Source organism: Ensifer soli, from assembly GCF_041928815.1.
GTDB lineage: Bacteria > Pseudomonadota > Alphaproteobacteria > Rhizobiales > Rhizobiaceae > JBHFEI01.
Genome location: NZ_JBHFEI010000005.1, coordinates 113,954 through 170,587, shown reverse-complemented (window position 1 = coordinate 170,587; position 56,634 = coordinate 113,954). Strand labels below are relative to the sequence as shown.

The window sequence follows — 56,634 nt, the reverse complement described above, 5'->3', positions numbered from 1 at the left end:
TCGGTGTAGCGGTCGACATCCTCGTTGAAGATCCGCGTCGTCGAGCCGGCGTCCACCACCCGTCCGTCCTTCAGCACGATGACGCGATCGGCGATCTCGGCCACGGTGGCGAGGTCGTGAGAGATGAAGACGAAGGCCGTGCCGAGCTGGTCGCGCAGGCGTTCCATCAGTTCCGTGATCCTGGCGGCGACCACGGTGTCGAGCGCGGACAGGAACTCGTCGCACAGGATGATGTCGGGCCTTGCCGCGAGTGCCCTGGCGATCGCGACACGCTGCCTCTGCCCGCCCGAGAGTTCGCGCGGCGATTTTTCCTCCACCCGCGCCGGCAGGCCGACCATGTCCAGCAGTTCGCGAACCCGCAGCATCTTCTCCCGCCCGCCCATGCGGAAGTAGAATGCCAGCGGGCGACCTACCGCCTGCCCGACCGACAGGCGCGGATTGAGCGCCTGTTCGGGCGACTGGAACACGATCTGGATCCGGCGCAGCATGTCGAGGCTGCGGCCGGAGACGCGGGCCGGCAAGGTCTCGCCCGCATAGGCGACGGAGCCCTTCGTCGGCGCATGAAGCCCCGCGATGATGCGGGCGAGCGTGCTCTTCCCGCTGCCGGATTCCCCGACGATCGCCAGGATCTCGCTGCGCCGGATCTCGATGTCGACGCCGTGGAGCACGTTCGTGAGCGCCCGGCGCTTCGCCAGGAAGCCGGTCTTCTGATAGGTCGCCTCGATGCCGCGCACCGAGACGAGCGCGGGCTCGGCAGCCTCCGGGACGCAAGGCCCCGGGACGGACGTTTCGCCGATGGGCGCCTCCGGCACGGTCCTGACGGCATCGAGAAGGAGACGGGTATAGTCCTCGGCCGGCCTGTGGAGCACGTCGAATGTCGGTCCCTGCTCGACGATGGCGCCGTTTCGCAGCACCACGATCCGGGTGGCGACCTGCGAGACCACCGCCAGGTCGTGGCTGACATAGAGCGCGCTGGCATCGGCCGTGCGGATCGTGTCCTTGATCGATTTCAGCACCTGGACCTGCGTCGTCACATCGAGCGCCGTGGTCGGTTCGTCGAACACGATCAGGGCCGGGTCGCACGCCATCGCCATGGCCGTCATGACGCGCTGCTGCTGGCCGCCGCTCAACTCGTGCGGATAGCGGTTCACGAGGTTTTCCGGGTCGGGGAGATTGAGGCGGCGCAGAAGATCGACGGCCCGTCGCCCGGCCTCCGCCCTGGAGGAGACCCTGTGCTGGCGCAATCCCTCCTCGATCTGCCGGCCGACCTTCAGCGCCGGGTTCAGGGCGGCGGCGGCGCTCTGGGCGACATAGGCGACCTTGCCGCCGCGAAACTGCTGGAGCTGATCGGTCGAATAGCGCAGGATGTCGTCGCCCTCAAAGAGCACCTCCCCGGACGCGATCCGCATGCCGGGCCGCGCATAGCCCAATGCGCAAAGCCCGATCGTCGTCTTGCCGCCGCCGGATTCGCCGATCAGCGCCACCACCTCGCCGCGCCCGACCGAGAGGTTGAAACCGGTGATCACCGGGCGCCAGCCCTCCTCGGGAAAGAAGGCCTCCACGGTCAGGTTGCGTATCTTAAGCAGCGGCACGGTCACCTATCCGATCCTTGTCGACGAGCGGCTGTCGATCCAGTCGATCAGCACGTTGAGCGAGACCGCGAAGGCGCCGATCGCCATCGCCGGCGCGAGCACGGGCATCCATGCTCCGATCTGCATCGCCGACATGTTCTCGCGCACCAGGCCGCCCCAGTCGGCGTCCGGGGGCTGGACGCCGAGGCCCAGGAAGCTCAGGCCGCTGATGAAGAGGGTCGAATAGGTCAGGCGCAGTCCGAATTCGGCCGCGAGCGGCCGGAGGCAGTTCGGCAGCACCTCCCGCAAGAGAATGTAGGGAAGACGCTCGCCGCGTGCGCGCGCCACCTCCACGAATTGCAGGCCGATGACGTTCTGCGCCACCGCTCTTGCCACGCGCACGACGCGCGGCACCTGGATGGCGGCAATCGCGCCGATCAGCATCGGCAGGCTGTTCGAAAGCGCGGAGACGAGCAGCAGGCCCAGCATCAGGGGCGGAAAGGAGAGGAGGATGTTCACGAGCCACTCGGTCGCCTCGTTGAACCAGCCGTCGAGCTCGGCCGCCACAAAAGCCCAGAGGGTGCCGACGGCAAAGCCGATCACGGTCGCGCTGACCGCGATCAGCAGCGTCAGGCGGGCGCCGTGGACGATGCGGCTGAACAGGTCCCGCCCGAGCACGTCGGTTCCCAGCAGCGTTCCCCCCGGCGCGGCGAAGGCGTCGCCGATCATCGCCTGCGGCGGGTTCGTCGCGATCCACGGCGCGAGGAGCGCCGCCGCGACGATCAGGGCGATCGTCAGGACGGCGAGGAGAGCGGAAAGGGGCATGATCCGGTGGCGGGACATGGATCCTTGCGAGGTCATGGCGTCCGCTCCCGTCGCGGGCTGAGCAGCACGGCGGCGATGTCGGCCAGGAGATTGAAGAAGATGAACAGGAGACAGAAGATCATCGCCGTCGCCTGGATCAGCGGCAGGTCGCGATAGGCGATGGAATCGATCATCAGCCGCCCGAGCCCCGGATAGGCGAACACCACCTCGACCAGCGCGACGCCGCTGATCAGGTAGCCGAGGTTCAGCGCGATGACGCTGGCAATCGGCGCGATGGCGTTCGGCAGGGCGTGCTTAAGGATGACCTTGCGGCGCGGCAGGCCCTTGAGCAGGGCCATTTCGACATAGGGCATGGACAGCGCATCCAGAAGCGCCGCCCGCGTCATCCGCACCGTATGGGCAAGGATCGAGCAGAGCAGCGTCAGCATGGGAAGGAACAGCTGCCACAGCAGCATCGAGGGCGATCCCCAGCTGGGCCGCACCACGATCGACGGGAACCATTTGACGGTGATCGCGAACAGGAGGACGAGCACGAGACCGACGACGAATTCCGGAATTGAAACGAGAAAGATGCTGATGGCGGAAAAGCTCCGGTCGAGCATGCCGTTCGGGTGGGCGGCGCAGAGAATGCCGAGCAGGATGGCGAGGGGAATGGTGACGATCGCCGAATAGCCGGCAAGGACGACCGTGTTCCAGAAGCGTGGAGAGATCGTCTGCAGCACGTCCGCGCGCGTCGCCAGCGAGCGGCCGAGGTCGCCCGTGACGAGATTGCCGAGCCAGGCGAGATACCGTTCCGTCGCCGGCGCGTTCAGACCCAGCTGTTCGCGCAGGATCTCGACGCGCTCGGCCGTGGCGCCCTGGCCGAGGATGATCTCGGCGACATCGCCGGGCAGGACTTCCGTCACCGAGAACACGATCAGCGACGTTGCGAGCACGGCCAGCAACGCAAAGAGGATGCGCCGCGCCACCATTGACAGCATGACAGTCTCCATGAAATCGGCCCGGCGGCACGCCGCCGCAGCCAAGGCCCCCGAGCGGCCCGAACGGGAACATGTCTCCCGTCGGAACGGACATGCTCCGCCCCCGTTGACGGCCCCGCCTGACGTTTGGAGCATTGCCCCGCGCCGGGACGCTCTCGCGTCGGGCGGGGCATGCGCTCAGGCGTTCAGCCAGACCTCCGCCCACTGTCCGGCGCCGGTGAACAGCAGCGGATGCGCCTTGAGGTTCTGGACGCGCGTCGAGACACCGTCGATCCATGGCACGAAGATCGGGATGATGGAAGGACCTTCGTTGGCGATGATCTCCTGGGCGCCTGCCAGCAGCGCCTTGCGCTTGGCGTCGTCGAGTTCCTGCCGCGCGAGACGGACATTCTGGTCGACGCGGGGATCGGACCAGAAGCCCTCGTTATAGGCGGCGCCCGAGATCCAGCCGGACTCGATGCGCGTGATCGCGGTCGGCCGGACCGTCCAGGACGAGGCCGAGAAGGGCACCTTCATGTAGACGGCGGTCCAGTAGCCGTCGGCCGGATGGCGCGTCACCTTGACCTTGGCGCCGCCTGCATTCATCAGCTCGCCGAGCACGATCGCCGCGTTGGAGCCGCCGTAATTGGCATCCGACGTGTGGATTTCGAAGACCATGTCGCTGGCGCCGGCCTTGGCGAGCAGCGACTTGACCAGATCCGGGTCCGCCGCCGGCACGGGAAAGCTTTCGTCGTACATCGGGTCGCCCGGAGGCACCGGATGGTCGCTTCCGATCATGCCGACGCCGTCGAAGGCGAGGTCGAGAAACTTCTGGCGATCGAAGGAATGCTTGAGCGCCTTGCGGATATCGACATTCGTGTAGGGCGCGGTGTCCGCCCGCATCGAGAAGGTCGCCATTGCCCCGCCCTTGGAGATGAGCGCCTCGGCGACGCCACTCTGGTTGAGGCGGGCGACCGCCTTGGCATTCACGCCCTGGATCACGTCCGCCTCGCCGGACAGGAGGGCATTGAGGCGCGCCGCCTCGTCGCCGATGCCGAAGCTCTCGATCTCGTCGATATAGGGCAGGCCCGGGCGCCAGTAGGTTTCGTTCCGGATGAAATTCGCGACGATGCCGGGCTGGAATTCGCCGAGCTTCCAGGGACCTGTGCCGATCGCGTCCTTGGGGAAATCGGCGGCGCCGTCGAAGGTGATCGCGAGGTAGCGCATCGCCACGCGCGTGGGGAACTCCGAGTTCGCGCCCGAAAGCTCGATGACGAGCCGGTGGTCGCCCTCGTTCTTCATCGCGACGATGTCGGTGATGTAGTCCCGCCCGGTCGATGCCGTCGCCGGATCGAGGATGCGCTTGTAGGTGTAGATGACGTCGGCGGCGGTGAACGGCCTGCCGTCGTGGAACGTCACGCCCTTGCGCAGTTCGAACGTCCAGACATCGCCGGCGGCACTCGACGACCAGTTGGTCGCAAGCTGAGGCACGATGGCGCCGGTGTGATCGATCTCGGTCAGCTTCTCATAGACGAAGTAGGAACGAAGGCCATCGGTGAAGGTGTCCTGGCGGGCCGGATCCATCATGTCGGCCGGGGAGGCGTCGTTGGTCGCCACCCGGATGCGTCCGCCCCGCTGGGGTTCCTGCGCCCGCGCGACGCCGGCGGGAAGGATCAGCGAGCCGGCAAAGGGCAGCAGCAGGCCGGCCGCCGTCGTTGCCCGCAGCATGTCGCGCCTGTTCAGGCCGGCGGTTGCAGGCAGACCCGTTCCATCGATAGGCTTCATCTGAGTTCCCCCTTTGTTGTGGCGCCTTCCAGAGAAAGGCGCCGGCTCCGTTTCCTTTCGGAGCGTTGGTATCCCGGATCATGTCGTCGGAAGCACTGCAGCCTTTGCGGCCTGTCGGTCTTCGTCCTTCGCCATGGCCTCGGGTTTCAAGCGAGGCTAGCGCCGTGCGCGGCGTGCGTCCTATACTGTTACAGAAACGCCGGAGCCGGCGGAGGTTATAGCCCTCAGGCCTTCGTCTTCTCGGCGAACCCCATGATGCCCTGCCGGTAGTCCCCGGACTGGCTGACGGCGAGGTCGGCGAAATAGGCAAGCGCGTTGCCGGCGCTCGCGCTCGCTTCGACCCCGCCGAGAATGGCGCCCTTGACGAGGGCGATCGTCAGCGGAGCGACCTGCGCGGCGAGTGCCTCAGCCAGTTCCATGGCGCGCGCATGGGCCGTGCCGGGCGCGACGATCTCGCTCACCAGGTTGCGCTGCAGGGCGGTCTCCGCGTCGATCCTGCCGCCGAAGAGGAGCATCTCTCGGGCGCGGGTGAGGCCCATGGCGCGCACCGCCCGGAACGTCCCGCCGCCGGACGGGACGGCGTTCAGCCGGATTTCCGGAAATCCGAAGGTCGAGGCCGCGCTCGACACGCGGTAGTCGCAGGTCAGCGCCAGTTCGAGGCCGCCGCCAAGGCAGAACCCCTCGATCGCGGCGATGGTCGCGACGTTGAGCGCGTCCAGCGCCTGGGTGCATTTCTGGAACAGATAGGTGTGGTGCGCCACCTCCGCCGGCGGATAGGTGGCGAGCGCCTTCAGATCGGACCCGGCTGAGAAGGCCCGGTCGCCGGCACCGGAGACGACCGCGGCCACCACCCCGCTCCGGCGCAGGGTCTCCGTCGCATCGATCAGCGCCTCAAGGGCGGCGTTGTCGAGCGCGTTGCGCCGCTCCTGCCGATCGATGAGGATCGTCGCCACGCGCCCGTCTATGGTCAGTTTCACCGCCATTTCCGTCCCCTCAGATCATCGTCAGGCCGCCGCTGACACTGAGCGTCTGGCCGGTGACATAGGACGCATCCTTCGACAGGAGGAAGCTGACGGCGGAGGCCTGGTCGGCGGGCTGAGCGGGGCGGCGGAACGGAATGGCCTTCAGCATCCGTGCGATGATCTCGGGATTTTCCTTTTCCTCCGCCACGTAGAGCGGCGTTTCCGTCGGCCCCGGCGCCACGCAGTTGATGTTGATGGTGTGGCGCGCATTCTCGCGGGCGATGCTCTTGGCAAAGGCGATGACGGCCCCCTTCGCGCCCGCATAGACCGCCTCGGTCGCCGTGCCCACCTTCCCGGCATCTGACGCGATGAACACCATCGCGCCGCGCTTGCGGCTGATCATGCGCTTCAGCACCGGCTGGACCGTGTATAGAAGCGCCATGTAGTTGATCGCGACAACCTTGGACCAGTAGGCGCTGTCTTCCGTCTCGAAGCGCGTTGCATGGGTCCAGCCCGTGACGTTGACGAAGGCCTCGATGGGGCCGAGTTCGGCCTCGATCTTGCCGACGAGCGCCACCATGGCGGCCTCGTCGGTCTGGTCGGCGGGGTAGACGACGGCGCCGTCGCCCAGATCCGCCTTCAGGGCCTCAAGTCCCGCCTGATCGAGATCGGTCGCGGCCACTCGGTAGCCGTCGGCGACGAGGCGCCTGCAGATGGCGGTGCCGATTCCGCCGGCGGCACCCGTCACCAGTGCGATTTTCCTGTCCATTGTCCTCTCCTGCATGTCTCTCGATCCCCTGCGCCCGGCGTCCTACCGGAACGGATCGAAATTGGCCTTGCGCTTCTCCAGAAAGGCGGCCGTGCCTTCCTTCTGTTCGCCGGTGTCGAAATAATCGGGCGCCACCTGCCGAATGATGTCGTGCATCTCGGATTTCATGATGTGATCCATGTGGTTGCGCATGGATGCCTTGACGATCTTCAGGCAGGTCGGCGAGATGGTGAGCAGCTCGTCGGCCCATTTGCGCACCTCCGCGTCCAGCTGCTCCTTCGGCACGACAGCGTTTACCAGGCCCCAGTCCAGCATCTGCCGGGCGCTGTAGCGGCGGCACAGCAGCCACATTTCCCGCGCCCGCTTGTGGCCGAGGATATTGGCGGCGTGCGAGACCATGTAGCCGCCCGCCGGCGAGCCGATCCGGGGTCCATTCTGGCCGAAGATCGCGTGTTCGGCAGCAATCGTGATGTCGCAGAAATAGGCGAGATGGTTGCCGCCGCCGATGGCGTAGCCGTTGACGCGGGCGATGATCGGCTTGGAGCAGTCGACCACCATCCGGTTCAGGTCGTAGTGCTCCTTCTCGGAACCTTCCTCGTGTTCCCAGTTCACGTCGCCGCCTGAGCTGAATGCCCGGTCTCCGACGCCGGTCAGCACGATGACGCCGACGTCCCGGTCGCGTTCGGCCGTAAAGAGCGCGTGTTCGAGCTCGTAGATCGTGTGTTGGTTGATCGAATTCAGCGTTTTCGGACGATTGATGGCGATCGTCGCGATGCGGTCGGCGACCGTGTAGAGGATATCCCGATAGGGAAGCGTCAGGTCGTAGGGTGGCTCTTTGCGCTCGATCATCGCCTTCTCTTTCGATAGCCGCGCCGGTGGCCGGCGTCCTTCACGCTGATGGTAGGGGCGTTGTCGAAGGCGGCCCAATACCGTTTGCGGCCCCGATGCTTCGTCTTTGGTTATCGCTGCGTTCCGGCATGCTGCTCGCGCGAAAGCGTTTCGGCGATCCGGGCGCGCAGCGCGGCGCGGTCCAGCTTGCCGACCCCGGTCACCGGCTGCTGGTCGATCACCTCGATGCGTTCGGGGCGCTTGAACGTCGCCAGCCCGTGCGACAGCAGGAACGCGCCGAGTTCGGCGATGTCGGGCGCCCGCGCGCCCGGCTTGAGCACGAGGAAGGCGCAGGCCCGCTCGCCCATGATCGGGTCCGGCATCGCGACGACGCGCCCGTCCGCGACGCTGGGGTGAAGCCCGATCAGCACCTCGATATCCTCGACGCCGAACTTTTCCCCGCCCCGGTCGATATTGTCCTTGTCGCGGCCCTGGAACACCAGCCAGCGCTCGCCGTCCCTGACGGACAGGCGGAAGAGATCGCCGGTGCGCACATAACCGTCGGCGGTCAGCGCCCTGGCGGTGGCGGCCGGATCGCCGACATAGCCGGTGAGCGACGAGGGGCCGCGAAAGCAGAGCTCGCCGACAGCGCCTTCGGCGACCGCCTGCTCGGTTCCGGGGACAACGAGGCGCAGGTCGTTCTGCGGCGTGGCCGGTGTGCCGTTCGTCTGGTGGCGACGCTCCGCCGGAGCCTGGGGCGGTGCGATCGACACCAGCCCTTCCGTCAGGCCATAGACATTGGCGCAGGGAATGCCGAGGGCCGCCTCGAGCGCCGCCGCGCGGTTCATCGTCCCGAAGATCCGCAACGAGCCGAGCCGCGCCCGGGGGATGTTCCGATGCGCGAGGATCTTCGGCGCGATCGGGCCGATGCTCATGCCGTGGGTGACGCGATGGGCGGCGATGGCGTCGAAGATCTCGTCGATGCCGGTGCCCGACAGGACGAGCATACATCCGATGAGCACCGTCGGGAACAGCGCCCAGACCTGCCCGCCATTGTGCACCATCGGCAGCGACCACAGGCAGACGGACGTCTCGTCCTTGCCGAACTGGAGCGCCCAGTCGCGGGCGTGGCCGAGATACTCCGCGTGGAAGCGCGGGATCACCTTGGGAAGCCCGGTCGACCCGCCGGACAGTTGGAATTTCATCACGTCGCGGCTGCTGATCCGAAGCCGGGCAAGGAGGCTGCGCGCCCGCGCCAGCGGCATGTCCTCGATGAGCGCCTCATAACCGTGAGCGCGACCGCCCGGATCGCCCCGCGCGACGATGGTCTTCGACAGGCTCGCGACCTCGCCCCTGAGGTCTTGCGCGGATGCCACCAGATCGGTCGATCCGCCGGCATCCGCCTGCACCAGATGTGCCCGGGCACCGGTCAGGCGCGCCAGGGCCGCCATTTCCGCCCGGCCGTAGTGCGGCACCGAGCAGACGGGCACGATCCCCGCCTTGTAGCAGGCAAACAGCGCCACCGCCGTCTCGATCTCGTTGCCCATCTGGAACATCGCCCGGTCGCCCGGCGACAGGCCGAGCTCGAGCAGGGCTGCCGCCAGGCGCTCGGAGCGTTCGTCGAACTGCCGGAAGGTCACCGCCGTGCCGCGGGCGACGATCGCCTGCCGGTCTCCCCAGGTGGCCGCCGCTACCCTCAGCGCATCGCCTGCCGTCCGGTCGATCCAGCATCCACGCGAGAACCAGTCCGCCGCTTCCGCATCCGTGCGGTAGGGCACTCCGTCGATCGGATAGACGGGAGCAGTCGCCATGGGTCGTGTCCTTTCTCCACCGTAGTCGGTTGTCGTGTCAGGACAGGCGCGACCGGATCCGCACCTTGTCGATCGTCAGCCGCGGCGGTGCCAGCAGGTCGCTGCGCCGCTTGAGTTCGGAAAGCACGGGCATGTCCGCCTCAGGAAAGGGCACGACCCGCGCCGATCCTTCGCCCTGGCGGACATGAAGCGTCAGGCTTTCGTAAGCCGCGGCGATCCTTCCGTCCGGGCCGTCCATTTCGCCATACATCTGGATGCTGTTGCGGCTGAAGGCGAGCACGCGGAAGGTGACCGACAGCCGCGCGCCGAGCTTCACTTCGCTGCGAAACGTCACGTGGTGTTCGGCCGTGTAGGCCGTATGGCCGGTCCGCGCCAGATAGGCCGACCCGATGTCCATCTCCTCCATGAATGCCGTGACCGCCTCGGCAAAGACGTAGTTGTAGCTGTATTCGGTCATGTGACCGTTGTAGTCGATCCATGCGGGGACGACCTCGGCCCGGTAGACGGTCGGAAGATCAAACAGGCGCATCGTCGTCACTCCGGTTGGGGCGGGGCGGGGCTGCGTCGCCGGCGAGCGGCGGGAGGGCAAGCGGGGCGGTGTCCCGGGCGGACATCAGGCCGGCCGCGACCACGGCGAGGATGATGACGAAACCTCCGGCGACGGTCGAGAGGCCGGGCACCTCGCCAAGGACCAGAAAGCCCCACACCGGGGCAAAGACCGTTTCCGCCTGCGCCGTGACGATCAGGGTGAAGGGGGCGACCCGGCGGGCGGCACGATTGTAGAGCAGCAGGCCGAAGGCGATGATCCCGCCGCCATGGACGATCGGAAGGACGATCTCCGGCGACAGGGGGACGGTACCCCGGCCGATCGTGGCGATGGCGACGGCGCAGAGCGCCAGGCAGATCCAGCCATGGGTCCAGACGGCCGGAAACCAGTCTCCGCCCCGGTTCCTGTTGACGAGGACCGAATAGCTGGCGAAACCCAGTGCGCTCAGCGCGGCCGCGATGTTGCCGGCGAGCTGGCCGCCCGAAAAATCGCCGCGCACCATGATAGCGATGCCGGCGAGGCCCAGCACGACGCAGCCGATCGCCCCCGCCGAGATCCTCTCCCTGTAGACGGTCGCCATGATGATGACCGCGAGAAGCGGCGCGATGGAGGCGAGGAACGTGGCGAAGGCCACGGTCGTGTGCTTGAGGGCAAACGAGATGGCGAGCGAGGACAGGGCCAGCGAGAAGGCCGCCCCCCATCCCATCGGCCCCTGCCGCCGCACGGCCCGCAGCAGTGCCCTCGGCCCGGCCGGATAGGCGAGCCCCATGCAGACGATCAGCCCGGCCGAGCGCCAGCCGAGATAGTCCCAGGCGTCGAGGCCTTGCGTGCCACGCACCAGCACGCCGCCCATGCTCCAGATGAGACCCGCGAGCACGACAAGAACCATGCCGCCGTAACCCGCGCCGGCTCGCGTCTGTCGGGTGTGTGTGAGCGCTGGATCCATGGACATCCCTCAGCCCGGCAACGGGACGGCCGGCCGCGCGGCCGCCGCTCGCGCCTTAGATCATCGTCAGGCCGCCGCTGACGCTCAGCACCTGGCCGGTGATGTAGCTCGCATCGTCGGACAGAAGATAGCTGACGACGGAAGCCTGCTCCGACGGCTCGGCCGCCCGGCGAAACGGAATGGCCTTGAGCATGCGTGCCACCATCTCCGGGTGATCGCGCATCTCCTCGGTGAAGAGCGTCGTCGCGGTCGGCCCGGGGGCGACGCAGTTGACGTTGATCAGGTGGCGCGCATTCTCCCGCGCCAGGCTCTTGGCGAAGGCGATGACCGCGCCCTTGCAAGCCGCATAGACCGCCTCGTGCCCCGTGCCGACGCGCCCGGCATCGGACGCGATGAAGACCATCCGGCCGGACTTACGCGCGATCATCGATTTCAGCACCGGCTGGCTGGCAAACAGCAGCGAGGTAAAATTCAGCGCGATGACCTTCTCCCAATAGGCCTGCGTTTCCGTCTCGAACCGTGTCGCGTTGGTCCAGCCGGTCACGTTGACGAAGGCATCGACCGGGCCGAGATCGCGCTCGATCTCGTCCACGAGGAGGGCCATGGCATCCGCATGGGTCTGGTCGCGCGCATAGCCTGTGAAGGACGCGCCGAGCGCCTCGCCGAGCGCGGCGAGGCCGGCGGCATTGATGTCGGTCCCGGCGACGCGGTACCCATCCTCCAGCAGCCGCTGGCAGATGCTCGACCCTATACCCCCGGCCGCGCCGGTGACGAGTGCAGTCCTCAGTGTCATGATCTGTCGCTTTCGGTTCTGTCGTGTGTCTTGATACGCGGTGCGCCTTCGCCGATCCTGGCCGCCTTGACCACGATCCCCTCGGCCTCCCGATCCCAGGTCTCGGCGGTCACGCCCTCGTCGCGCAGCACGTTCTTGCGGATCTTGATCGTCTCGGTCATCTGCATCTCGCGCACGATCCGGATGAAGCGCGGCAGCATGTAGTGGGGCAGCCTTGGCACGAGGAAATCGAAGCAGGCACGCGGATCCACCGACCGCCCCTGTTTCGGCTGGAGGACCAGCAGAACCTCGTCCTCGCTGTGCTCGCTCGGCACGGCCACGGCGGCGGCGAGCTCGATGTCGTCGTGGGCGAGCGCCTCGGCTTCCACCTCGCTGGAGGAGATGTTCTCGCCGCGCCGGCGGATCGCGTCCTTGATCCGGTCTATGTAGAAATAGCTGCCTTCCGCGTTCCTGCGAAAGATGTCGCCCGTGTGGAACCAGCCGTTGCGCCAGACCTTGGCGGTCGCCTCCGGCATCTGCCAGTAGCCCGGCGACAGCACCCAGGGCTGGTCGCAGCGCACGACGAGTTCGCCCAGCTCCCCGTCCGGCACCTCGAAATCGTCCGCGTCGACCAGGCGGATCTCGCAGGCGGGCGAAAACACCGCCGCCTCGCCGCAATAGCCCTTCTGCAGGTTCGATGTCCGCGAGACCGGACCCGACAGGATGACCGGCAGGACCTCGGTCATGTCCCACTGGGTGAAGATGGTCACGTCGAAGCGCGCGGAAAATTCGGCGGAATCGTGGGACAGCGGCTGCTGCACGACGAAGCGCAAGGGATTGTCGGCATCGCGCGGCGTCGGCGGCTGCTTCATCAGGAATGTCCGGATGGAATCGAGGATGTAGCAGGCCGTCGATCCCGTGCGCCGCACGTCGTCCCAGAACGTCGGTGTCCGGAAGCGCGTCAGCATCGCCATGGACGCGCCGCGCTCGATTACCGCGAACGGCACTAGCGCGCCGCCGAGGTGGAAATAGGGCATGTTGATCAGGAACCGGTCGTCGGGTCCGAGGAAGCGCAGGGCGACCCTTGCCATGACGGAGGTGTGCAGCGACGGGCAGATGACGCCTTTGGATGGGCCGGTCGTGCCCGACGTGTAGAAGATCCCCTGAATATCGGAGGGCTTCGCCTCGGCATCGACGAGGTCGGCGGCAAGGCCCGTCAGCACCGTCTCCGGCAATTGTGCGAGGCCCAGGCGGTCATCGCCCTCTCCTCCGACGTGAACGACGGTCGTCAGCGCCCCGAGCGCGATCGTCGTCAGCCGTTCGAGAAGATCCTGGTGGCAGACGATCAGCTTTGCCGCCGAATTGGTGACGATGTGCTGCAGCACGCCGCCGCGAAGGGCGAGGTTGATCGGCACGAAAATGGCGCCAAGATAGCCGAGCGCGAGATGCAGCTTGAAGATCAGCGGGCCGTTCGGCAGCCAGACCAGCACCGTATCGCCCTTGGAGACGCCAAGGCCGGCCAGCCCTGCCGCCGTGGCGCGCGCTTCGGCCTGCGTGCGGGCATAGGTCCAGCTCTCGCCATCGTCGAAGACCATCAGCGTCTTGTCGCCGATCGCGGTGGCCTGCCTGTCGAGCATGGCGCAGAGGACGGAATGGGCGCGGGAGGGCGCCACGAGGGTCTGCGGGAACGAAAAGTCGGAACGGTTCATCGCGTGCCACCGGTAGTCAGGTCTGGAAGGAGACGATCGCCCGTCGGCCGAACGTCGGATCAGCCGATGAGCTCGCGCCGGATCCGGAAGCCGGCCGCCTCGCGATCCCACACGTTCGGCGCCTCGATGCCCTCCGCCCGGAGGGTCGACTTCTGCACCTTGTGGGTCTCCGTGTAGGGCATCTTCTCGACCACGCGGATGTAGCGCGGCACCATGTAGTGCGGCATGCGCGGGATGAGGTAGGCGAGGAGGTCCGCCGGCGCGATCGCGCGCCCGGCCCTCGGCTCCACGATCACGAGGACCTCGTCCTCCCCCAGGTCGCTGCGGGTGGCGACCGCCGCCGCGTCGGCGATGTCGGGGTGGCTCAGGAGGTCGTTCTCGACCTCCGCCGACGAGATGTTCTCGCCCCGGCGGCGGATGGAGTCCTTCGTCCGGTCGACGAAGTAGTAGTTGCCGTCCTCGTCCTTGCGCAGCGCGTCGCCCGTGTGAAACCAGCCGTTGCGCCAGGCCTTCGCCGTCGCCTCGGGCATCGCCCAGTAGCCGGGCGAGATGACATGCGGCGTATCGCAGCGGACGACAAGTTCGCCGACCTTGCCGGTGGGCACTTCCATGTCGTTCTCGTCGACGAGGCGCGCCTCGAACGTGCCCCAGATGTTTTCCAGGCGGCCGCAATATCCGTTCGGCATCTGACGGTCGGTGATCAGCGGCGACATGATGTAGGGGCCGACCTCCGTCATGTCGAGCTGGGTGTAGAGCGCCACGCCGAAGCGCTTCGAAAATTCGATCGAATAGCTCGGAAGCGGCTGCTGGATGACGGTGCGCAGCGGATTGTCGGCGTCGTCCGGCCGTTCCGGCTGCTTCATCAGGAAGGTCGAGACGGCGCCGAGCAGGAAGCAGCAGGTCGATCCCGTCCGCCGCACGTCGTCCCAGAAGGTCTGTGTCCGGAAGTCCTTGATGAGCGCCATGGACGCGCCGAAGACGAGCACCGCATGCGGCACGAGCGCGCCGCCGAGGTGGTAGTAGGGCAGGTTGATCAGGAAGCGGTCGTCCTCCTCGAAGAAGCGCAGCGCGCAACGGCCCATCACCGAGGTGTGCACATGCGGGGTGATGACGCCCTTCGACGGCCCCGTGGTTCCCGAAGTGTAGAAGATGCCGTGCGGTTCCCAGGGCGCGATCGGCGGCACCGGCGCAGAGAAGCGCTCCTCGTCGGCGATCAGCGTGCCGCTGTCGACATAGGTCAGGTCCAGCCGTTCCTCGACCGTGCCGCCGACGACGATGATCCGCTCCAGCGCGCCGAGTTTCACCTGTTCGAGGCGCTCCACGAGTTGCGCATGGCAGATGATCGTCTTCGCCTGCGAATTGACGATGATGTGCTCCAGCATGTTGCCCTTGAGGGCGAGGTTGATCGGCACGAAAATGCCGCCCATGTAGCAAAGGCCGAAATGGATGCGGACGATGTCGCTGGTGCTCGGAAGCCAGACGAGCACCGGTTCCCCGCGCGCGATCCCCAGTTGCTGCAATCCTGCGGCCGTGCGCCGCGCCAGCGTCCTGGCCTCGCCATAGGTCCAGCTTTCGTCGCCCTCGAACAGGATGAGGGGTTTTGAGCCCATCTCGCCTGCGCGGGCATCCAGCATGGCCGGAAGCGTCAGGGTTTCGGGGGCTGGCATGACAGCGGGCGCTGAGGGCATGAATGTGTTCCCATACGGCTTTTTGCTCTGGTTGCCGCAACGCTATCCGAACTGCGGCGAGGTGGGCCAATAAAGATTTCCGCGAGCGCCGAACGCTAAAAGTTATGCCCCGCATGCCGGGCTCCGCCGGTCTTCCCGGCTTCATCCTATAACGCGTATCGCTGGTTGCCTGGCGAAATGGCGATGGGCGAACCGGGAATGGCGGCCCTATTGTTCCGCCACCCCTTCGCCGAGGCGAGGGTGCGCGAAAGGGAGCGGTACGGACGATGGCGATGCTTTTCATGGCGGATGGCTGGGACGCGGATCCCTGGAGGGCGGCCTTCGCGGCCGAGGCGCCGCATGTCGACCTGAGGATCTGGCCGGACCAGGGCAATGCCGAGGATGTCGACTACGCGCTGGTGTGGAGCCCGCCACAGGGCGCGCTCGCGCGCTTCGGATCGCTGAAGGCCATCGTCTCGCTCGCCGCCGGGGTCGACCATCTTCTGGCCGATCCGACCTTGCCGGACGTCCCGATCCTCCGGCTGGTGGATCCGCAGATCAGCATGCGCATGAGCGAATATGTCGTGCACAACGTGCTGCTGCATCACCGGCAGTTCCTGGCGCTCGCGCAGGCCCAGCGCGAGAAGCGATGGGAGGTCCTGCGCCAGCCTGCGGCGTCCGAGGTTCGCGTGGGCGTGATGGGGCTCGGCGCGCTGGGCATGGATGCGGCGCGCAAGCTCACCCTGCTCGGCTTCGCGGTCGCCGGATGGAGCCGGTCCGCCAAGGCCATCGAGGGGCTTGAGACCTATGCCGGGCGCGAGGCCCTCGACCCGTTCCTGCGCCGGACCGACATCCTCGTCTGCCTGCTGCCGCTGACGCCCGACACCGCCGGCATTCTCAACGCAGACACGTTCGCCCGCCTAGCGCGACGGCCCGGGCTTGCGGGCCCGGTGCTCATCAATGCCGGGCGGGGCGGACTTCACGTCGAGCGCGATATCCTCGCCGCGCTGGACGACGGTACGCTCCACGGCGCCAGCCTCGACGTGTTCGAGACCGAGCCCCTTCCTGGCGACAGCCGGCTGTGGACGCATCCGCGGGTGGTGATCTCGCCGCACATGGCGAGCGATCCCGGGCAGCGCGACCTGGTGCGCAATATCCTGGCGCAGATCCGCCGGATCGAGGAGGGTCTGCCGCTGTCCTGCCTCGTCGACCGGTCCGTTGGCTACTAGGCCCGGCGGAAGCCCGTTTGCTTTCGGAGGCGGCCCATGCCCCCGCATCTCCCGCACTCACCGGCCTGTCGCCGCCGAACGATAACCCCCGGGCCGGAAAATGTCGGGAAACCGCGCCCGGGCCGCCGAGGCGGACGGGTGATATCCATCTGTACTTCGGGATATGAAAGATTTTTCAATCTCTTGTGAGGCTTTCTGCGCCCGGCGCCGGTGCCGGTCACGGTATAACCACGAGGGGATGCGCGTCCGCTCAAAAGCTATTTGCCGGACCCTGGGGCAGCCCCCACTATCTCCGGCATCCGAAACCCGACGTCGAACGCCGGAGCATCTGCCGCCGATGGCCGACGACATTTTCACGAGAGGCCTGCATGATGGATTTTCGAAAAGCCATGTCGACCTGCGCGACCCTGTCGCTGCTGTGGGCGGCGCCGGCGCTGGCTGAGGACGGTGCATGCCTGCGTGTCGTCACGTTCGAATGGAAGGCAACCCACACGATCGACCCGGCACAGCTCGTCGAGAACTCGGATTTCGTCCATATCCTGTCGGCCTACGAATTCCTGACCACCTATGACAACGACTTCGTCGTCAAGCCTCAGCTGGCGCAATCCTGGGAGAGCAGTGAAGACGGCAAGTCCTGGGTGTTCACGCTGCGCGAAGGCGTGACGTTCCACAGCGGCAAGGAGCTGACGGCGGACGACGTCGTCTATACTGTCCGCCGCGTCCTCGACCCGGCGACGGCTTCCATGGCGGCATCCGAGCTCTCCGGCCTGAAGCCGGAAAACGTCACGGCCAAGAGCAAGTACGAAGTGTCGATCGTGTTCGACAAGCCCGTGGTGGAACTGCCGCTCATCATGGGCAACCGTGCCATGGGCATCATCGAAAGCGGCGCCACCCACGACCAGCTGATGAAGGCGTCCTACGGAACGGGACCCTTCCTCATCAAGGATTTCGACAGCACCGGCGCGCGCTCGATCCTGCAGGCCAATCCCGATTACTGGCAGGCCGGGAAACCGAAAATGCCCTGCATCGAGCTTTCCGGCAGCACGGATCCGCTGGCGCGCGCGGCAACGATCCAGACCAATGCGGCCGATATCGTCACCTCCGCCGATCCCGTCACCATCCCGACGCTGGAGGCGGACGAGAACGTCACCCTCTATCCGGCGCAGAACGCGATCCTGATGATGTTCGCGATGCAGACGGACAAGCCGCCCTTCGACGACAACCGCGTGCGCACGGCGATGAAGCTGGTGGTCGACCGCGTGGCGATGGCGAACCTCGTCACCGTCGGCGTCGGCACGCCCGGCAACGACAACGCCTCCCCGCTGACGAGCCCCTTCTCCTTCCAGACGACGCCGATCCCGCAGGACATCGAAAAGGCGAAGGCGCTTCTGGCCGAAGCCGGTCATTCCGACCTGACCGTCGACCTCTACACCGGCGCGCAGGACCTCGTTCCCGGCTCCGTGGTCATGGCCCAGGCCTACAAGGAGATGGCGGCGCCCGCTGGCATCACCGTCAACATCCTGACGGCGCCCAATGCCAGCTACTGGGACGACACCTACATGAAGCATCCGTTCTTCTTCGCCTACTGGTATGCCCGCCACCCGTCGACCTCCTACAATTTCGGCTATCGCACCGGCGGCCGGTTCAACGAGACGAACTGGAACAACAAGACCTTCGACGACCTGCTCGACGCCGCCGCAGGCGAGGTGGACCCCGGAAAGCGGACGGTGGCCTACCAGGAGGCCGGCAAGATGCTGACCGAAGAGGGCGGAGCGATCATCCCCGTCTTCGCGCCCCTCGTGGCCGCCGTGCGCAAGACCTGCACCGGCTTCGTCCCCCATGTCGAGACCCGCATCGCCTTTGCCGACATCGACTGCAAATAGGGGTTTCCGGGAGTTCGCGCCGGTCGCGCGGGCTCCCGCCCTGCGGAGACATTCTCCGTCCGATCACCGTGGACCGGCCGTCCGGTCCCGGTTCGAATGCAAACCCGTCTGATCGGTTCTCGATATGCCTCTCGTCATGTTCGTCTCGCGGAGAATCCTGATTAGCATCGTCACGATGCTGATCGTCGCCACGGTCGTCTATTTTATCACGGCCGTGCTGCCCGGCGATGTGGCCACGCGCATCCTCGGCCGCTCTCCGGATCCGGAGCAGTTGGCGTTGCTGCGCGAGCGGCTCGGCCTCAACGAACCGCTGGCGAGCCGCTTTTTCGGCTGGCTGTCGGGCCTTCTTCAGGGAGACCTCGGCAACAGCCTCGTCACCGGCCAGCCGGTCGCGGCCGTTGTCGGCAAGGCGCTTTGGAATTCGACGCTGATGGCGCTGTTCGTGCTCGTGCTCTACGTGCCGATCACCGTCATCCCTGCAACGATCCAGGCCCTCAACGTCGACAGCAAGGTGGACAACGCCTATTCCAGCTTTTCTCTCGCGATCCAGTCGGTCCCGGATTTTCTCCTCGGCACCATCCTTCTCCTGGTCTTCGCGCGCTGGCTTCCCATCCTGCCGCCACGATCCACCATCGACAGTGCCAATAGCGGCCTCGAAATCCTCAGGGCCCTCATTCTCCCCGGCATTACCATTGCCCTCGTCATGGCCACCTATGCCACCCGTTTCCTGCGCGACAGCCTGATCGACGTGCTCAATTCCGACTATGTGAAGATGGCGCGTCTCAACGGCATCAGCGAACGCACCATCCTATGGCGGCATGCCTTTCCCAACGCACTCGTGCCGGCCCTGACGGTGACCAGCCTCAGCCTCACCTATCTGTTCGGCGGCGTGGTGGTGGTGGAACAGGTCTTCTCCTTTCCCGGCGTCGGCCAGTTGCTCGTCGGCGCCCTCATGCAGCTCGACGTCCCGGTGATCCAGGCCACCGTCCTCATTGCCGCGGGCGTCTATATCGCCGGCAATCTCATCGTGGATGTGCTCACGCTCTATTTCAATCCGAGGCTGAGGCAGCTGTGACCGACACCGTGGAACCGATCAGACTGAAGGACGGCGCAATGAGCAAGGTCTCCCTCCTGTGGGAAACGAGTCCCACGAGCCTGAGGGTCGGCGCGCTGATCGTCTTCGGCCACCTCCTGTTGTCGGTCCTCGGCCCCTGGCTTGCGCCCTATGCGCCCGCGCAGATGGGCGCCGGCATCCCCCTGTCGGGCGCCAGCGTCCCGCACCCCTTCGGCCTCGACCAGCTCGGCCGCGACGTCTTCAGCCGGACATTGCATGGCGCATGGCTGGTGCTCACCCTCTCGCTGTCCGGAACCGTGCTCGGCTTTCTCGTCGGCGGTTTCCTCGGCCTCGTCAGCGGCTATGTCGGCGGCGTGTTCGACGTCGTCGTCAACCGGCTGATGGAAGCGCTGATCAGCATTCCCGTGCTCTTCACCGCGCTTCTGATCGTGGCCCTGTCGAGCGCGGAGGCGGCGGGCAGCATCCCCGTCATCATCGCCGTCATCGGCTTCGTCTTCGCGCCCCGGGTCGGCAGGATCGCGCGCGCCGCCGCGATCGAGATTTCCTCGCGCGACTATGTCGTTGCCTGCAGGCTTCGCGGCGAGCCGGCCTGGCGCGTGGCCCTGCGCGAAATCCTGCCCAATGCCAGCGGCACGCTTCTCGTCGAGTTCGCCCTTCGCGCGGCCTACGCCCCCGTCCTGGTCGCGTCGCTCGGCTTTCTCGGCTTCGGCATCCGCCCGCCGACGCCCGAATGGGGGCTGATCATCTCCGAGAACCGGACGCTGCTGTTCCTGAGCCCCGCCACGGTGATCGGGCCGGGACTGCTGCTCGCCTCGCTGGTCGTCGGGTTCAATCTGCTGACCGAAGGTCTGGCCCGCATCGTCGGTCTCCAGGTCGCCGTGAAGGGCTAGGACATGCAACCACTCCTTTCCATCCGCAATCTCTCCATCGCGTTCGGAAGCCGCAGCGCCCGGCACCGTGTCGTGTCCGATGTGAGCCTCGATCTTTTTGCCGGCCAGGTCATGGGCCTGGTGGGGGAATCGGGATCGGGGAAGACGACGGTCGCCCTGCATGCGCTCGGCTACCGTCCGAAGGCGGCGGTTCTTGAGGGCGGATCGATCGACTTCGGCGGCAGGGATATCCTGCGGCTCGATCCGGTCGAACTGTCCGGTTTGCGCGGCAACGGCATCGCCTATGTACCCCAGAATCCCGGCGCCGCCCTCAACCCGACGCGCAGGGTCGGCAGCCTGATGACGGAAATGATCCGGCATCATCTCGGCTCGGTGACGCGGACCGACGCCCGCGACAGGGCGCTGGCGTTGCTCGGACAGGTGGGCCTGCCGAACCCTGCCCGCATCTTCGACCGCTACCCCCACGAGCTCTCCGGCGGGCAGCAGCAGCGCGTGGTGATCGCCATGGCGATCGCCTGCGAACCGTCCGTCATCGTGCTGGACGAGCCGACGACGGGCCTCGACACGTCGACCCAGAAGGGCATTCTCTCCCTCCTACGCTCCATCCGCGACCGGAACCGCGTGGCCATGCTCTACGTCACCCACGACCTGCCCCTGCTGCGTGAAATCGCGACCCATGTCGCGGTGATGAAGAGGGGCGTCGTGGTGGAGACGGGACCCCTCGAAACGGTCTTTTCCGCGCCGCGCCACGACTATACGCGCCATCTTCTGTCCTGCGTCCCCAGCGTCGAGGGGCGCTCCCCGGACGCGGACGCGGATCCGGACGCGTCCACGGCTCCGACGGCGCTGCGCTTTGACAGGCTGGTCGTCGACTACAGCACCACCAGCCAGATCGGCCTTTCGACCGGCGCGCCGCACCGGGCACTCAATGAAATCAGCCTGTCGATCGGCGAGGGGGAGATCTGTGCTCTTGTCGGCGAATCCGGCAGCGGGAAGTCGACGCTTGCGCGCGCGCTCGCCGGACTGGTGAGCCCCTCCGACGGACGCATGGAACTGGCCGGCGTCCCGCTGCCCGGCGCGTTGCGCCGGCGCGGCAAGGATGTGCTGCGCCAAATCGGCTTCGTCTTCCAGAATCCGGACCTGTCCCTCAATCCGCGCCGGCGGGTCGGCAGCATTCTCGCCGACGCCCTGTCGTCCTTCGAGCGGGTCGGCGGCCGGGAGGCGGCGCGGCGCGTGGAGGCCGGTCTCGCCGAGGTGGCCCTCCCGGCCGCCTTTGCCCGCCGCTATCCGCACGAACTTTCCGGCGGCCAGCGCCAGCGCGTCGCCATTGCCCGTGCGCTGATCTCGCGTCCGAAAATCCTGATCTGCGACGAAGTCCTGACGGCGCTCGACGTCTCCGTGCAGGCGGAGATCCTCGACCTCCTCGTCAGGCTGCGCCGGGAGTTCGGCCTCACCATCCTGTTCATTTCCCATGACCTCGCCGTCGTCCGATCGATTGCCGACCGGGTCACGGTGCTGAAGGACGGCGAGATCGTCGTCGCCGACGAGACCGAAAAGGTCTTCCGGCCGCCGTTCCATCCCTATGTCCGCCATCTCCTGTCTGCCGTCCCCGGCGCGACGCTGGATGCGGCCTAACGAAACCCCACTCGAAAGGCAGATCGTATGACCCTCATGCCAGCAGAACCCGTCGCCTCGTCGATGAGTGAAGAGGAGCGCCGGGCGCGCATCGATCTCGCGGCGTGCTTCCGCCTCGCCGACCATTTCGGCTGGAGCCTCGTCACATGGAACCACATCACGGCGAAAGTGCCGGGATCGGCCGAGCATTTCCTGATCAACCAGAACGGATTGCGGTTCGACGAGATCACCGCGTCCAACCTGGTGAAGGTCGACAAGGACGGCACGATCATCGACGGCCCCGACAACGTCCCGGTCGCCGGTTTCGTCATCCACAGCGCCATCCACCGCGCGCGCGACGGGATCGGCGCGGTCTTCCACACCCACACGGATGACGGGCTGGTGGTCGCCGCCATGAAGGACGGGCTCCTGCCGCTCGTCGGCGACAATGCCTATGTCTACGGCGACGTCGCCTTCCATCCCTATGAAGGCGTCTCCGACGACCTCTCGGAGCGCGAGCGCATGGCGCGCAATCTTGGCGACAAGAACTGCCTCATCCTCCAGAACCATGGGCTCCTCACCGTCGGGCGCGACGTGGCGGAGGCGTTCATGCGGATGTACTGGCTGAACCAGGCCTGCCGGGTGCAGGTCAAGCTTCTCTCTACCGGCGCCCCCTATCAGGTCATTCCGCCGGACGTGCTGGAGCACACGCGCAGGCAGCTGATCGACGATTTCGCACCGGGCCGGCACGAATGGCCGGGCCTCCTGCGCCTTGCCCACAAGCTCGACCCCGCCTTCGCCGACTGAATGAGGGCAGGCAGGGCGAATGCAGGGACGGGCGGCGCTCCGCCGCCTGCCGTGATCGCCATGAGGGCGGAGCAAGGACACACGCATGAGAGATGCCTATATCTGCGACTATATCCGCACGCCGATTGGTCGTTTCGGCGGTGCGCTGTCCACGGTCCGGCCCGACGATCTGGCCGCCGCCAGCTTGAAGGCGCTGATCGCGCGCAGCAGCGGCGCCGACTGGGATGCCGTCGACGATGTGGTCCTTGGATGCGCCAACCAGGCGGGCGAGGACAACCGCAATGTCGCCCGCATGTCGCTGCTCCTTGCGGGCTTGCCTGTCTCGATACCCGGAACGACCATCAACCGGCTCTGCGGGTCGGGAATGGATGCGGTGATCACGGCGGCGCGGGCGATCCTGTCGGGGGAGGCGGACCTGGTCATCGCGGGCGGCGTGGAGAGCATGAGCCGGGCGCCCTTCGTCCTGCCCAAGGCGGAAACCGCGTTTTCGCGGCATGTCGAGATTCACGACACCACCATCGGCTGGCGCTTCGTCAATCCCGTGATGGAGGCGCTTTATGGTGTCCATTCGATGCCCGAGACCGGCGACAATGTGGCGGAGGACTACGGCATCCCGCGAGAGGATCAGGACAGGTTTGCCCTGCGCAGCCAGGAAAAGGCCGCGCGCGCCCAGGCAGCCGGCCGCTTGGCCCGCGAGATCGCGCCCGTATCCGTTCCGCAAAGGAAGGGCGAGGCACGGGTGGTGGAGCGTGACGAGCACCCCCGCGCTACGAGCCTTCAGTCGCTTGCCGCGTTGAGGCCGGTCAATCGCCACGGGAACGCCACCGTGACCGCCGGAAATGCGTCCGGCGTCAATGACGGTGCGGCGGCGCTGCTGGTTGCCTCCGCCCCGGCGGTGAAGCGGCATGGCCTCACGCCCCTCGCCCGTATCCTGGGCGGAGCGGCGGCCGGAGTCCCGCCCCGCGTCATGGGGATCGGTCCCGTGGCCGCCACGCGAAAACTGCTGGACCGCCTGGGAATGACGCTGGATCGCTTCGACGTCATCGAGCTCAACGAGGCGTTTGCCAGCCAAGGCCTGGCAACGCTGCGGCAGCTCGACGTGGCGGACGACGACGCGCGTGTGAACGTGAACGGCGGCGCGATCGCCTTGGGGCATCCCCTCGGCATGTCAGGCGCGCGTATCGCCGGAACCGCGGCTCTCGAACTGTCTCTCACGCGCAAACGATTCGCACTGGCAACGATGTGCATCGGTGTCGGACAGGGCATCGCCCTTGCCTTGGAGCATGTGTCCCAACAGACCGGCTAGGTCTTTGATCCCCCTTGCCTTCTGCATGGTGACGTTTTCGCGCGGTTCCGGCCCGCTTCAGGACCTGGAGTTCCTGAGAAGATCGCGTCCGGTGCGTCTCGCCCGGATGAGCGAACCCACGCGTACAGAATTAATTGGGGAGGTGATCTCGCCGTTTCTGTCGCAAACTCTCCCTCGCTGTCACAAGCGGTCGCATCTCTTCCGTCAGCCTCGCGGGTGCAACCTTATCTTTTCTTTATATCCTTCCCCGTCCTTCCCCATCGAAGCCTGACCCCATCAGCCCTTACTCCTGTCTCAGTATCAACAGGAGACACGGGATATGTCCGACGTCATCTTCATCGCGCTTGGGTCCGGCACGTTTCTCATGCTGGCGCTCTATGCCCGCATCCTCGAGCGGCTGTGAGGACAGGGCCGATGCTTGAACCTCTTTTCGGCCTCGCCGTCGCCATCGGCCTTGGCATCTACCTCGTCGTGACGCTCTTGCGTCCCGAGCGCTTCTGACCGGGGGCAGATCCATGACCCTTGTCGGATGGCTGCAGATCAGCCTCCTCCTCCTTGCCGTTCTCATGACGATCAAGCCCCTCGGCCTCTACATGGCACGGGTCTTTTCCGGCGAGCGGACCCTTCTGTCCCCCGTGCTTTTCCGTGTGGAACACGGCCTTTACCGCGTGGGCGGCATCAACCCCGAAAAGGAACAGAGCTGGCTCGGCTATACGCTTGCCATGCTCGCCTTCTCGCTGGCGGGCTTCCTGGCGCTCTATGCCATGCTGCGGCTGCAGGCCTATCTGCCGCTCAATCCGCAGGGCTTTCCGGCCGTTCCTGCGGATCTCGCCTTCAACACCGCGGTCTCCTTCGTCACCAACACCAACTGGCAGAACTATGCCGGCGAGACGACGATGAGCCATTTCTCCCAGATGGCCGGCCTGACCGTGCAGAACTTCGTCTCGGCCGCGACCGGCATGGCGCTTGCGGTGGCCGTGATCCGGGCGCTGGCGCGCTCCAGGGTCGCGACACTCGGCAACTTCTGGGTCGACATGACGCGAGCGACCCTCTACGTGCTGCTGCCGCTTGCGATGGTCGTCGCGCTCGCCTTCGTCGCCATGGGACTGCCGCAGACGCTCGACGCCTCGGTGACGGCGACGACGCTCGAAGGCGCCCCTCAGGTGATCTCGCTTGGGCCGGTCGCGTCCCAGGAAGCGATCAAGCAGCTCGGCACCAATGGCGGCGGCTTCTTCAACGTCAATGCCGCCCACCCTTTCGAGAACCCGACCGCCTGGTCGAATGCTCTCAACATCTTCGCCATGCTGTCGATCCCGGCGGCCCTCGTCTACACCTTCGGCCAGATGGTCGGCAACCGTCGACAGGGCTGGGCTCTGATCTCGGCCATGGCGGTCCTGCTGATCGCCGGCGTGGCGGCCACCTACTGGGCCGAGGCCGAGGGCAATGCCGTGCTGACGGCGATCGGCGTCGATCCAGCACTCGGCAACATGGAGGGCAAGGAGGTCCGCTTCGGCCAGGCCATGACCGCGCTTTATGCCGCCGTCACGACTGGCCTTTCGAACGGCGGCGTCAACGCCATGCATGGCTCGTTCACCGGGCTCGGCGGCCTCGTTCCGATGTTTCTCATCCAGCTCGGCGAAGTGCTGCCGGGCGGCGTCGGCTCCGGTCTTTACGGCATGCTGGTCTTCGCGCTGCTGTCGGTCTTCGTCGCCGGCCTGATGGTCGGGCGCACGCCGGAATTCCTCGGCAAGAAGATCGAGGCGCGCGAGATGACGTTCGCCATCCTCGCCGTGCTCATCCTGCCGCTCGTCATCCTCGGCTTCACAGCGGTCTCGGCCATGCTGCCCTTCGCGGTGGCGAGCGTCGGAACTGCAGGTCCGCACGGTCTGTCGGAAATCCTCTATGCCTATACGTCGGCTGCCGGCAACAACGGCTCGGCCTTCGGCGGGCTCACCGGCAACACGGCCTGGTACAACACCACGCTCGGCATCGCGATGCTGCTTGGCCGCTTCGCCTATGTCGTGCCGGTCATGGCGATCGCCGGATCGCTCGCGATCAAGGTCAAGTCGCCGGCGTCCGAAGGGACCTTTCCGACCGACGGTCCGCTCTTCGTCGGCCTGCTGATCGGCATCATCCTCATTCTCGGCGGCCTGCAATTCCTGCCGGCCCTGGTGCTCGGCCCGATCGTCGAACACTTCGCCATGCTCGCCGGCCAGACCTTTTAGGGAAACACCATGTCCAGAGACTCCAGGGCTTCCGGCCTCCTCGACCCGTCGATCCTGTTGCCGGCGATGCGCGATGCCGTCGTCAAGCTCGATCCACGCACGCTGCTGCGCAATCCGGTCATCTTCGTCACCGAAGTCGTCGCCCTCGTCGTGACGATCCTCTTCATCCGCGACCTCGCCGTCGATCCGGGCAAGGCCGGTTTCTCCGGCCAGATCGCCGCCTGGCTCTGGTTCACCGTGCTGTTTGCCACGTTCGCGGAAGCCGTGGCGGAAGGCCGTGGCCGCGCCCAGGCCGACAGCCTGAAGAAGACCAAATCCGACCTCGTCGCCCGCCGGCTCGCCCCCGGCGGCAAGACGGAAACGGTCCCGGCCTCCAGCCTCCGGGTCGGCGACAGGGTGCTGGTCGCGGCCGGGGAGCTGATCCCGGGAGACGGCGAGGTGATCGAGGGGATCGCCTCGGTCAACGAGAGCGCCATCACCGGCGAATCCGCGCCGGTCATCCGCGAATCCGGCGGCGATCGTTCGGCGGTCACGGGCGGCACCCAGGTGCTCTCCGACGAGATCACGATCAGGATCACGGTTCAGCCCGGCTCCTCCTTCGTCGATCGCATGATCGCGCTGATCGAGGGGGCGCAGCGCCAGAAGACCCCGAACGAGATCGCGCTGTCGATCCTGCTTTCGGGCCTGACGCTGATCTTCCTCTTCGTCTGCGTGGCGATCTGGGGCCTTGCCGGCTATTCCGGCACGGTGCTCTCCGTGACGGTGCTCGCAGCCCTGCTCGTCACGCTGATCCCCACCACGATCGGCGGCCTGCTCTCGGCCATCGGCATTGCCGGCATGGACCGACTGGTGCGCTTCAATGTGATCGCCACGTCCGGCCGTGCCGTCGAGGCAGCAGGCGATGTAGATACGCTGCTCCTCGACAAGACAGGCACCATCACCTTCGGCAACCGTATGGCGAGCGACCTGCTCGCCGCCCCCGGCATCACGCCGACGGAACTGGCCGAAGCCGCCCTGATGGCCTCGCTTTCCGACGAAACGCCCGAAGGACGCTCGATCGTCGCACTCGCCACGGGCGAGTTTGGTGTTCCCATGCCGAAGGCGGAGTTCGACGCCGTCATCGGGTTCACCGCCGAAACCCGGCTTTCGGGCGTCGATATCGGCCAGCGCCGGCTGCGCAAGGGCGCCGTCGACGCCGTGCTGACGTTTGCAGGCCTCACCGAACAGGATGCCCCGGCGGAATTCCGCCGCGCCGTCGATCAGGTCGCCCGAACCGGGGGCACGCCGCTCGGCGTTGCCGATGGGGACCGCCTGCTCGGCGTCATCCATCTCAAGGACGTTGTGAAACCCGGCATTAAGGAGCGCTTCGCCGCACTGCGCGCGATGGGCATCCGCACGGTCATGGTCACCGGCGACAATCCGGTGACCGCGGCGGCGATTGCCTCGGAAGCCGGCGTCGACGACTTCCTCGCCGGGGCGACCCCGGAGGACAAGCTCGCCTATATCCGCCGTGAGCAGCAGGGCGGCCGCCTGATCGCGATGTGCGGCGACGGCACCAACGACGCCCCGGCGCTCGCCCAGGCCGATGTCGGGGTCGCCATGCAGACCGGCACCCAGGCTGCCCGCGAGGCCGCCAACATGGTGGATCTGGATTCCAGCCCGACAAAGCTCATCGAGATCGTCGAGATCGGCAAGCAGCTGCTGATGACACGGGGGTCGCTTACCACCTTCTCGATCGCCAATGACGTCGCCAAATACTTCGCCATCATCCCGGCGCTGTTCGTGGCGACCTATCCGGCGCTGGATGCCCTGAACATCATGGGCCTTGCCTCGCCGCAATCGGCGATCCTGTCGGCGGTCGTCTTCAACGCGCTGATCATCGTCGCGCTGATCCCGCTGGCTTTGAAGGGCGTTGCCTATCGCCCTGCCGGTGCCGCCTCGCTGCTCCGCCGCAATCTCCTGGTCTACGGCATCGGCGGCCTGATCCTGCCTTTCGCCGGCATCAAGCTCATCGACCTCGCCGTCAGCGCCCTTCATCTGGTGTAATCATGTTGAACCAACTCAGACCCGCCCTCACCCTGGTCGTCGCCATGATCGTGCTCACCGGTCTTGCCTATCCGCTGGCGATCAACGGCATTGCCCAGGCCGTCCTGCCTTCCAGGGCCGGTGGCAGCCTGATCGAACGGGACGGCACGGTGGTCGGCTCGGCCCTCATCGGCCAGGCCTTCACCTCGGACCGCTACTTCTGGCCGCGTCCCTCGGCGACGGGACCTGACCCCTACAATGCGGCGGCGTCCTCCGGCTCGAACCTCGGCACGACCTCGGCCACGCTGAGGGATCGGGTGGCTGCCGATATCTCGCGCCTGGCCGAAACCGGCATCGTAAAACCGGTCCCGGCCGATGCGGTGACGGCCTCCGGCTCCGGCCTCGACCCGCATGTCTCGCCGGCCTTCGCGCAGGCCCAGGTGGCCCGCGTTGCAACGGCGCGGGGACTGGCGCCTGCTGCCGTCGCAGCGCTCGTCGCGCGGCAGACGGAAACCCCGACCTTCGGCGTTATCGGCGAAGCAAGGATCAACGTGCTAGAGCTTAACCTGGCGCTCGATGCCCTGAAGATGTGAGTGTTGGAATGGCGGACGACGACCGCAGGGACGACCGGCGTCCCGATCCCGATGCTCTGCTTGCCCTGGCGGACCAGGACCGCCGGGGCAAGCTGACCGTTTTTCTGGGTGCCGCACCCGGCGTCGGCAAGACCTATGCGATGCTGTCGCGGGCCAGGCGCCTGAAGGCCGACGGCATCGATGTCGTCGTCGGGCTCATCGAGACCCACGGCCGCAGCGAGACGGCGGCCCTGCTCGACGGGCTCGAGATCCTGCCCCGCCGCCGGGTGGCCCATCGCGGCCGGATCCTCGAGGCGTTCGATCTCGACGCGGCGCTCGGGCGGCGCCCCCGCATTCTCATCGTCGACGAACTCGCCCATTCCAATCCCGACGACAGCCGCCATCCGAAGCGGCATCAGGACATCGAGGAACTGATCGCCGCCGGCATCGATGTCTGGACGGCGCTCAACATCCAGCATCTCGAGAGCCTCGCCGATCTTGTCGCGCAGATCACCGGCGTCACCGTGCGCGAGCGTGTGCCGGACATCGTGCTCAAGCGGGCCGACGACGTGCTGCTGGTCGATCTCGCCCCCTCCGAACTCATCGAGCGGCTGAAGGACGGCAAGGTCTACCTGCCCGAAAGCGCCGACCGCGCGGTCGACCGCTTCTTCCGCCTCGGCAATCTGACGGCCCTCAGGGAACTGGCGCTTCGCCGCACGGCCGACCGCGTCGACGACCAGATGGTCGACTATCTCAGGCAGAACGCCATCAGCGGCCCCTGGGCGACGGGTGAGCGGCTTCTGGTCTGCGTCGGCTCGGACGCTGTGTCCGAAAAGGTTGTGCGCGTGGCAAGCCGGCTCGCCTCCGGCCTCAACGCCCCCTGGTTGGTCGTCTCCATCGAACGGGCCGACCGGGACGTCGAGACGCCGGACCGTCTGCGGCGGATCGAGACGCTGTTCCGTCTTGCCGAACAGCTCGGCGCGGACACGCGCCGGGTCGTCGGCACGGATTTCGTCGAGGAGATCCTGAGACTCGCCCGCCGCGAGCATGTCACCCAAATCGTGATTGGCGGGCGCAAGCGCAGCCGCTGGCAAAGGCTCTTCAGCCGGTCGCTGCCGGATGCGCTCGCGCACGAGGCCTCGGGTCTCGGTGTTCACATCGTCACTGCGGAACGCCCCTCCGGCACGGCTTTGCGCCATTCGCGCCGCGCTCCGCGCGCCGAAACGTTGCGCTCCGCAGTGCTGTCGGCGATGGGCTTCGTCACGCTGACGACGCTGATCGGCAAAGGCATGGAGATCTTCGTGGACCTGCCGAATATCTCGCTCCTGTTTCTGCTCGCGGTGCTGGGCGCATCTTTGACCGGCGGCTACGTCTCGGCCTTCCTCGCCGCCGCGCTTTCGGCGCTCGCCTACAATTTCTTCTTCATCGATCCTGTTTATACCTTCACGATCGCCGCTCCGCACGAAGTCTTCGCGCTCTTCATCTTCCTTGCGGTGGCGATGGTCGCCGGTGGCCTTGCGTCCCGCATCCGCGAGCAGGCGGAGGTGGCACGGGTGAGGGCGACGGCGCTTCAGGCGCTCTACGATTTCTCCCGCACGCTGGCCGGGACCGCCAAGGGCGAGGATGCGATCTGGCTCGCCGTGTCGCAACTGCAGGCGAGCCTGAAGCGCAAGGTGGTGCTGCTCGTCCCGCGCAAGGGCGACCTCGAAATGGCCGCCGCCTGGCCGCCGGACATCGAACTCGACGTGACGGATCTGACGGCCGCCCGCTGGACGCATGACAGACGCGAGCCTGCCGGTCACGGCACCGGAACGCTGCCGAACAGCCGTTTCGAATTCCGGCCCCTGCTCGGGCCGCACGGCATCGTCGGGGTCTGCGGCATCGAGCGGTCCGCGAACAGGCTCGACCTCAACGCCGAACGTTCGCTCACCGCCGTCCTCGACCAGACCGCGATCGCGCTCGACCGGGCGCGTCTTGCCGACGAAACCGTCGCGCAGGCGGCAAGGCTCGAAGGAGAACGGTATCGCGATGCCCTGTTGTCCTCGATCTCGCATGATCTGCGCACGCCGCTTGCGACGATCACCGGTGCCGTCACCGGGCTGCGTGAACTCGGCGGGCGCATGACGGCTGAAGACCGCGATGACCTTCTCCAGTCGATCGAGGAAGAGAGCGGCCGCATGAGCCGCTTCGTCGCCAATCTGCTCGACATGACCCGTATCGAGGCCGGAACGCTGAAGCCGAAACAGGACTGGGTCGATATCGCCGACGTGGTACAATCCGCCGTCGAGCGCACCCGCAAACACGCGCCGGGACGCGTGATCCAGACGGGAATCGCGGCGGATCTTCCCCTGATCCGGGGAGACAGCGTGCTGATCGGCCAGATCCTGTTCAACCTTCTCGACAATGCCGTGAAATACGGTGGCGACGATCCGGTCAATGTCTATGCCCGACCGGACGGCAAGGACGTGCTGATCTCGGTCACCGATCTCGGCAAGGGCATTCCGCCGGATGATCTGGACCGGATCTTCGAAAAATTCTATCGCAGGGGAAAGCCGGACGGGCGTGCGCCCGGCACCGGGCTCGGTCTTTCCATAGCACGAGGCTTCGTCGAGGCGATGGGCGGCAGGATCCATGCGGAGAGCCCGGCGATGAAGAAGAGGGGCACGCGCATCGTCATGCGGTTTCCGGCAGGCGACGCGAGGGGCGGGACACCATGAGCCGGCCCCGTATCCTGGTCGTCGACGACGAGCCGCAGATTCAGCGCTTCCTGAAACCCTCGCTGACGGCCGCCGGATATGAGGTCGTCGAGGCCGCGACGGGTGCGGACGCGCTGAAGGCCGTCGCGACCCGGGCGCCGGACCTCGTCATCCTCGATCTCGGCCTGCCGGATGTGGATGGCAAGGAGGTGATTGCCGCCCTCAGAGGCTGGTCGGACATCCCGATCGTCATCCTTTCGGCCCGTGATCGCGAGAGCGAGAAGATCGCAGCGCTGGATCTGGGCGCCGACGACTACGTGGAAAAACCCTTCGGGATAGGCGAACTCACGGCCCGCATCCGCACCGCGCTGCGCCATCGCGGCCGTCGCGATGCCATCCCGACCGTCGTGGAGGTCGATGGCTTGACGATCGATCCGGTCAGGCGGCTCGTGTCGCGGGAGAACGAGACCGTCCATCTGACGCCGAAGGAATACGACCTGCTGCTGCTGCTGGCCCGCCATGCGGGACGCGTCGTCACGCACCGCGCCCTGCTGACCTCCGTCTGGGGCCCCGCCCATGGCGATGACCTGCACTATCTCCGGGTGTTCATCGGCCAGCTCCGCCAGAAGATCGAGCGCGACCCGACCCAGCCCCGGATCGTGCGGACGGAACCGGGCGTGGGCTATCGCATGGCCGAGCAGGAATGAAGCCGCATGCGAGATGGCCTGCCCGTTTCGAAGTGACCGTCATGAGGCAGGCCGATCCCGTCCTTCAAGGTCGTCACCACGTGCCCATCCGATGGACATGAGTTTCCTCGGCCGACCCTGCAAGGTTCTTGCGCTGATCGCCAAAGTCTTGCGGACGTCTCCGGTCACCGTCCTGCATGCGATATGGGTTGAGCCCCTTCAGGACGATCGGAGAAACGGCGAAAAGGTCGAATCGCTTTCGGTCCGGTGATCGTGACGGGGATATCCGGATCGTGGGTTCGGGCGGTTGGCGGACGGATGTCGATGGCGCCGGCCGTCGGAGATGCCTCTTTCCCCTCCCGTTCGCGTGCCTCCCGTTCCCGTGCCTCCATGACGAGGTGGTGGTTGATCCGAAGCCAAAGGCCCATCGCGCGCCATTCATAGAAATACCGCTGCACCGTCGAACAGGGCGCAAAGTCCCTCGGCAGCACCCACCGCTGGCAGCCTGTCGAAGCAATATGGAGAAGAGCGTTCAAGACATCGCGCAGTTCGGTCTTGCACGGACGGCCCAGACGACATGGCGCCGGCATGAAAGGGCAACAAGTTCCCATTCGCGATCTGTAACGTCGCTTGCAGACCGGCTCGTCCAACGCACATATGGCCCCGGGGTGGCTTCAGTCCAGGCCATCTTGTTAATCTTCGCAAATCCAAAGGAATCGCAACCGACTGAAATCACTCAATTCTTTTCGGGGAAGCCTCTGAGACAAGCATGTCCGGCCGAACGCCAGTTCACAGGATATGCTCCAGCTCCTTGTTTCAACCTATCGTCAGGGCGTCAAATCCGTTCCGGATCTGACGGGAATTGCTCTAAATTCTTCTTTTGTCGCAGTCTCCGACGCCGAAGCGATCCCGTTTCGGCTGGACCTGCTCTAGATCGCGCCCTGCCATGCCTTCACCGCGTCGAGCGGCCAGACGAGCATCAGCACGTTGAGCGTGAGATTGTCGCGGATGATCCAGCCGGTGAGGAGCTCGAAGAAAACGGCGAGAGTGATCGTCACCGCGACCGGCATACGTGCGGCAAAGAGGACGCCCGCGGCCATGAACAGCGTGTCCATGGTCGAGTTGAGGATGCTGTCGCCGTAATAGTCGAGCGAGACGGTCGCGGCCCGGTAGCGGTCGATGACGCGCGGCGTGTTCTCGAGGATCTCCCAGGCGGTCTCGACGACGGTCGCCAGAAGCAGCTTCGCCGCGAGCGGCTGGCGGGGCATCAGCAGGTGCCCGAGGCCGTAGAGGAGAAAGCCGTGGATGATGTGCGACGGCGTGTACCAGTCGCTGAGATGCTGCGAATTGCCGCTCGACCGGACGGCGCCTTCCCAGAGCTTTACCGTGCCGCACTCGCAGATCCAGACCCGCCCCATCAGCCGCTCGACGAGGATCTGCAAGAGGAGGACGGCGAGGCAGGATGCGAGGAAGACCACCGCCCGCCTGTCGGGCTGGCCCGGGACGGCGGCGCTCACGGCTTGGCCGCCTCCTCGTCGCGGTCGAGCGAATGGCGCATGATCAGCGGCATCTGCGCGAGCGTGAAGGCGACGGTGATCGGCATCGTGCCCCAGACCTTGAAGGCGACCCAGGCATCGGTGCTGAAATGGCGCCAGACGACCTCGTTCAGCACCGCCAGCACGAAGAAGAACACGCCCCAGCGCAGCGTCAGCTTGCGCCAGCCGGCCTCGTCGAGGCGGAAGGCGGAGTGGAAGACGTAGCCGAGCAGCGACTTGCCGAACAGGAGGCCGCCGAGAAGGATGGCGCCGAACAGCGCGTTGACGATGGTCGGCTTCATCTTGATGAAGGTGTCGTTCTGCAGCCAGAGCGTCAGCGCGCCGAAGACGAAGACGATGATGCCGGAGATCAGCGGCATCATCGGCAGGGTGCGGGTCAGCATCCAGGAGACGGCGAGCGCGATCGCGGTCGCGGCCATGAACAGGCCGGTAGCGATGAAGATCGGCCCGCCGAGTTCTGCCAGCACCGGGAAATGCCCGGCCAGCCACTCGCCGCGCGAATTGGCGAAGAAGAAGACCACGAGTGGCCCGAGCTCGAGCGCGAGCTTCAGCAGCGGGCTCACCTTCGCGTCGGGAACGTTGGAGAGGCCGGCCATGTCGGAGGTCTCGGACTGTTTCTCGTTCATGGGGTCACTCCTGCGATCGCCTCGGCGAAATCTTTTGCCTCGAACGGTTCGAGGTCGTCGATGCCCTCGCCGACGCCGACGAAATAGACCGGCAGCCGGTGTTTCGCTGCGATCGCGACGAGGATGCCGCCGCGCGCGGTCCCGTCCAGCTTGGTCATGATCAGCCCGTTGACGCCGGCGACGTTGCGGAAGATCTCGACTTGGTTCATCGCGTTCTGGCCGGTGGTGGCGTCGAGTGTCTGCAACACGGTGTGCGGCGCGTCGGGGTCGAGCTTGCCGAGCACGCGGACGATCTTCTCCAGCTCGGCCATCAGTTCGGCCTTGTTCTGCAGCCGGCCGGCCGTGTCGATGATCAGCACGTCGCTCTTCCGCGCGCGCGCCTGCTCGAAGGCCTCGTAGGCAAGGCCCGCCGCATCGGCGCCGAGCTTCGAGGAGACGATGTGCGACTGCGTCCGTTCGGCCCAGATCTTCAATTGTTCGATCGCCGCCGCGCGGAACGTGTCGCCGGCGGCGAGCGTCACCTTGAGGCCGGCGCGCGAGAGCTTGGCCGCGAGCTTGCCGATCGTCGTCGTCTTGCCCGTGCCGTTGACGCCGACGACGAGGATGACATGCGGCTTGTGCGAGAGATCAAGCTGGAGGGGCCTTGCGACCGGACCGAGCACCTTTGTGATCTCGCCGGCCATGATGCGGCTGACGTCGCCGCTCGAGACGTCCTTGCCGTAGCGCTCGGAGGCGAGCGTGTCGGTGATGCGCATCGCCGTTTCGACGCCGAGATCGGCCTGGATCAGCAGGTCCTCAAGATCCTGCAACGTCTCGTCGTCGAGCTTGCGCTTGGTGAAGAGGCCGGTGATCTGGCCGGTCAGCTGCGAGGAGGTGCGGGCGAGCCCGTCGCGCAGCCGCTGGTACCAGTTGCGCTTCGCAACGGGCGCGGCGTCCGTGTCGCCGTCGTCGCCGTCTTCGGCGGTCGCGAAACCCTTCGGCAGGGCGATCGCTCCGCTCGGCTCCTCCGGCAGGGGCGGGACGATCTCCTCGACGGGATCGGGCTCCGGCACCATTTCCGCAGGCGCCTCGGCCGCGGGAGGTGGCGCCTCCGCCTGCGGGCCGGGCAGCGCTGCGTCGCTCGCCGGCTCCGGCTCGATCGGCGGCGCGGGCTGGACGGGCGGTGGATCTGTTTCTCCCGTCGCCGGCTCTACCCTCTCCGTCAGGTCCGGCGACGGGCCGGCGGCCGTGTCGATCTCGGCGGCGGCGACCGGCTCGTCCTCGACCACGGGCAGGTCGTCGACCGCCGCGGGGCCCGGCTCGAGAAGCCCGGCGGCAGCCTCGTCGTCGAGAGGCCGCGCCTCCTCCTCGGGCGCCGGCGCCGGCTGTTCCCTGCCGAAGGAGAAGATCTTCTTGATGAAACCCAGTGCCATCGGGGCTCTTTCTCTTTCAGGCCGCGGCGATCAGCTGCGGCGCCCGCGTCAGGTGCCGCCCGTCGTCACCGCCGATCGTGACGGCGAGAAGCTGTCCGGGCGCGAGGCCGGCGGCGTCGACCAGCGTGAAATTCTCCGTATGCGCCAGCCCGTTGTTTTCGACAAGGATGGTCTGGCGGCTGCCATGCATGCGCTTCAGATGCGCGGCAAGGAGGGCGGCGCCGGTCTCGCGCAGCCGGGCGGCGCGCGCCTTGACGGTGGCGCGGTCGAGCTGCGGCATGCGCGCGGCCGGCGTTCCGGGACGGGGACTGTAGGGGAAGACATGCAGATGGGCGATGCCGCAGGCCTGCGCGTGACGGGCGGCATTGTCGGCCATTGCCTCCGTCTCCGTCGGGAAGCCGGCGATCATGTCGGCGCCGAAGCTCATCTCCGGGCGCAGCCGCCGCGCCTCGTCGCAGAAGCGTTCGGCATCGGCGCTCGAATGCCGGCGCTTCATCCGCTTCAGGATCAGGTCGTCGCCGTGCTGCAGCGAGAGATGCAGATGCGGCATGAAGCGCGGCTCGTCGGCGATGAGGTCGATCAGGTGCCGGTCGATCTCGATGCTGTCGATCGACGACAGCCGGAGGCGGCGGATCTCCGGAACCTCTTTCAAAAGCGTCTTCGCCAGGAGGCCGAGCGAGGGCGTTCCCGGCAGGTCGGCGCCGTAGCTCGTCGCGTCGACGCCGGTCAGCACCACCTCGACATAGCCGCTTTCGGCGAGACGCCGGGCCTGGTCGACCACCGCGCCCATCGGCACGGAGCGCGAATTGCCGCGGCCATAGGGGATGACGCAGAAGGTGCAGCGGTGGTCGCAGCCGTTCTGCACCTGCAGGAAGGCGCGCACATGCCCGTCGATATGCTTCACCATCTGCGGCGCGGTCGCCCGCACGCTCATGATATCGTTGACGCGGAGCTTCTCCTCGGCCGCGACGCCGAAATCCGGCAAACTGCGATAGCTGTCGACGGAAAGCTTTTCCTCGTTGCCAAGCACGGCATCGACCTCGGCCATTCCGGCGAAGGCGTCCTTCTCGACTTGAGCGGCGCAACCGGTGACGATGATGCGCGCGCCCGGCCGTTCGCGCCGCATGCGGCGGATCGCCTGGCGGGCCTGGCGTACCGCCTCGCCGGTGACGGCGCAGGTGTTGAAGACCACCGCGTTCGCGAGCCCCACGCTTTGCGCCTTCTCGCGCATCACTTCGGATTCGTAGGTGTTGAGGCGGCAGCCGAAGGTGATGATCTCGACGTCGCTCAAGAGGCGCGGGCTCCGCTCGTCTCAGCCTCGCGCCGCCATGCGCCGGTCACCGGCGACAGCATGCCCGAGAACTCCCATTCGGCCGGGCCGGTCATGACGACATGGTCATCGCTCTCGCGCCAGTCGATGGTGAGCCTGCCGCCGCTCGGCGCGGTGATCGTCACGGTGCGGCCGGTGCGGCCGGTGCGCGCGCCCGACACTGCGGCGGCGCAGGCGGCCGAGCCGCAGGCGAGCGTCAGCCCGGCGCCCCGTTCCCAGGTGCGCAGCTGGATCTCTTCCGGCGAAAGCACGCGGGCGAGCGAGATGTTGGCGCGCTCCGGAAACATCGGGTGGTTTTCGAGCAGCGGGCCGAACCGGTCGAGGTCGTAGCTGAACACGTCGCGATCGACGAAGAACACCGCATGCGGATTGCCCATCGAGACGACCGAGGGCGAGTGCAGGACCGGCGCGTCGATCGGGCCGATCTGCAGCTCGATGCGGCGTGTGTCGTGAAACTCCTCCGACAGCGGGATGTCGCGCCAGCCGAAGCGCGGGGCGCCGAGATCGACGGAGATCATCCCGTCCTCGTGTTCGCGCGCCTCGATCAGCCCGGCGACGGTCTGCAGCAGGAAAGTAGTGCGACCGGTCTCGGCGGCGAGCGCCTGCACGACGCAGCGCGTGCCGTTGCCGCAGGCCTGGGCCCGCGATCCGTCGGAATTGACGATGTCGATGAAGGCGTCCGTCCCTTGCGCGCGCGGATCGTGGATCGCCATGATCTGGTCGAACCGCGTCTGCGGATCGGCGTTGAGCGCGATGGCGGCCTCCGGCGTCACCCGGTCGCTGCGGCCGCGCATGTCGGCGACGAGGATCCTGTTTCCGATCCCGTTCATCCTGGCAAAAGGAACCGCGTCGTCCATAATCGTCAAGCCGCCTGTTGCGAAATCGGCGGATGCCGCGCCCGCCCTTGTCGGCCCGTATATGGCGGAAAAGCGCGGCGATTACCAGTGCCGCGACCTGCGGGCCCCTCTCCGACGAACCCGGGATCACCGGACACGCTCCGTCGGTTTTTCAGCGCATGCCGCGCCGCCGGGGCGATCCTGCTTCGGCGGCACGCCTTCTAGCCGGTCTCCGGCACGTCGAAGACCTCGCCGGGATGAAGCGGGCGGAAGCGGTCGCGGGCGATGCCGCGCGCGTCGAGCGCCTTTTGCAGCGCCTCGACCGGCGCGTCGATGCCCTCGTTCGTCAGCCGGAACGTGCCCCAGTGATGGCCGGCGACATAAGCGGCGCCGCAGGCGAGCATGCCCTCGACCGCCTCTTCCGGGTTCTGGTGCACGCCCTGCATGAACCAGCGCGGCTCGTAGGCGCCGAAGGGCAGGATGGCGAGCCGGAAGCCGCCGTATTTCGCGCCTGCCGCGCGGTAGTTGCTCCCGCCATGGAAGCCGGTGTCGCCGACATGGTAGACATGGCCCGCCGGCGTCGTCAGCACGAAGGCGGCCCAGAGCGCCATGCGGCGGTCGCCCATGCCGCGCGCCGACCAGTGGTGCATCGGCTCGGCGGCAAGCGACACCCCCTCCTTAAGGTCCAGTCCGTCGCCCCAGTCCATCGTCGTGATGCGCGCATCGCCCAAGGCGCCGGCGATGATCCGGTCGTTGCCGAGCGGCGTGACGATCCGGGGCCTGTGGACGGCCTGCAGCCGTTTCAGCGTGGCCAGATCGAGATGGTCGTAATGATTGTGCGAGACGAGGACGATGTCGATCGGCGGCAGGTCGTCGAAGCGGATGCCGGGCGGATTGACCCGGGCGGGACCGGCGAAGCGGACGGGGCTCGCGCGGTTCGACCAGACCGGATCGGTCAGGATGTTGAGCCCGGCGGTCTGGATCAGCAGGGTGGCATGGCCGACCATGGTGACGCTAAGGCCGCGGCCGTCGATGCGCGCCGAGGGCCGTGCCGGCGGAAAGGGACTGTCGCGGCGCTCCGGCCAGGGCGTCCGGCCGCCGCCGAACTGCCATTTTAGCAGGTCGCGGAAGCCGAGCGGCGCGATGCCGCCGGGATTGAAGAACAGCCGTCCGTCGAAATGGTCCGACACCGGTCCGTCGTAGTAGCGATTGCCGCTTTTTCCCATTCTGCCTCGATGGCCGCACCCGGCGGCTGTTTCGCTCTGCCTCTGAAAGATAAGGCAAATACGGAAATCTATGGTTAATGGATTGTAAAGTCATGAATATTTCCGTGCCACGCCGGAACAATCGGCCGCTCTCGCCTGTTGTTGCGTCACGATCCCGGCGGGGCGGCCGGGGAAGCACCGATCCAGTGAGGTTGCCAATGCCAGGATATGTCCAGAGTGAATGGCAGAAGACGACGCAGCACGTGCTGATCGTCGAGGACGAACTGCTGATCGCCCTCGATCTCGAGGACATCGTGTCCCACAGCGAGGCCGGCGCCGAGGTGATCGGCTACGCCAACCGGATGCCGGAAGCGCTGCGGCTCGGCCATGCCGCCGACATCGCCTTCGTCGACGTCAATCTCGCCGACGGCCCGACCGGGCCGGAGATCGGCCGCCGGCTGGCGAAGGCCGGCGTCAGCGTCATCTTCATGACGGCCAATCCCGAGGCGGTCGATCCGGACGAGCCCGGCATCCTCGGCGTGCTGACCAAGCCGGTGCGGGCCGACTGCGTCGAGCAGGCACTCGTCTACGCGGCGGCCAAGCGCCGCCAGAAACTTGCCGTCGTCCCGAACGGACTGAGGGCCTTCGGGTGAGGGCCCGGCCGGTCGCGAAGGAAGGGACGCTGACGAAGAAGCAGCCGCTGCGCCGCCGCGAGCCGCTCTGGCTGCAATCCCCGCGCATCTCGGTCGTCACGCGCAAGCGCGCGCCGGACGCGACCTACGACGTCGTCATCGTCGGGGCAGGCATCAGCGGCGCGCTCGTCGCCGACGCGCTGTCGGAGAAGGGTCTTCGTCTTCTGGTCATCGACCGGCGCGGACCGGTGCGCGGCAGCACGCTCGCCTCCACCGCGATGATCCAGCACGAGATCGACGTGCCGCTCACCCGCCTTGCGTCCCTGCGCGGACAGGCGGATGCGGAACGGGTGTGGCGGCGCTCGGCCGCCGCCGTCGAGGCGCTGGCCGGGCGCGTCGGCGACCTCGGCCTTGCCTGCGATTTCCACCGCAAGCGGACGCTGTTTCTCGCCGGCGACGACATGGGGTCGCGCGCGCTCGCGGCCGAGGCCGGGGCACGTCAGGCGGCCGGCCTCGACTGCAGCCTGCTCTCCGGCGCGGATCTTTCGACACGCTTCGGCCTGTCGCGCAGCGCCGCGATCGACAGCGACGTCTCGGCCTCCGCCAATCCGGCACAGATGGCGGCGGGCTTCCTGCGCCTGGCGCGGGAGCGTGGCGCGACGCTCGTCGCAGGCGTCGAGGTCACCGACATCCGCTCGGGCGCGGACGAGGCGATCCTCGCCACGGCGGACGGCAGCCTGATCGGCGCCAGCCACGTGGTATTCTGCACCGGTTACGAATTCCTCTCGGCGCTTTCCGCCGGGCCGCAGCGGATCGTCTCGACCTTCGCCATGGCGAGCCGGCCGAAGCTCAAGCATCCGGACTGGCTTAACGACTACCTCGTCTGGGAGGCCTCCGACCCCTATCTCTACTTCCGCGCCACATCGGACGGCCGGGTGATCGTCGGCGGCGAGGACGAGGCCGGCGACGAAGCCTATCGGGACGCGAAGCTGGCGGAGCGCAAGGGGCGCATACTCGCCGAGAAACTCGGCGACCTCACCGGCATCCGTTTCGGCGAGCCCGACCATCTCTGGGCCGCGGCCTTCGGCACCACGCCGGACGGCCTGCCGCTGATCGGACGCGTGCCGGGCATGGACCGCGTCTTCACCGCGATGGGCTTCGGCGGCAACGGCATCACCTTCAGCCGCATCGCCGCCGACATCATTTCCGGCGAGATTGTCGGAAAACCCGACCCGGACGCGCCGCTTTTCGCCATCAAGGCGCCGCCATCCGCCGCGAAGGCTTGACTCTCCGGCGTTTCTCCTGTTTATCCGGCGCCATCAGCTTCCAGTTTCGACGTGGACAGCCGCCGACCGGGACCCGTTAAGGTATAAAGAGATCCCGGAGGTCAACACCCGACAGCGCGACGCGCCCTCGGGTGCTTTTTGGCTTTGCGCGTGCGTTCGCCTTGCGGCCGGTTGACGATGACCCCACGTTTCCGGTCGATCCGCCCGGAAAAGAAGGAATGCCCGATGTTCGAGAGCTTGCAGGACCGCCTTGGTTCCATCCTGAATGGACTGACCGGCCGCGGCGCCCTGTCGGAGGCCGATGTCTCCGCGGCGCTGCGCGAAGTGCGGCGTGCGCTGCTCGAGGCCGACGTCGCGCTCGACGTCGTGCGTGCCTTTACCGACCGCGTCCGCGAGAAGGCCGTCGGCGCCGAGATCCTGAAGTCGATCAAGCCGGGGCAGATGGTCGTCAAGATCGTCCATGACGAACTGGTCGAGATGCTCGGCTCGGACGGCGTCACCATCGATCTCAACGCGCCCGCCCCCGTCGTCATCATGATGGTCGGTCTACAGGGCTCGGGCAAGACGACGACGACCGGCAAGATCGCCAACCGGCTGACGGCGCGTGACAAGAAGAAGGTGCTGATGGCGTCGCTCGACACGCGCCGTCCGGCGGCCCAGGAGCAGCTTCGCCAGCTGGGCGTCCAGACCGGCGTCGACACGCTGCCGATCATCGCCGGCCAGTCGCCGACGGACATCGCCGCGCGCGCCGTGCAGGCGGCCAAGCTCGGCGGCCATGACGTCGTCATCCTCGACACCGCCGGCCGTACCCATATCGACGAGCCGCTGATGCTCGAAATGGCCGAGATCAAGCGCAAGTCGAACCCGCACGAGATCCTGCTCGTCGCCGACGCGTTGACCGGCCAGGACGCCGTCAACCTCGCGCGCAATTTCGACAGCCGCGTCGGTATCACCGGCCTGGTGCTTACCCGCATGGACGGCGACGGCCGCGGCGGCGCGGCGCTCTCCATGCGCGCCGTCACCGGCAAGCCGATCAAGCTGATCGGCGTCGGCGAGAAGATGTCGGAGCTCGACGAGTTCCATCCGCGCCGCGTCGCCGACCGCATCCTCGGCATGGGCGACATCGTCTCCCTCGTCGAGAAGGCGGCGGAAAACATCGATGCCGAGAAGGCGGCGGCGATGGCCGCCAGGATGGCCAAGGGCAAGTTCGACCTCGACGACCTGTCCGACCAGCTGAAGCAGATGCAGAAGATGGGCGGCATGGGCGGCATCATGGGCCTGATGCCCGGCATGGCCGGCATGAAGGACAAGATGGCCGCCGCCGGCCTCGACGACCGCATGTTCAAGCGCCAGCTCGCCATCATCTCCTCGATGACCCGCGCCGAGCGCGCCAATCCCGACCTCCTCAAGCATTCGCGCAAGAAGCGCATCGCCGCCGGCTCCGGCACCGATGCGAGCGAGATCAACAAGCTCCTGAAGATGCACCGCCAGATGGCCGACATGATGAAGGCCATGGGGGCCAAGGGCAAGGGCGGGATGATGAAGCAGATGATGGGCGGGCTCGCCGGCAAGATGGGGCTTGGCGGCGGCATGGGCGGAATGGGCGGCCTGCCCGATCTCTCCAAGCTCGACCCGAAGCAGCTCGAGGCGCTGCAGAAGCAGGCGGAAGCCGCCGGCCTCGGGCGTCCGGGCGGCCTGCCGGGCCTTCCCGGCGGCATGAAGCTTCCCGGTCTCGGCGGCGGGCTTCCGGGCCTGCCGAAGAAGAAGTGAGGAGCCGGGCGATGCTGGACGATGCGATCCGTGCCGAGCTTTCCGGCTATCGCCAGTCGATCGACAATATCGACGCGGCCCTCGTGCACATGCTCGCCGAGCGGTTTCGCTGCACCCAGGCGGTCGGCGTGCTGAAGGCGCGTTACGACCTGCCGCCGGCCGACCCGGCGCGCGAGGAATACCAGATCGAGCGCCTCCGCCGGCTGGCGAAGGATGCGAATCTGGATCCGGATTTCGCGGAGAAGTTCCTGAACTTCATCATCCGCGAAGTGATCCGGCACCACGAAGCCATCGCTGCCGATCTGAAGGATTGACCAGCATTTCAACCAGACTGGCCGCGAAGACCGCGGCAGATACCCTCTGAAGGAGTTTAGACTATGGCCCTGAAAATTCGTCTCGCCCGCGGCGGTTCCAAGAAGCGTCCCTATTACCAGATCGTCGTCGCCGACGCGCGCAGCCCGCGTGACGGCCGCTTCCTCGAAAAGGTCGGCTCCTGGAACCCGATGCTGCCGAAGGACGATGCCAAGCGCGTCGAACTGAACAACGAGCGCATCGCCCACTGGCTGTCGAACGGCGCGGTGGCCACCGACCGCGTCGCCCGCTTCCTCGCCGATGCCGGCCTTGCCGCGCGCGCGCAGCGCAACAATCCGGAAAAGGCCGTTCCAGGCAAGAAGGCGCAGGAGCGTGCCGCCGAGGCCAAGCAGAAGGCCGAGGACGCCGCTGCCGCTGCGGCCGCCGCCGAGTAAGGCGACGGCGGGTTCAGCCCGTATTCATGGAACGGGCGGCATGCTTCTGCCGCCCGTTTCGTTTTGTGCCGCCCCCGGTGGCCGAAGCATGACCCGCTTGCACTGGAGGCCGGAATGGCGACCGAACCCTTGAAGAATCCCGTGCTGATGGCCACCGTCGGCGGCGCACAGGGGTTGCGCGGCGAGGTCCGCGTCAAGGCCTATACGGCCGAGCCGGAAGAACTCGGCGATTACGGCCATCTGCGCAGCCTCGACGGGCGCGTCTTCGAGGTGCTGGAGATCCGCGTGGCGAAGGGCATGGCGGTCATCCGCTTCCGCGGCGTCAACGACCGCACGGCGGCGGAGGGGCTGAACGGCCTCGACCTCTATGTCGATCGCGACAACCTGCCGGACGAGGAACTGGAGGAGGACGAGTTCTTCTATGCGGACCTCGAAGGACTCGAGGCGCGCGACGCCGACGGCAAGAGCTACGGCACGGTCACCGGCGTGTTCGATTTCGGCGCGGGCGACCTCCTCGAACTGAAAGGCCCCGGCAAGCGGCCGGTGCTGATCCCCTTCACGGAATGGGCGGTGCTCGAGATCGACCTCGAGGCCGGGCGCCTGCTCGTCGATCCGGTCGCCGCCGGCCTCGTCGACGACGGCAGCGACGGCATTCCCGGCATGGGCGGAAAGAAGAAGGACGGCTGAGCGCGCGATGCCCTTCCATGCCACCGTCCTGACGCTCTATCCGGAGATGTTTCCGGGCCACCTCGGCCACTCGCTCTCGGGCAAGGCGCTGGAGCGCGGCGACTGGCGGCTCGACGCGGTGCAGATCCGTGATTTCGCCGTCGACCGCCACCGCACCGTCGACGACACGCCGGCCGGCGGCGGCGCCGGCATGGTGCTGAGGCCGGACGTGCTGGCGCGGGCGATCGACCATGCCGACCCGGAGCCCGGTTTGCGGCCGCGCCTGCTGATGAGCCCGCGCGGTCGCCCGCTGACCCAGGCGCGGGTGCGCGCGCTCGCCGACGCCCCCGGCGCGGTGATCGTCTGTGGCCGCTTCGAGGGCGTCGACCAGCGCGTGATCGACGCGCGCGGGCTCGAGGAAGTGTCGATCGGCGACTATATCCTCTCCGGCGGCGAGCCGGCGGCGCTGACGCTCCTCGACGCAGTGGTCCGGCTCCTGCCGGGCGTGATGGGCAATGCCCTTTCCGGCGTGCATGAAAGCTTCGAGGACGGGCTGCTGGAGCATCCGCACTATACGCGGCCGCAGGTCTTTGAAGACGTGCCCGTTCCCGCCGTGCTCACCTCCGGCCATCACGCGGCGATCGAGGCCTGGCGGCGCGAGCAGGCGCTGGCGCTGACGCGGGCGCGGCGCCCCGACCTCCTCAGCCGGTCGTGAAATAGTAGCCGGTCAGCGCCAGGCCGATCGCGACGACGAGTGCGCGGATCACCGCCTGCGGCACCCTTCGTGCCAGCCAGACGCCCGACCAGCCGCCGAGCGCGCCGCCGGGGATCATCACCAGCGCCTGCGGCCAGCCGACGACATTGCCACCGGCGAAGACGAGGATGGCGACGCCGGCGATCACCATGGCGAGAAAATTCTTGATTGCGTTCAGCCGGTGATAGTCGCTGCCGGTGGCAAGGCCGAGCACGGCGAGCATCATGATGCCCATGCCCGCGCCGAAGAAGCCGCCATAGATGGCGGTGACGAACTGCGCGACCAGGCCGAGCGGGCCGACGGGGGCATGGGCGCCGCGCGGCCTCGGCTTCAGCCAGGGGCCGGCGGCGAAGATCGCGGTCGCGGCGAGCAGCAGCCAGGGCACCATGGCGCGGAAGGAGGGGTTGGACAGCGACAGGAGGATGACCGCGCCGAGAAGGCCGCCGAGGGCCGAGATGACGGCGAGCTTCGCCGCCGTCACCCCGTCGCGGCGGATCTCGACGCGATAGGCGAGCGCCGAGGTGACGTAGCCCGGAAACTGGGTGATCGACGAGGTGGCGTTGGCGACGATCGGCGGCAGGCCGACAAGCGTCATCGCGCCGAAGGTGAGGAAGGTGCCGCCGCCGGCAATGGCGTTCGCCGCGCCCGAGCCGAAGCCGGCGAGAAAGAGCAGAAGGGCTTCTGGCAGGGTCATCGGTCGTTCCTCCGGTCCCCCGCATAGAACGCCCGGCGCCGAAGCGCAAGAAAGCGGGGCGCCAAGGGGTGACAAACGGGCGGAACTCCTGTAAAGGCGCCGACGCGGCCGGCGATCGGATCCACCGGGTCACCGGGCCGTCCCAAAGCAAAGAATGGCGCATCCGCCTTCGTTCCGGCCCGGCCGGAACGGTGCATCGAGGCTTCGACCGACATGCATCCGGCGCTCTGGCTGTTCCAGAAGAACGAAGGACAGACCATGACGAACATCATCGAGCAGCTGGAGGCCGAACAGGTCGCCAAGATCGCCGCCAAGCGCGTCCTGCCGGAATTCTCCCCCGGCGACACGATCCGCGTCAACGTCCGCGTGACGGAAGGCTCGCGCACCCGCGTGCAGGCCTATGAGGGCGTCTGCATCGCCCGTTCCGGCGGCAGCATCAACGAGAACTTCACCGTTCGCAAGATTTCCTACGGCGAGGGCGTCGAGCGCGTCTTCCCGATCCACTCGCCGCTGGTCGAAAGCGTCGAGGTCGTGCGCCGCGGCAAGGTCCGCCGCGCCAAGCTCTACTACCTGCGCGACCTGCGCGGCAAGGCGGCGCGTATCGTCGAGAACACCAACACCCGCGCCCGCAAGCTGAACGACGCCGAGCGCAAGGCCGTTGCCGACGAGAAGGCCCGCGTCGAGGCCGAGAAGGTCGCCGCCGCCCAGGCGCTCGCCGCCGAGAAGGCAGCGGCCGAAGCCGCAGCAGCGAAGGCTGCTGCGGAGGCCGAAGCTGCCAAGGCCGCCGAAGGCAGCGCCGAGTAAGATCCGGCGCATCCGGAACGTGATGAAAGGCGGCTTCGGCCGCCTTTTTCTATGAAGCCATCAATCCTCCATCTCCGGTGGAGGACCGGACGCGTTTTTTGCATTGTGAGTTTGCCTGCCCCGGATCCTGCGCCGCGGGAAGGATATTTCCGGAAGATGGTGCGCCGCGCCATGCGGTACCCCGAGGACGGGCGGAACGGATGCGCGTGGCGCTTGCCATTCCCTTTCGACCTGTGACACTGTTCGCCGCCACGTTCCAGGAGCCGCCCATGCCGTCCCGCCGCACCCTTCTTATCGGTCTGACCGTCCTTGCCCTAATGCCGGCGGCGGGGTCTGCCGCCGACCTGCCGGATCTCGGCGGCCGCGCCATCGTCGTCGTCACGGAGAACGCCTATCCGCCGCTGCAATTCGTCGATCCGAAGACGGGCGAGGCGGTCGGGTGGGAATACGACGCGATGAACGAGATCGCGAAGCGCCTGAACGCCAAGGTGGAATACCAGAACACGAGCTGGGACGCGATGATCCAGTCGGTCTCCGACGGCCAGTACCAGATCGGCATGACCGGCATCACCATCAAGGACGAGCGCAAGGAGAAGGTGGATTTCTCCGATCCCTACATGCGTTCGGAGCAGTTCCTGCTGGTGCGCGGCGATGAGGCGCGCTTCACCGACGCCAAGAGCCTCGGCGCCTTCGCCGACGGCCTGATCGGCGCCCAGCCCGGCACGACGCCGTTCTACACCGCCGTCTACGAGGTGCTCGACGGCAACGAGCAGAACCCGCGCATCAAGCTCTTCGAGACCTTCGGCGCGACGGTTCAGGCGCTGAAGGCGGGCGACGTCGACGCGGTGCTGACCGACGGCACCGCCGGCAAGGGCTATGTCGACGCCTCCGAGGGCGGGCTGAAGCTGATCGGCGGCCCGCTCGGCTCGGAGGATTTCGGCTTCATCTTCCCGAAGGGCTCCGATCTCGTCGCGCCGGTCAACGCGGCGATCGCGGCGCTGAAGGCCGACGGCACGCTCGACGCGCTGAACAGGAAGTGGTTCCTCGACTACAAGATGGGCGGCTGATCCCGGACGATGGCGACGGCACGGCCCGGCCAGTTTCCCGGCGACGACGACTTTCCCTGGTGGCTCGTGGCGCTGTCGGCGATCGCGCTTTCGCTTGCCGGCGTCATCGTCGCCAACGACATCTACGCGCAGGTCTTCGCCGTCGTTACCAAAGGTCTCGGCGTCACGATCCTCGTGACGCTCGCCGCCTTCACGCTGGCAACCGGGCTCGGCCTCGTGCTGGCGCTGATGGCGCTTTCCGAACACAAGGCGCTGCGGCAGGTCGCGCGGTTCTACACCGAGGTGATCCGCGGCGTGCCGATCCTGGTGCTGCTCTTCTACATCGCCTTCGTCGGCGCGCCGGCGCTGGTCTGGCTCGTAAACGCCATCCTCTCGCCACTGATCGAGGCAGGCCATGTGGCGGCGGTCGAGGTGCGCGACCTTTCGCTGATGTGGCGGGCGATCCTGGCGCTGACGATCGGCTATTCCGCCTTCATCGCCGAGGTGTTTCGCGCCGGCATCCAGTCGGTCGACAAGGGGCAGGTTGAGGCGGCGAAGGCGCTCGGGCTCAGCCGCGTCCAGCGCTTCCGCCTCGTCGTGCTGCCGCAGGCGATCCGTGTCATCCTGCCGCCGCTCGGCAACGACTTTGTCGCCATGGTGAAGGATTCCTCGCTCGTCTCCGTCCTCGGCGTCGCCGACATCACCCAGATGGGCAAGGTCTATGCCTCGGGCTCGTTCCGCTTCTTCGAGACCTATTCGATCGTCGCCTATGTCTATCTCGTGCTGACCATCGGCCTGTCGCTCGGCCTGCGGGCAATCGAGCGGCGGTTGCGGCGCAGCGCGCGCTGACCGCCTGTCTCAGGCCGTCAGGCGGTAGCGGCGAGGATCGGGGACCGGCACGGCCGCCATCAGGCGCTGCGTGTAGGGATCCCGCGGGGTCTCGAACACCTGCCGACGCGTGCCCGTCTCGACGATGCGGCCGCCGCGCATCACCGCGACATGGTGCGACATCCGCTCGATCACCGCCATGTCGTGCGAGATGAACAGATAGGCGAGCCCCATCTGCTCCTGCAGATCGAGCATCAGGTCGAGCACGCGGGCGCGCACCGAGACATCGAGGGCCGCGACGCTCTCGTCGGCGACGATCAGCTTCGGTTCAAGCGAAAGCGCGCGCGCGATGCAGATGCGCTGGCGCTGGCCGCCGGAAAACTCGTGCGGGTAGCGTTCGGTCACGTCCGGGGAAAGCCCGACGCGCGTCAGGAGGGCCGCCACCCGGTCGCGCCGCTCCGAGGCGTTGCCGATGCCGTGGATCACCAGCGGTTCGGCGATCGCCGCGCCGATGCTCATGCGCGGGTCGAGCGAGGCATAGGGGTCCTGGAAGATCATCTGCGCCGCGCGTCTCACCGGCCGCATCGCCGAGTGCGACAGGCCGCCGAGGACATGGCCGTCGAGCGCCACATGGCCGGAAAAGGGGATGAGGCCGAGCACGGCCTTGCCGGTCGTCGACTTGCCGGAGCCGCTCTCGCCGACGAGGCCGAGCGTCTCGCCGGCGCGGATGGAAAAGGACACGCCCTCGACGGTGGCGGCGCCCGGCTTGCGCCGGCCGAACCAGCCGGAGGGCGCCGCATAGCGGACGGCGAGATCGGCGACCTCGAGCACCGGCTTCGCCGGCCTCTCACGCGCGGGCGCGGGGGAGAGGCGCGGCGGTCCGTCGGTGCCGGCATGGGCACCCAGGCGGGGAACGGCAGCGAGCAGGGTGCGGGTATAGACCTCGCGCGGCCGCTCGAACACGTCGAGCGCATCGCCCGCCTCGACGATCCGGCCCTCGCGCATGATGGCGACGCGGTCGGCCATCTCGGCGACCACGCCCATGTCGTGGGTGATCATCAGGATCGCGGTGCCGAATTCGTGGCGCAGTTCCCGCATCAGCGTCAGGATCTGGCCCTGCACGGTGACGTCGAGCGCCGTCGTCGGCTCGTCGGCGATCAGCACCTTCGGCCGGCAGGAGAGCGCCATGGCGATCATCACCCGCTGGCGCATGCCGCCGGAGAGTTCGTGCGGATATTGCCCCATCCGCCGCGCCGCCTCGCCGATCTGCACGGCGTCGAGCATGGCGCGGGCGATCGCCTCGGCTCCCTCGGAGGCGTCGGCGCGGTGTTCGCGGATCGCCTCGACGAGCTGCGCGCCGACGGTCATCACCGGATTGAGCGAGGTCATCGGCTCTTGGAAGATCATCGCCACCTCGCCGCCACGCACCTGGCGCAGCGCCCGGTGCGGGATGCGGAGCAGGTCGCGGCCCGACAGCAGGATCTCGCCCGAGGCGACCTTCAGCGACGCCTTCGGCAGCAGCCCCATGACCGACAGCGACGTCACCGACTTGCCCGAGCCGCTCTCGCCGGCAAGGCAGAGCGTCTCGCCGGGCGCGAGGTCGAAGCCGACATCGTCGAGGATGCGCTTCAGCCCGGCGGGCGTGCGCGCATCGACGGTCAGGTTTCGGACCGAAAGGACGGGCACCGTCACGAAAAGACGATCCGGGGGAAGTAGAAGGACACGACCCAGTTCGGCAGGTCGACGATCTCGCTGATGCGCAGATCGCCGCAGACCGAGCAGAGCATGTAGGCGTCGACCGTGTTCAGCCCGTGCTCGGCCGCCAGCAGGTCGATCATGCGCGCCACCGCCTCCTTCGCCCCGGTCATCAGGTCCGGGCCGATGCCGGTCGTCACCTCGTAGCCGGCGCCGTCGAGATGGCGGGTGACCGGCTCCGTCGTGGTGAAGCGCGGCGTCTTCAGGTTGGCGCCCTTGACGAGGTCGAGGGTCAGTTCCACGTCCATGCGGCTTTCGATCGCCGTGCCGCAGACCTCGCCGTCGCCCTGCGCCGCATGGGTGTCGCCGACAGAAAACAGCGCGCCCTCGACCTCGACCGGCAGGTAGAGCGTGACGCCGGCGGCAAGGTCGCGGATGTCCATGTTGCCGCCGACGCGGCGCGGCGGCACGACGGAATGCAGGCCGGGCTCGGCGGGTGCGACGCCGATCGTGCCGGCGAAGGGTTTCAGCGGCACACGGCCGCCGGGGCCGAAGGCGGCGGGCGCCATCGAGGCCGTGTCGTAGGTCCAGACATGCAGCGCCGGATCCTTGAAATCGTCGGCGAGCAGGCCGAAGCCCGGAATGTTGGCGGTCCAGCCGACGCCGCCGGGATGGAATTTCCGGATCGACACCTTCAGCGCGTCGCCGGGTTGGGCGCCCTCGACGAAGACAGGGCCGGAGACCGGGTTGATCTTGCCGAAATCGAGGGCGGCGAGCGTCTCGATCGTCGCATCGGCGCCGATCTGGCCGCCGGAGGAATCCATGCATTGAAACAGGATGGTCTCGCCGGGTTTCGCGGTCAATGCCGGCGGAAAGTCACGATTCCAGCCGAAATTGTGCTGGGCGCGATGGATGGTGTGGGTGCAGGCGACGCACATCGGGTGTCTCCGGATCGTCTTTTGATGGGCCGACACCGGCCTTCCCCGTGGCAGGGAAGGCCGGTCCTGGAGCTGAATGTTACGGCTTGACGAAGATGGCGTCGTAATTGATGACGCGGGTCGGGTCGATATAGATGTTGTCCGGACCGCCCATGCGCAGCGACTTGGCGACGACCCGGCGCTCGTTGATCACCGGCACCCAGGGCGCATCCGCCATGATGTCGGTGTAGATCTTGCCCCAGACCGCCTGGCGCTCGGCCGCCTTCGCCGGGTCCGACATGGAATCGGCCGCGATCGCGCGCTTGTCGATCGCCTCGTTGCAGTACCACGACCAGTTCCAGCCGCCCTGCACCGCCCCGGCGCAGCCCAGGATCGGGCCGTAGAAGTTCGACGGATCGGGGAAGTCGGCGATCCAGGCCATGCCGCCCGACCAGATCATCGGCGCCTCGCCCTCCGTGCCGCCGGCGGCAATCACGTTGCCCTGCGCCAGCGCCCGGACCTCGGCCTTGATACCGATGGCGGCGAGATCCTGCTGGATCGCCTGGGCGATGCGCGGCTGCGGATCGGTGTTGGTCGAATAGAGCACGGTCTCGAATCCGTCGGCGAGGCCGGCTTCGGCGAGCAGCGCCTTCGCCTTCTCGACGTCATAGGCATAGCCGGTGAAGCCGGTGTCGTAGCCCGGCATCAGCGGCGGAAGCGGCTGGTTGGCGGGCGTGGCGCGGCCGTTCAGGATGCGGGTAATGCGCTCCTTGTTGATCGCCATGTTGACCGCCTGGCGGACCTTGACGTCGTCGAAGGGCTTCACCTTGGTGTTCAGCGTCACGTAGCCGGTGTGCAGCTGCTCGCCGTCGACGATCATCTCCGCGCCGTCCGGGGAGTTCTTGATCTCGAGGAATTTCGCCGGAGGAATGCCGTCGCCGGCAATGTCGACCTCGCCCTTCTGCAGGCGCAAGAGCGCCACCAGCGGTTCCTGCCCGACCTCGATCGTCACCTTGTCGACGAGCGGCACGCCCTTCTGGAAATAGTCGGGATTGCGCTCGAAGACGAGCGTCTGGCCGATCGTCCAGTCCTTGAGCACCAGCGGCCCGGAGCCGACCGGCTTCTTGCCGAAGTCTCCGGCGGCGGCCTCGACGGCCTCCTTCGGCACGACCGAGGCGAAGTTGATCGCGAGAACGTGCAGGAAGGTCGCGTCCGGCCGGGAGAGCTTGAAGACGACCGTGCCGTCGTCCGGCGTCTCGATGCCGGACAGCGTCGTCGCCGTGCCGCCGGTGAGGTCGTCGAAACCGGCGATCGCGCCGAAGAAGCCGGCGCCGGGCCCTTGCGTCTTCGGGTCGACGGCACGCTCGATCGAGTATTTCACGTCGGAGGCCACGACCTCGCGGCCGTTCGAGAATTTGACGCCCTTGCGCAGCTTGAAGGTGTAGGTCAGGCCGTCCGGCGCGACGGTGAAGCTCTCGGCGAGCGAGGGCACGATCGTCGCCGTGCCCGGCGTGTAGTCGACGAGGCGGGAGAACAGGCTCTTGATCATCGACCAGTTGACCCAGTCATAGCCGATCGCCGGATCGAGCGTCGTGATGTCGTCCTTGTAGGTGACGACGATGTCGCCGCCCGGCGCCGGCGTGTCCTGCGCCATGACGGACAGCGGCATCAGGCTCAGGAAGGCGGCGGCGGTGGAGGCCCTTAGAAGACGTTTCAGCATGAGAGTTCCCCTTTTTCTTCTCGGTGGATGTCAGTGGCTGCGGATGCGCGGATCGATGAGCGGCGCGGCGAGATCGGCGACGAGGTTGCCGGCGACGATGGCGAGCGCCGAGGTCAGGGTCACGCCCATGATGATCGGGATGTCGACCTGCTGGATCGCCTGCCAGGCGAGCTGGCCGATGCCCGGCCAGCCGAAGACGGCCTCGACCACCACGACCCCGCCCATGAACTGGCCGATGTCGATGCCGATCATCGCGACGACCGGTAGGATGGCGTTGGGCAGCGCATGGCGCATGACGACCCGGCGCCGCGACAGGCCCTTGGCGCGCGCGGTGCGGATGTAATCCTGGTTGAGCACGTCGATCATCGCCGAGCGCGAGATGCGCGCATACCAGCCGGCGCCGAGGATGCCGAGGGTCAGCGCCGGCAGCACGACATGGACGGGCGTGCCGTAGCCGCTCATCGGGAACCAGCCGAGCGTGGCGGCGAAGACGTAGAGCAGCATCAGCGCCACGACGAATTGCGGCGCCGAGACGCCGACGAAGGCGAGCGTCATCACCAGCCGGTCGACCGCGCCGCCGCGGTTGAGCGCGGCGATGATGCCAAGGGCGAGGCCGAGGACGACCTCGACGGCGATGCCGGCCGCCATCAGCGTCAGCGTCGCCGGCAGCCGGGCGAGGATCAGCGTCACGACCTCGGTCTTCTGCGCGTAGGAGCGGCCGAGATCGCCCTGGACGAGGTTGCCGAGATAGCGGACGAACTGTTCGAGAAGCGGCCGGTCGAGGCCGAGTTCGTGGCGGATGTTGGCGACCGTCTGGGCGGTGGCGCTGCGGCCGGCGATCATGCGCGCCGGATCGGCGGGCAGCGCGTAGAGCAGGAGGAAGGTGATGGCGGCGACGCCGAGAAGGATCAGGACGGATTGCACCAGCCGCTTTGCCAGAAGTTCCGCCATCAGCCGCGCCCCCGCTGGGTCGGGTCGAGCAGGTCGCGCAGCGCGTCGCCGACGAGATTGAAGGCGAGCGCCGTCAGCAGGATGACCGCGCCGGGGAAGAAGACCAGCCAGGGCGCCGCCTGGAAATAGCTCTGGCTTTCGAAGATGATGTTGCCCCAGGAGGGCTGCGGCGGCTGCACGCCGATGCCGAGGAAGGAAAGTGTCGCTTCGAGGAGCACCGTCGTGGCGATCCCGAGCGTTCCCCAGACGATCGCCGTCGGCACGAGATGCGGCAGGATGTGGTGGAAGAGGATGCGGGCATGGCCGGCGCCAAGCGCGCGCTCGGCCATGATGAAGTCGCGCTCCACCAGCCCGCGCGTCTCGGTATAGACGATGCGGGCGACCTGCACCCAGTTGACGAGCGCGATGACCATGGCGACGATCAGCAGGCTCGGCCGCAGGATCGCGGCCAGAACGATGGCGAGCAGCAGCGCCGGAAAGGCCATCATGAGGTCGGTGAAGCGCATCAGGAGGTTGCCGGCAAGCCCGCGCAGATAACCGGCGGTGATGCCGACGAGGAGGCCGATCGCGACCGCGACGCCGTTCGCCAGCAGGCCGATGACGAGCGAGGTGCGCGCGCCGTAGAGCAGGCGCGAGAAGAGGTCGCGGCCGAGCGTGTCGGTGCCGAGCAGGAAGGCGTCACCCGGCGGCATCGGCGCGCCCTCGAGCGTCAGCCCGTCGAACATCTGGTTGTCCGGATCGAACGGCGCGATCAGCGGAGCCGCGAGCGCCAGCACGACGACGGCCAGCACGACGACGAGCCCGAACAGGGCCGCCGGCTGGCGGCAGAGCTCCTTCAGCACCCGCATCAGCCGACCTCGCGCAGGGTTTCGGAACCGCCGATGAAGAAGGCGGCGATCTGCTCGACCGGGAGCCGCCGGCGCATGGCGCAGTCGCGCAGCACCGCATAGGCCTGCGTGTCGTCGAGCCCGCGTTCCGCCTTCAGCTTCGCCACGGCGGCGAAGACGACGGGCCGAAGCCTCAGCCGTTCCTCGAGGCGGGCGATCGTCTCGGCGGCTTTCGCGCGCTCCTCGTGGATCGATACGGCAAGCACCAGGGCCGGATAGATGGCGGCGGTCGTCACCGGCTTGGCGAGGATGGCGCCGGCGCCCTGCCTTATGGCGAAGGCGATGCGGCCCGGCGCCTCCGAGCCGAGGATCGCCACCACGGGACGGGACGGCGCCGATGCCGGCCAGGGCAGGAGTTCGTCCCATCCCTGGTCGGCATCGACGAGCACCAGATCGGGCAACGCATCCGCCGCGAGCGGCCGCCACTGGTGCTGAACCTCCATGCCGAGACGCTGGAGCTGGCGACGCAGACGGTCGGTGTGGCCGTCCTCCTCGGCGAGGATCGTCGCGCGCCAGCGGGTGAATGTCGGAGTCCGCGCCGTCATGACACCACCCTCAGCCGCGGCGCGCCGCCGGCGCCGGTCAGATAGGGGTCGGCCGCAATCGCCGGTCGGGAGGCGATGACGTCGTAGCCGCCGGCCGTGTTGATCCGGCCGAGATGGAAGGGAAGGGCGGCGTGGTTGGTCTTCGGATCGATCCGCAGCGGGCCGAGCACCGACGGCCAGACGCGCGACAGGAGCTCGCGGCGCACCGCGACCGGGTCGTCGCTGCCGCAGGCCTCGATCGCCGCGATGCAGAGCGCAGCGGTCGCATAGGCGCTGGCGAAGATGCTCGACACCTTGCCGCGTTCCGGCCGCCAGCGCGCGATGCGCGCCTTGAACGCCCGGTTTCCGGCCGTGTCGAGACTGTCGAAATAGGGAAGGGCGCAGAGCTGGCCGACGGCGACGCTTTCGGGAATATCGGGCAGCTCGCATTCGGTGAGGTCGCAGCTGGCGACCGGGCAGTTCTCCGGCAGGAAGGCGGGATCGCGTTCACCAAGCGCCCTGAGCGCCGCGAGAAAGGCATAGCTCGACGGGCCGATCAGGTTGTTGAGGATGAAGCTCGGCCGCTTCTCCGCGATGTCGGCGACGATGCGCTCCACCGCCGTCTCCTCCAGCGGCAGGTAGCGCTCGCCGAGCACGGTGCCGCCGGCATTGTGGATCAGCTCCCGCGCCAGCCGGTTCATCTCCCAGCCCCAGACATAATTGGCGCCGAGCAGGTAGGGGCGGGCGCCGTGGCGCTGGATCAGGTGGTCGAAGAGCGGGATCAGGTGCTGGTTCGGGCAGCCGGCGACGTAGATGACGTTCTCGTTGGCCTCGAAGCCCTCGTAGGGGCACATGTACCACAGGAGCCCGTCATGCTTCTCGACGAGCGGGATCACCTCCTTGCGCGCGGCCGAGGTGATGGTGCCGACGACGTGGCGGCAGCCATGGTCGCGCAGGAGCGCGCGGGCGCCGTCAAGATAGGCGGCGAGGTCGGCATGGGGGTCGAAGAACACCGGCTCGATCGTCGCGCCGCCGGCGGCGCGATAGTCATGGAAGGCGAATTCGGCGCCGTCGCGCCCGTCGCGCCCGAGCGACCCGTAGGGCCCGGTGGTCGAATAGAGGATGCCGATCTTCACCACATCTGGCATACATGTTCCAAACACGAAAAACCCACAACGCTTTGGGATCCGGAAACCGGAGCGTTGTGGGGCGCTATTGCCCTGCGACGGACGAGGTCATGTCAAGGAGGTGGGCAAAATGCCCAAATCTTGAGCGCGATTAAAATACGGTCACGGTGCGTTTGTCAAGCGCCGTTCCCGCTTTCCCCGCGCACGGGCGGCCAGCCGGATTTCTTGACACATGTATGATAAGTGATATATCCGGAAATCGAGGTCGCGGCGGCGCGGAGCGGGGAACGGCATGGTCACGGGCGTCACGAGGAACTGCCGGGTCGGCGTCGATATCGGCGGTACCTTCACCGACATCGCGCTCGATCTCGATGGCGTGCTCCATTCGCTGAAGCTCCTGACCGACTATGCCGCGCCGGAGCGGGCGATCCTTGAAGGCATCGAAAGGGTGGCGGCCATGGCC

Annotated in this window: 51 protein-coding genes and 1 pseudogene (2 of these 52 only partly in view); 24 read left to right on the top strand and 28 right to left on the bottom strand. The window is 67.2% G+C overall.

What is annotated here, in order from left to right; genetic code table 11:
- The 13 genes from ACEVQ6_RS09655 to ACEVQ6_RS09595 all read right to left on the bottom strand — a co-directional run.
- On the bottom strand, positions 1-1,592 hold the 5' portion of the coding sequence (locus ACEVQ6_RS09655; protein WP_374888740.1) for an ABC transporter ATP-binding protein. It extends 79 nt beyond the left edge of the window; the window shows 1,592 of its 1,671 coding nt (coding positions 1-1,592); the start codon lies at positions 1,590-1,592; the stop codon falls past the left edge of the window.
- 6 nt (positions 1,593-1,598) lie between these two features.
- Positions 1,599-2,432 carry an ABC transporter permease gene (locus tag ACEVQ6_RS09650; protein WP_374888738.1) on the bottom strand — a complete coding sequence of 278 codons (834 nt, stop codon included), beginning with the start codon at positions 2,430-2,432 and terminating at the stop codon, positions 1,599-1,601.
- Complete coding sequence (locus ACEVQ6_RS09645; protein WP_374888737.1) at positions 2,429-3,376, bottom strand: ABC transporter permease; 948 nt, start codon at positions 3,374-3,376, stop codon at positions 2,429-2,431. The genes ACEVQ6_RS09650 and ACEVQ6_RS09645 overlap by 4 nt, the downstream gene beginning before the upstream one ends.
- Before the next feature lie 177 nt (positions 3,377-3,553).
- Positions 3,554-5,140, bottom strand: a complete 1,587-nt coding sequence (locus ACEVQ6_RS09640; protein WP_374888735.1) for an ABC transporter substrate-binding protein — start codon at positions 5,138-5,140, stop codon at positions 3,554-3,556.
- A gap of 224 nt (positions 5,141-5,364) precedes the next feature.
- Entirely contained in the window at positions 5,365-6,117 is a 753-nt protein-coding gene (locus tag ACEVQ6_RS09635; RefSeq protein ID WP_374888734.1) for an enoyl-CoA hydratase/isomerase family protein, read from the bottom strand.
- Positions 6,118-6,133: 16 nt separating this feature from the next.
- Entirely contained in the window at positions 6,134-6,871 is a 738-nt protein-coding gene (locus ACEVQ6_RS09630) for an SDR family NAD(P)-dependent oxidoreductase (RefSeq protein WP_374888733.1), read from the bottom strand.
- A 42-nt stretch (positions 6,872-6,913) separates the two neighbouring features.
- Positions 6,914-7,720, bottom strand: a complete 807-nt coding sequence (locus tag ACEVQ6_RS09625) for an enoyl-CoA hydratase-related protein (protein ID WP_374888732.1) — start codon at positions 7,718-7,720, stop codon at positions 6,914-6,916.
- A gap of 110 nt (positions 7,721-7,830) precedes the next feature.
- Positions 7,831-9,510, bottom strand: a complete 1,680-nt coding sequence (locus ACEVQ6_RS09620; RefSeq protein WP_374888731.1) for an AMP-binding protein — start codon at positions 9,508-9,510, stop codon at positions 7,831-7,833.
- Positions 9,511-9,547: 37 nt separating this feature from the next.
- Complete coding sequence (locus ACEVQ6_RS09615; protein ID WP_374888730.1) at positions 9,548-10,039, bottom strand: thioesterase family protein; 492 nt, start codon at positions 10,037-10,039, stop codon at positions 9,548-9,550.
- Complete coding sequence (locus ACEVQ6_RS09610) at positions 10,026-10,946, bottom strand: DMT family transporter (RefSeq protein ID WP_374888729.1); 921 nt, start codon at positions 10,944-10,946, stop codon at positions 10,026-10,028. The genes ACEVQ6_RS09615 and ACEVQ6_RS09610 overlap by 14 nt, the downstream gene beginning before the upstream one ends.
- A 112-nt stretch (positions 10,947-11,058) precedes the next feature.
- Positions 11,059-11,796: an SDR family NAD(P)-dependent oxidoreductase gene (locus ACEVQ6_RS09605; RefSeq protein WP_374888728.1), complete on the bottom strand. Its 738-nt coding sequence runs from the start codon at positions 11,794-11,796 to the stop codon at positions 11,059-11,061.
- Positions 11,793-13,484, bottom strand: coding sequence for an AMP-binding protein (locus ACEVQ6_RS09600; protein WP_374888727.1), 1,692 nt, complete (start codon positions 13,482-13,484; stop codon positions 11,793-11,795). Before ACEVQ6_RS09600 ends, ACEVQ6_RS09605 begins: the two co-directional genes overlap by 4 nt.
- A gap of 59 nt (positions 13,485-13,543) precedes the next feature.
- The gene (locus ACEVQ6_RS09595) at positions 13,544-15,172 is read right to left on the bottom strand and encodes an AMP-binding protein (RefSeq protein ID WP_374888726.1); all 1,629 of its coding nucleotides are present in this window, start codon (positions 15,170-15,172) and stop codon (positions 13,544-13,546) included.
- A 266-nt stretch (positions 15,173-15,438) separates the two neighbouring features.
- Here ACEVQ6_RS09595 and ACEVQ6_RS09590 point away from each other — a divergent pair, with 266 nt between their 5' ends.
- The 13 genes from ACEVQ6_RS09590 to ACEVQ6_RS09530 all read left to right on the top strand — a co-directional run bounded on the left by ACEVQ6_RS09590 (position 15,439) and on the right by ACEVQ6_RS09530 (position 32,180).
- Positions 15,439-16,380, top strand: coding sequence for a 2-hydroxyacid dehydrogenase (locus ACEVQ6_RS09590; protein WP_374888725.1), 942 nt, complete (start codon positions 15,439-15,441; stop codon positions 16,378-16,380).
- A 368-nt stretch (positions 16,381-16,748) separates the two neighbouring features.
- Complete coding sequence (locus tag ACEVQ6_RS09585; protein ID WP_374888724.1) at positions 16,749-18,263, top strand: ABC transporter substrate-binding protein; 1,515 nt, start codon at positions 16,749-16,751, stop codon at positions 18,261-18,263.
- 124 nt (positions 18,264-18,387) lie between these two features.
- Positions 18,388-19,338, top strand: a complete 951-nt coding sequence (locus ACEVQ6_RS09580; RefSeq protein ID WP_374888723.1) for an ABC transporter permease — start codon at positions 18,388-18,390, stop codon at positions 19,336-19,338.
- 38 nt (positions 19,339-19,376) lie between these two features.
- Positions 19,377-20,228 (top strand): ABC transporter permease, encoded by an 852-nt coding sequence (locus ACEVQ6_RS09575; protein WP_374888722.1) that lies wholly within the window; start codon positions 19,377-19,379, stop codon positions 20,226-20,228.
- 3 nt (positions 20,229-20,231) lie between these two features.
- On the top strand, positions 20,232-21,863 hold the full coding sequence (locus ACEVQ6_RS09570) for a dipeptide ABC transporter ATP-binding protein (RefSeq protein WP_374888721.1): 1,632 nt from the start codon (positions 20,232-20,234) through the stop codon (positions 21,861-21,863).
- Between the two features lie 36 nt (positions 21,864-21,899).
- Complete coding sequence (locus ACEVQ6_RS09565) at positions 21,900-22,649, top strand: class II aldolase/adducin family protein (RefSeq protein ID WP_374888720.1); 750 nt, start codon at positions 21,900-21,902, stop codon at positions 22,647-22,649.
- An 85-nt stretch (positions 22,650-22,734) separates the two neighbouring features.
- On the top strand, positions 22,735-23,955 hold the full coding sequence (pcaF, locus tag ACEVQ6_RS09560; RefSeq protein ID WP_374888719.1) for a 3-oxoadipyl-CoA thiolase: 1,221 nt from the start codon (positions 22,735-22,737) through the stop codon (positions 23,953-23,955).
- Between the two features lie 414 nt (positions 23,956-24,369).
- On the top strand, positions 24,370-24,456 hold the full coding sequence (gene kdpF / locus ACEVQ6_RS09555) for a K(+)-transporting ATPase subunit F (RefSeq protein ID WP_374888899.1): 87 nt from the start codon (positions 24,370-24,372) through the stop codon (positions 24,454-24,456).
- A 14-nt stretch (positions 24,457-24,470) separates the two neighbouring features.
- The gene (gene kdpA, locus ACEVQ6_RS09550) at positions 24,471-26,180 is read left to right on the top strand and encodes a potassium-transporting ATPase subunit KdpA (protein WP_374888718.1); all 1,710 of its coding nucleotides are present in this window, start codon (positions 24,471-24,473) and stop codon (positions 26,178-26,180) included.
- Between the two features lie 9 nt (positions 26,181-26,189).
- Positions 26,190-28,226 carry a potassium-transporting ATPase subunit KdpB gene (kdpB, locus tag ACEVQ6_RS09545; RefSeq protein ID WP_374888717.1) on the top strand — a complete coding sequence of 679 codons (2,037 nt, stop codon included), beginning with the start codon at positions 26,190-26,192 and terminating at the stop codon, positions 28,224-28,226.
- 2 nt (positions 28,227-28,228) lie between these two features.
- The gene (gene kdpC, locus ACEVQ6_RS09540; protein WP_374888716.1) at positions 28,229-28,798 is read left to right on the top strand and encodes a potassium-transporting ATPase subunit KdpC; all 570 of its coding nucleotides are present in this window, start codon (positions 28,229-28,231) and stop codon (positions 28,796-28,798) included.
- Positions 28,799-28,806: 8 nt separating this feature from the next.
- A complete protein-coding gene (locus ACEVQ6_RS09535; RefSeq protein ID WP_374888715.1) occupies positions 28,807-31,494 on the top strand; it encodes an ATP-binding protein in 2,688 nt (895 codons plus the stop codon).
- The gene (locus ACEVQ6_RS09530; protein ID WP_374888714.1) at positions 31,491-32,180 is read left to right on the top strand and encodes a response regulator; all 690 of its coding nucleotides are present in this window, start codon (positions 31,491-31,493) and stop codon (positions 32,178-32,180) included. Before ACEVQ6_RS09535 ends, ACEVQ6_RS09530 begins: the two co-directional genes overlap by 4 nt.
- A gap of 299 nt (positions 32,181-32,479) precedes the next feature.
- Here ACEVQ6_RS09530 and ACEVQ6_RS09525 read toward each other — a convergent pair.
- The 7 genes and pseudogenes from ACEVQ6_RS09525 to ACEVQ6_RS09495 form a co-directional block, all read right to left on the bottom strand.
- Positions 32,480-32,847, bottom strand: a pseudogene (locus ACEVQ6_RS09525) (transposase); the annotation flags it as partial.
- A 241-nt stretch (positions 32,848-33,088) separates the two neighbouring features.
- On the bottom strand, positions 33,089-33,676 hold the full coding sequence (locus tag ACEVQ6_RS09520) for a DUF2585 domain-containing protein (RefSeq protein ID WP_374888713.1): 588 nt from the start codon (positions 33,674-33,676) through the stop codon (positions 33,089-33,091).
- Complete coding sequence (locus ACEVQ6_RS09515; RefSeq protein ID WP_374888898.1) at positions 33,673-34,311, bottom strand: septation protein A; 639 nt, start codon at positions 34,309-34,311, stop codon at positions 33,673-33,675. Before ACEVQ6_RS09515 ends, ACEVQ6_RS09520 begins: the two co-directional genes overlap by 4 nt.
- 26 nt (positions 34,312-34,337) lie before the next feature.
- A complete protein-coding gene (gene ftsY, locus ACEVQ6_RS09510) occupies positions 34,338-35,753 on the bottom strand; it encodes a signal recognition particle-docking protein FtsY (protein ID WP_374888712.1) in 1,416 nt (471 codons plus the stop codon).
- A gap of 16 nt (positions 35,754-35,769) precedes the next feature.
- Positions 35,770-37,044, bottom strand: coding sequence for a tRNA (N(6)-L-threonylcarbamoyladenosine(37)-C(2))-methylthiotransferase MtaB (mtaB, locus tag ACEVQ6_RS09505; protein WP_374888711.1), 1,275 nt, complete (start codon positions 37,042-37,044; stop codon positions 35,770-35,772).
- The gene (gene dapF / locus ACEVQ6_RS09500) at positions 37,041-37,940 is read right to left on the bottom strand and encodes a diaminopimelate epimerase (RefSeq protein WP_374888710.1); all 900 of its coding nucleotides are present in this window, start codon (positions 37,938-37,940) and stop codon (positions 37,041-37,043) included. Before dapF ends, mtaB begins: the two co-directional genes overlap by 4 nt.
- Before the next feature lie 200 nt (positions 37,941-38,140).
- Positions 38,141-39,145 (bottom strand): MBL fold metallo-hydrolase, encoded by a 1,005-nt coding sequence (locus ACEVQ6_RS09495; protein ID WP_374888709.1) that lies wholly within the window; start codon positions 39,143-39,145, stop codon positions 38,141-38,143.
- A 197-nt stretch (positions 39,146-39,342) separates the two neighbouring features.
- Between ACEVQ6_RS09495 and ACEVQ6_RS09490 the strand changes: the two genes are divergently transcribed.
- The 7 genes from ACEVQ6_RS09490 (at position 39,343) to trmD (ending at position 44,939) form a co-directional block, all read left to right on the top strand.
- On the top strand, positions 39,343-39,777 hold the full coding sequence (locus ACEVQ6_RS09490; protein WP_374888708.1) for a response regulator: 435 nt from the start codon (positions 39,343-39,345) through the stop codon (positions 39,775-39,777).
- Entirely contained in the window at positions 39,774-41,042 is a 1,269-nt protein-coding gene (locus ACEVQ6_RS09485; protein WP_374888707.1) for an NAD(P)/FAD-dependent oxidoreductase, read from the top strand. Before ACEVQ6_RS09490 ends, ACEVQ6_RS09485 begins: the two co-directional genes overlap by 4 nt.
- Before the next feature lie 225 nt (positions 41,043-41,267).
- The gene (gene ffh / locus ACEVQ6_RS09480) at positions 41,268-42,812 is read left to right on the top strand and encodes a signal recognition particle protein (protein ID WP_374888706.1); all 1,545 of its coding nucleotides are present in this window, start codon (positions 41,268-41,270) and stop codon (positions 42,810-42,812) included.
- A gap of 11 nt (positions 42,813-42,823) precedes the next feature.
- Complete coding sequence (locus tag ACEVQ6_RS09475) at positions 42,824-43,126, top strand: chorismate mutase (protein ID WP_374888705.1); 303 nt, start codon at positions 42,824-42,826, stop codon at positions 43,124-43,126.
- Between the two features lie 63 nt (positions 43,127-43,189).
- Positions 43,190-43,558, top strand: a complete 369-nt coding sequence (rpsP, locus tag ACEVQ6_RS09470; protein ID WP_374888704.1) for a 30S ribosomal protein S16 — start codon at positions 43,190-43,192, stop codon at positions 43,556-43,558.
- Positions 43,559-43,672: 114 nt separating this feature from the next.
- Positions 43,673-44,245: a ribosome maturation factor RimM gene (gene rimM / locus ACEVQ6_RS09465; RefSeq protein WP_374888703.1), complete on the top strand. Its 573-nt coding sequence runs from the start codon at positions 43,673-43,675 to the stop codon at positions 44,243-44,245.
- Positions 44,246-44,252: 7 nt separating this feature from the next.
- Positions 44,253-44,939, top strand: coding sequence for a tRNA (guanosine(37)-N1)-methyltransferase TrmD (gene trmD / locus ACEVQ6_RS09460; RefSeq protein WP_374888702.1), 687 nt, complete (start codon positions 44,253-44,255; stop codon positions 44,937-44,939).
- Here the strand turns inward: trmD and ACEVQ6_RS09455 are convergent.
- On the bottom strand, positions 44,926-45,672 hold the full coding sequence (locus ACEVQ6_RS09455; RefSeq protein ID WP_374888701.1) for a sulfite exporter TauE/SafE family protein: 747 nt from the start codon (positions 45,670-45,672) through the stop codon (positions 44,926-44,928). The two genes, trmD and ACEVQ6_RS09455, sit on opposite strands and share 14 nt — an antisense overlap.
- Positions 45,673-45,930: 258 nt before the next feature.
- Between ACEVQ6_RS09455 and rplS the strand changes: the two genes are divergently transcribed.
- From rplS to ACEVQ6_RS09440, 3 genes are all read left to right on the top strand, one after another.
- Positions 45,931-46,476: a 50S ribosomal protein L19 gene (gene rplS, locus ACEVQ6_RS09450; protein WP_374888700.1), complete on the top strand. Its 546-nt coding sequence runs from the start codon at positions 45,931-45,933 to the stop codon at positions 46,474-46,476.
- A gap of 269 nt (positions 46,477-46,745) precedes the next feature.
- On the top strand, positions 46,746-47,543 hold the full coding sequence (locus ACEVQ6_RS09445; RefSeq protein ID WP_374888699.1) for a basic amino acid ABC transporter substrate-binding protein: 798 nt from the start codon (positions 46,746-46,748) through the stop codon (positions 47,541-47,543).
- 9 nt (positions 47,544-47,552) lie between these two features.
- A complete protein-coding gene (locus ACEVQ6_RS09440) occupies positions 47,553-48,371 on the top strand; it encodes an amino acid ABC transporter permease (protein WP_374888698.1) in 819 nt (272 codons plus the stop codon).
- A 9-nt stretch (positions 48,372-48,380) separates the two neighbouring features.
- On the opposite strand, the gene ACEVQ6_RS09435 is transcribed toward ACEVQ6_RS09440, so the two are convergent.
- The 7 genes from ACEVQ6_RS09435 to ACEVQ6_RS09405 form a co-directional block, all read right to left on the bottom strand.
- Positions 48,381-50,042 (bottom strand): ABC transporter ATP-binding protein, encoded by a 1,662-nt coding sequence (locus ACEVQ6_RS09435; protein ID WP_374888697.1) that lies wholly within the window; start codon positions 50,040-50,042, stop codon positions 48,381-48,383.
- Positions 50,039-50,983, bottom strand: coding sequence for an acetamidase/formamidase family protein (locus ACEVQ6_RS09430; RefSeq protein ID WP_374888696.1), 945 nt, complete (start codon positions 50,981-50,983; stop codon positions 50,039-50,041). The genes ACEVQ6_RS09435 and ACEVQ6_RS09430 overlap by 4 nt, the downstream gene beginning before the upstream one ends.
- Positions 50,984-51,062: 79 nt before the next feature.
- Positions 51,063-52,682 (bottom strand): ABC transporter substrate-binding protein, encoded by a 1,620-nt coding sequence (locus ACEVQ6_RS09425; RefSeq protein ID WP_374888695.1) that lies wholly within the window; start codon positions 52,680-52,682, stop codon positions 51,063-51,065.
- 30 nt (positions 52,683-52,712) lie between these two features.
- Positions 52,713-53,633 (bottom strand): ABC transporter permease, encoded by a 921-nt coding sequence (locus ACEVQ6_RS09420; protein WP_374888694.1) that lies wholly within the window; start codon positions 53,631-53,633, stop codon positions 52,713-52,715.
- Positions 53,633-54,481, bottom strand: coding sequence for an ABC transporter permease (locus ACEVQ6_RS09415; RefSeq protein ID WP_374888693.1), 849 nt, complete (start codon positions 54,479-54,481; stop codon positions 53,633-53,635). The genes ACEVQ6_RS09420 and ACEVQ6_RS09415 overlap by 1 nt, the downstream gene beginning before the upstream one ends.
- Positions 54,481-55,065, bottom strand: a complete 585-nt coding sequence (locus ACEVQ6_RS09410) for an ANTAR domain-containing response regulator (protein ID WP_374888692.1) — start codon at positions 55,063-55,065, stop codon at positions 54,481-54,483. Before ACEVQ6_RS09410 ends, ACEVQ6_RS09415 begins: the two co-directional genes overlap by 1 nt.
- Positions 55,062-56,192, bottom strand: a complete 1,131-nt coding sequence (locus ACEVQ6_RS09405; protein ID WP_374888691.1) for a transporter substrate-binding protein — start codon at positions 56,190-56,192, stop codon at positions 55,062-55,064. The genes ACEVQ6_RS09410 and ACEVQ6_RS09405 overlap by 4 nt, the downstream gene beginning before the upstream one ends.
- A 271-nt stretch (positions 56,193-56,463) precedes the next feature.
- Here ACEVQ6_RS09405 and ACEVQ6_RS09400 point away from each other — a divergent pair, with 271 nt between their 5' ends.
- Positions 56,464-56,634 carry the beginning of a hydantoinase/oxoprolinase family protein gene (locus ACEVQ6_RS09400; protein ID WP_374888690.1) on the top strand. Its footprint extends 1,914 nt past the window's final position, so only the first 171 of its 2,085 coding nucleotides appear in the window; it begins with the start codon at positions 56,464-56,466; its stop codon lies off the right edge, out of view.

Coding starts and splice junctions, on each gene's coding strand:
- ACEVQ6_RS09420 (WP_374888694.1), bottom strand. CDS start 53,633: ATGGCGGAACTTCTGGCAAAGCGGCTGGTGCAATCCGTCCTGATCCTT.
- rplS (WP_374888700.1), top strand. CDS start 45,931: ATGACGAACATCATCGAGCAGCTGGAGGCCGAACAGGTCGCCAAGATC.
- ftsY (WP_374888712.1), bottom strand. CDS start 35,753: ATGGCACTGGGTTTCATCAAGAAGATCTTCTCCTTCGGCAGGGAACAG.
- kdpA (WP_374888718.1), top strand. CDS start 24,471: ATGACCCTTGTCGGATGGCTGCAGATCAGCCTCCTCCTCCTTGCCGTT.
- ACEVQ6_RS09640 (WP_374888735.1), bottom strand. CDS start 5,140: ATGAAGCCTATCGATGGAACGGGTCTGCCTGCAACCGCCGGCCTGAAC.
- kdpB (WP_374888717.1), top strand. CDS start 26,190: ATGTCCAGAGACTCCAGGGCTTCCGGCCTCCTCGACCCGTCGATCCTG.
- ACEVQ6_RS09445 (WP_374888699.1), top strand. CDS start 46,746: ATGCCGTCCCGCCGCACCCTTCTTATCGGTCTGACCGTCCTTGCCCTA.
- ACEVQ6_RS09620 (WP_374888731.1), bottom strand. CDS start 9,510: ATGGCGACTGCTCCCGTCTATCCGATCGACGGAGTGCCCTACCGCACG.
- ACEVQ6_RS09565 (WP_374888720.1), top strand. CDS start 21,900: ATGCCAGCAGAACCCGTCGCCTCGTCGATGAGTGAAGAGGAGCGCCGG.
- trmD (WP_374888702.1), top strand. CDS start 44,253: ATGCCCTTCCATGCCACCGTCCTGACGCTCTATCCGGAGATGTTTCCG.
- ACEVQ6_RS09515 (WP_374888898.1), bottom strand. CDS start 34,311: ATGGCCGGCCTCTCCAACGTTCCCGACGCGAAGGTGAGCCCGCTGCTG.
- ACEVQ6_RS09440 (WP_374888698.1), top strand. CDS start 47,553: ATGGCGACGGCACGGCCCGGCCAGTTTCCCGGCGACGACGACTTTCCC.
- ACEVQ6_RS09475 (WP_374888705.1), top strand. CDS start 42,824: ATGCTGGACGATGCGATCCGTGCCGAGCTTTCCGGCTATCGCCAGTCG.
- rimM (WP_374888703.1), top strand. CDS start 43,673: ATGGCGACCGAACCCTTGAAGAATCCCGTGCTGATGGCCACCGTCGGC.
- ACEVQ6_RS09535 (WP_374888715.1), top strand. CDS start 28,807: ATGGCGGACGACGACCGCAGGGACGACCGGCGTCCCGATCCCGATGCT.
- ACEVQ6_RS09585 (WP_374888724.1), top strand. CDS start 16,749: ATGATGGATTTTCGAAAAGCCATGTCGACCTGCGCGACCCTGTCGCTG.
- ACEVQ6_RS09595 (WP_374888726.1), bottom strand. CDS start 15,172: ATGCCCTCAGCGCCCGCTGTCATGCCAGCCCCCGAAACCCTGACGCTT.
- ACEVQ6_RS09530 (WP_374888714.1), top strand. CDS start 31,491: ATGAGCCGGCCCCGTATCCTGGTCGTCGACGACGAGCCGCAGATTCAG.
- ACEVQ6_RS09580 (WP_374888723.1), top strand. CDS start 18,388: ATGCCTCTCGTCATGTTCGTCTCGCGGAGAATCCTGATTAGCATCGTC.
- ACEVQ6_RS09625 (WP_374888732.1), bottom strand. CDS start 7,720: ATGATCGAGCGCAAAGAGCCACCCTACGACCTGACGCTTCCCTATCGG.
- ACEVQ6_RS09605 (WP_374888728.1), bottom strand. CDS start 11,796: ATGACACTGAGGACTGCACTCGTCACCGGCGCGGCCGGGGGTATAGGG.
- kdpC (WP_374888716.1), top strand. CDS start 28,229: ATGTTGAACCAACTCAGACCCGCCCTCACCCTGGTCGTCGCCATGATC.
- ACEVQ6_RS09645 (WP_374888737.1), bottom strand. CDS start 3,376: ATGCTGTCAATGGTGGCGCGGCGCATCCTCTTTGCGTTGCTGGCCGTG.
- ACEVQ6_RS09650 (WP_374888738.1), bottom strand. CDS start 2,432: ATGACCTCGCAAGGATCCATGTCCCGCCACCGGATCATGCCCCTTTCC.
- ffh (WP_374888706.1), top strand. CDS start 41,268: ATGTTCGAGAGCTTGCAGGACCGCCTTGGTTCCATCCTGAATGGACTG.
- pcaF (WP_374888719.1), top strand. CDS start 22,735: ATGAGAGATGCCTATATCTGCGACTATATCCGCACGCCGATTGGTCGT.
- ACEVQ6_RS09610 (WP_374888729.1), bottom strand. CDS start 10,946: ATGGTTCTTGTCGTGCTCGCGGGTCTCATCTGGAGCATGGGCGGCGTG.
- ACEVQ6_RS09615 (WP_374888730.1), bottom strand. CDS start 10,039: ATGCGCCTGTTTGATCTTCCGACCGTCTACCGGGCCGAGGTCGTCCCC.
- ACEVQ6_RS09495 (WP_374888709.1), bottom strand. CDS start 39,145: ATGGGAAAAAGCGGCAATCGCTACTACGACGGACCGGTGTCGGACCAT.
- ACEVQ6_RS09600 (WP_374888727.1), bottom strand. CDS start 13,484: ATGAACCGTTCCGACTTTTCGTTCCCGCAGACCCTCGTGGCGCCCTCC.
- ACEVQ6_RS09430 (WP_374888696.1), bottom strand. CDS start 50,983: ATGTGCGTCGCCTGCACCCACACCATCCATCGCGCCCAGCACAATTTC.
- ACEVQ6_RS09425 (WP_374888695.1), bottom strand. CDS start 52,682: ATGCTGAAACGTCTTCTAAGGGCCTCCACCGCCGCCGCCTTCCTGAGC.
- ACEVQ6_RS09630 (WP_374888733.1), bottom strand. CDS start 6,871: ATGGACAGGAAAATCGCACTGGTGACGGGTGCCGCCGGCGGAATCGGC.
- dapF (WP_374888710.1), bottom strand. CDS start 37,940: ATGGACGACGCGGTTCCTTTTGCCAGGATGAACGGGATCGGAAACAGG.
- ACEVQ6_RS09455 (WP_374888701.1), bottom strand. CDS start 45,672: ATGACCCTGCCAGAAGCCCTTCTGCTCTTTCTCGCCGGCTTCGGCTCG.
- ACEVQ6_RS09410 (WP_374888692.1), bottom strand. CDS start 55,065: ATGACGGCGCGGACTCCGACATTCACCCGCTGGCGCGCGACGATCCTC.
- ACEVQ6_RS09575 (WP_374888722.1), top strand. CDS start 19,377: ATGAGCAAGGTCTCCCTCCTGTGGGAAACGAGTCCCACGAGCCTGAGG.
- ACEVQ6_RS09415 (WP_374888693.1), bottom strand. CDS start 54,481: ATGCGGGTGCTGAAGGAGCTCTGCCGCCAGCCGGCGGCCCTGTTCGGG.
- ACEVQ6_RS09570 (WP_374888721.1), top strand. CDS start 20,232: ATGCAACCACTCCTTTCCATCCGCAATCTCTCCATCGCGTTCGGAAGC.
- rpsP (WP_374888704.1), top strand. CDS start 43,190: ATGGCCCTGAAAATTCGTCTCGCCCGCGGCGGTTCCAAGAAGCGTCCC.
- ACEVQ6_RS09590 (WP_374888725.1), top strand. CDS start 15,439: ATGGCGATGCTTTTCATGGCGGATGGCTGGGACGCGGATCCCTGGAGG.
- ACEVQ6_RS09405 (WP_374888691.1), bottom strand. CDS start 56,192: ATGCCAGATGTGGTGAAGATCGGCATCCTCTATTCGACCACCGGGCCC.
- ACEVQ6_RS09490 (WP_374888708.1), top strand. CDS start 39,343: ATGCCAGGATATGTCCAGAGTGAATGGCAGAAGACGACGCAGCACGTG.
- kdpF (WP_374888899.1), top strand. CDS start 24,370: ATGCTTGAACCTCTTTTCGGCCTCGCCGTCGCCATCGGCCTTGGCATC.